57 protein-coding genes and 1 rRNA gene (1 of these 58 running past the window's edge) are annotated in these 56,366 nt (G+C 74.9%); 25 read left to right on the forward strand and 33 right to left on the reverse strand.

Annotated features, from left to right (window positions below):
• The first annotated feature begins 201 nt into the window (after positions 1-201).
• Positions 202-318 (forward strand): 5S ribosomal RNA (gene rrf / locus O2W20_RS10720).
• A 292-nt stretch (positions 319-610) separates the two neighbouring features.
• Here the strand turns inward: rrf and O2W20_RS10725 are convergent.
• The 3 genes from O2W20_RS10725 to O2W20_RS10735 are packed head-to-tail and all read right to left on the reverse strand — an operon-like array spanning position 611 to position 2,588.
• Positions 611-1,309: a hypothetical protein gene (locus O2W20_RS10725; protein WP_269172636.1), complete on the reverse strand. Its 699-nt coding sequence runs from the start codon at positions 1,307-1,309 to the stop codon at positions 611-613.
• Complete coding sequence (locus tag O2W20_RS10730; RefSeq protein ID WP_269172635.1) at positions 1,306-2,229, reverse strand: ABC transporter ATP-binding protein; 924 nt, start codon at positions 2,227-2,229, stop codon at positions 1,306-1,308. Before O2W20_RS10730 ends, O2W20_RS10725 begins: the two co-directional genes overlap by 4 nt.
• Positions 2,226-2,588: a GntR family transcriptional regulator gene (locus tag O2W20_RS10735; protein WP_269159296.1), complete on the reverse strand. Its 363-nt coding sequence runs from the start codon at positions 2,586-2,588 to the stop codon at positions 2,226-2,228. Before O2W20_RS10735 ends, O2W20_RS10730 begins: the two co-directional genes overlap by 4 nt.
• A 157-nt stretch (positions 2,589-2,745) precedes the next feature.
• Here O2W20_RS10735 and O2W20_RS10740 point away from each other — a divergent pair, with 157 nt between their 5' ends.
• Genes O2W20_RS10740 through allB form a run of 7 tightly spaced genes read left to right on the forward strand, consistent with a single transcriptional unit; the run spans position 2,746 to position 8,463 of the window.
• A complete protein-coding gene (locus O2W20_RS10740) occupies positions 2,746-3,048 on the forward strand; it encodes an urease subunit gamma (protein WP_269159297.1) in 303 nt (100 codons plus the stop codon).
• Positions 3,045-3,347 carry an urease subunit beta gene (locus O2W20_RS10745; RefSeq protein WP_269172634.1) on the forward strand — a complete coding sequence of 101 codons (303 nt, stop codon included), beginning with the start codon at positions 3,045-3,047 and terminating at the stop codon, positions 3,345-3,347. Before O2W20_RS10740 ends, O2W20_RS10745 begins: the two co-directional genes overlap by 4 nt.
• Positions 3,347-5,068, forward strand: a complete 1,722-nt coding sequence (locus tag O2W20_RS10750; RefSeq protein ID WP_269172633.1) for an urease subunit alpha — start codon at positions 3,347-3,349, stop codon at positions 5,066-5,068. Before O2W20_RS10745 ends, O2W20_RS10750 begins: the two co-directional genes overlap by 1 nt.
• Positions 5,069-5,081: 13 nt before the next feature.
• Positions 5,082-5,729 (forward strand): urease accessory protein UreF, encoded by a 648-nt coding sequence (locus O2W20_RS10755; RefSeq protein ID WP_269172632.1) that lies wholly within the window; start codon positions 5,082-5,084, stop codon positions 5,727-5,729.
• Positions 5,730-5,741: 12 nt separating this feature from the next.
• Positions 5,742-6,422: an urease accessory protein UreG gene (gene ureG / locus O2W20_RS10760; protein WP_269172631.1), complete on the forward strand. Its 681-nt coding sequence runs from the start codon at positions 5,742-5,744 to the stop codon at positions 6,420-6,422.
• Entirely contained in the window at positions 6,419-7,141 is a 723-nt protein-coding gene (locus tag O2W20_RS10765; protein WP_269172630.1) for an urease accessory protein UreD, read from the forward strand. The genes ureG and O2W20_RS10765 overlap by 4 nt, the downstream gene beginning before the upstream one ends.
• The gene (gene allB, locus O2W20_RS10770; RefSeq protein ID WP_269172629.1) at positions 7,138-8,463 is read left to right on the forward strand and encodes an allantoinase AllB; all 1,326 of its coding nucleotides are present in this window, start codon (positions 7,138-7,140) and stop codon (positions 8,461-8,463) included. The genes O2W20_RS10765 and allB overlap by 4 nt, the downstream gene beginning before the upstream one ends.
• 31 nt (positions 8,464-8,494) lie before the next feature.
• On the opposite strand, the gene O2W20_RS10775 is transcribed toward allB, so the two are convergent.
• Positions 8,495-8,656, reverse strand: coding sequence for a hypothetical protein (locus O2W20_RS10775; protein ID WP_269172628.1), 162 nt, complete (start codon positions 8,654-8,656; stop codon positions 8,495-8,497).
• 95 nt (positions 8,657-8,751) lie between these two features.
• Here O2W20_RS10775 and alc point away from each other — a divergent pair, with 95 nt between their 5' ends.
• Positions 8,752-9,894 carry an allantoicase gene (gene alc / locus O2W20_RS10780; protein ID WP_269172627.1) on the forward strand — a complete coding sequence of 381 codons (1,143 nt, stop codon included), beginning with the start codon at positions 8,752-8,754 and terminating at the stop codon, positions 9,892-9,894.
• A 160-nt stretch (positions 9,895-10,054) separates the two neighbouring features.
• On the opposite strand, the gene O2W20_RS10785 is transcribed toward alc, so the two are convergent.
• The 4 genes from O2W20_RS10785 to O2W20_RS10800 form a co-directional block, all read right to left on the reverse strand.
• Entirely contained in the window at positions 10,055-10,885 is an 831-nt protein-coding gene (locus O2W20_RS10785) for a DUF4397 domain-containing protein (protein WP_269172626.1), read from the reverse strand.
• Positions 10,886-11,000: 115 nt separating this feature from the next.
• On the reverse strand, positions 11,001-13,370 hold the full coding sequence (gene pucD, locus O2W20_RS10790; RefSeq protein WP_269172625.1) for a xanthine dehydrogenase subunit D: 2,370 nt from the start codon (positions 13,368-13,370) through the stop codon (positions 11,001-11,003).
• Positions 13,367-13,855: a (2Fe-2S)-binding protein gene (locus O2W20_RS10795; protein WP_269185499.1), complete on the reverse strand. Its 489-nt coding sequence runs from the start codon at positions 13,853-13,855 to the stop codon at positions 13,367-13,369. Before O2W20_RS10795 ends, pucD begins: the two co-directional genes overlap by 4 nt.
• Position 13,856: 1 nt before the next feature.
• Positions 13,857-14,738 (reverse strand): FAD binding domain-containing protein, encoded by an 882-nt coding sequence (locus tag O2W20_RS10800; protein WP_269172623.1) that lies wholly within the window; start codon positions 14,736-14,738, stop codon positions 13,857-13,859.
• Between the two features lie 113 nt (positions 14,739-14,851).
• Between O2W20_RS10800 and O2W20_RS10805 the strand changes: the two genes are divergently transcribed.
• Positions 14,852-16,225, forward strand: coding sequence for an 8-oxoguanine deaminase (locus O2W20_RS10805; protein ID WP_269172622.1), 1,374 nt, complete (start codon positions 14,852-14,854; stop codon positions 16,223-16,225).
• A gap of 13 nt (positions 16,226-16,238) precedes the next feature.
• Here O2W20_RS10805 and O2W20_RS10810 read toward each other — a convergent pair whose 3' ends face one another.
• From O2W20_RS10810 to egtA, 10 genes are all read right to left on the reverse strand, one after another.
• Positions 16,239-17,042 carry an anti-sigma factor gene (locus tag O2W20_RS10810; RefSeq protein ID WP_269172621.1) on the reverse strand — a complete coding sequence of 268 codons (804 nt, stop codon included), beginning with the start codon at positions 17,040-17,042 and terminating at the stop codon, positions 16,239-16,241.
• Positions 17,023-17,622, reverse strand: a complete 600-nt coding sequence (locus O2W20_RS10815; protein ID WP_269172620.1) for an RNA polymerase sigma factor — start codon at positions 17,620-17,622, stop codon at positions 17,023-17,025. Before O2W20_RS10815 ends, O2W20_RS10810 begins: the two co-directional genes overlap by 20 nt.
• A gap of 44 nt (positions 17,623-17,666) precedes the next feature.
• A complete protein-coding gene (locus tag O2W20_RS10820) occupies positions 17,667-18,374 on the reverse strand; it encodes a class F sortase (RefSeq protein WP_269172619.1) in 708 nt (235 codons plus the stop codon).
• 25 nt (positions 18,375-18,399) lie between these two features.
• On the reverse strand, positions 18,400-19,218 hold the full coding sequence (locus tag O2W20_RS10825) for a DUF4397 domain-containing protein (protein ID WP_269172618.1): 819 nt from the start codon (positions 19,216-19,218) through the stop codon (positions 18,400-18,402).
• A 210-nt stretch (positions 19,219-19,428) separates the two neighbouring features.
• Positions 19,429-20,250 (reverse strand): DUF4397 domain-containing protein, encoded by an 822-nt coding sequence (locus tag O2W20_RS10830; protein WP_269172617.1) that lies wholly within the window; start codon positions 20,248-20,250, stop codon positions 19,429-19,431.
• A gap of 77 nt (positions 20,251-20,327) precedes the next feature.
• Complete coding sequence (egtE, locus tag O2W20_RS10835) at positions 20,328-21,470, reverse strand: ergothioneine biosynthesis PLP-dependent enzyme EgtE (RefSeq protein WP_269172616.1); 1,143 nt, start codon at positions 21,468-21,470, stop codon at positions 20,328-20,330.
• A gap of 5 nt (positions 21,471-21,475) precedes the next feature.
• Positions 21,476-22,444, reverse strand: coding sequence for an L-histidine N(alpha)-methyltransferase (gene egtD, locus O2W20_RS10840; protein WP_269172615.1), 969 nt, complete (start codon positions 22,442-22,444; stop codon positions 21,476-21,478).
• Entirely contained in the window at positions 22,441-23,145 is a 705-nt protein-coding gene (egtC, locus tag O2W20_RS10845) for an ergothioneine biosynthesis protein EgtC (protein ID WP_269172614.1), read from the reverse strand. Before egtC ends, egtD begins: the two co-directional genes overlap by 4 nt.
• A gap of 13 nt (positions 23,146-23,158) precedes the next feature.
• Entirely contained in the window at positions 23,159-24,436 is a 1,278-nt protein-coding gene (gene egtB, locus O2W20_RS10850; protein ID WP_269172613.1) for an ergothioneine biosynthesis protein EgtB, read from the reverse strand.
• A complete protein-coding gene (gene egtA, locus O2W20_RS10855; protein WP_269172612.1) occupies positions 24,433-25,707 on the reverse strand; it encodes an ergothioneine biosynthesis glutamate--cysteine ligase EgtA in 1,275 nt (424 codons plus the stop codon). Before egtA ends, egtB begins: the two co-directional genes overlap by 4 nt.
• Positions 25,708-25,952: 245 nt before the next feature.
• On the opposite strand from egtA, the gene O2W20_RS10860 reads away from it, so the two are divergent.
• The 8 genes from O2W20_RS10860 to O2W20_RS10895 all read left to right on the forward strand — a co-directional run bounded on the left by O2W20_RS10860 (position 25,953) and on the right by O2W20_RS10895 (position 33,082).
• Complete coding sequence (locus tag O2W20_RS10860) at positions 25,953-26,927, forward strand: sensor histidine kinase (RefSeq protein WP_269172611.1); 975 nt, start codon at positions 25,953-25,955, stop codon at positions 26,925-26,927.
• Between the two features lie 4 nt (positions 26,928-26,931).
• Positions 26,932-27,438 carry a DUF309 domain-containing protein gene (locus tag O2W20_RS10865; RefSeq protein ID WP_269172610.1) on the forward strand — a complete coding sequence of 169 codons (507 nt, stop codon included), beginning with the start codon at positions 26,932-26,934 and terminating at the stop codon, positions 27,436-27,438.
• A complete protein-coding gene (locus tag O2W20_RS10870; protein ID WP_269172609.1) occupies positions 27,438-27,878 on the forward strand; it encodes an SRPBCC domain-containing protein in 441 nt (146 codons plus the stop codon). Before O2W20_RS10865 ends, O2W20_RS10870 begins: the two co-directional genes overlap by 1 nt.
• Positions 27,879-27,945: 67 nt before the next feature.
• Positions 27,946-29,415 (forward strand): NAD-dependent malic enzyme, encoded by a 1,470-nt coding sequence (locus O2W20_RS10875; RefSeq protein ID WP_269172608.1) that lies wholly within the window; start codon positions 27,946-27,948, stop codon positions 29,413-29,415.
• A 5-nt stretch (positions 29,416-29,420) separates the two neighbouring features.
• Positions 29,421-30,572 (forward strand): MalY/PatB family protein, encoded by a 1,152-nt coding sequence (locus tag O2W20_RS10880; protein WP_269172607.1) that lies wholly within the window; start codon positions 29,421-29,423, stop codon positions 30,570-30,572.
• Between the two features lie 78 nt (positions 30,573-30,650).
• A complete protein-coding gene (locus O2W20_RS10885) occupies positions 30,651-31,520 on the forward strand; it encodes an Fpg/Nei family DNA glycosylase (RefSeq protein ID WP_269172606.1) in 870 nt (289 codons plus the stop codon).
• A gap of 51 nt (positions 31,521-31,571) precedes the next feature.
• Positions 31,572-32,234, forward strand: a complete 663-nt coding sequence (locus O2W20_RS10890; protein ID WP_269172605.1) for an HAD family hydrolase — start codon at positions 31,572-31,574, stop codon at positions 32,232-32,234.
• Between the two features lie 80 nt (positions 32,235-32,314).
• The gene (locus tag O2W20_RS10895; RefSeq protein ID WP_269172604.1) at positions 32,315-33,082 is read left to right on the forward strand and encodes a hypothetical protein; all 768 of its coding nucleotides are present in this window, start codon (positions 32,315-32,317) and stop codon (positions 33,080-33,082) included.
• A gap of 33 nt (positions 33,083-33,115) precedes the next feature.
• Here O2W20_RS10895 and O2W20_RS10900 read toward each other — a convergent pair whose 3' ends face one another.
• The 5 genes from O2W20_RS10900 to O2W20_RS10920 all read right to left on the reverse strand — a co-directional run bounded on the left by O2W20_RS10900 (position 33,116) and on the right by O2W20_RS10920 (position 40,421).
• Positions 33,116-34,318, reverse strand: a complete 1,203-nt coding sequence (locus tag O2W20_RS10900) for an MBL fold metallo-hydrolase (RefSeq protein ID WP_269172603.1) — start codon at positions 34,316-34,318, stop codon at positions 33,116-33,118.
• Positions 34,319-34,462: 144 nt separating this feature from the next.
• Positions 34,463-36,925 carry an ABC transporter permease gene (locus O2W20_RS10905; protein WP_269172602.1) on the reverse strand — a complete coding sequence of 821 codons (2,463 nt, stop codon included), beginning with the start codon at positions 36,923-36,925 and terminating at the stop codon, positions 34,463-34,465.
• Positions 36,926-36,945: 20 nt separating this feature from the next.
• A complete protein-coding gene (locus tag O2W20_RS10910) occupies positions 36,946-37,716 on the reverse strand; it encodes an ABC transporter ATP-binding protein (protein WP_269172601.1) in 771 nt (256 codons plus the stop codon).
• A gap of 279 nt (positions 37,717-37,995) precedes the next feature.
• On the reverse strand, positions 37,996-38,709 hold the full coding sequence (locus O2W20_RS10915; protein WP_269172600.1) for a response regulator: 714 nt from the start codon (positions 38,707-38,709) through the stop codon (positions 37,996-37,998).
• Positions 38,706-40,421: a sensor histidine kinase gene (locus O2W20_RS10920; RefSeq protein WP_269172599.1), complete on the reverse strand. Its 1,716-nt coding sequence runs from the start codon at positions 40,419-40,421 to the stop codon at positions 38,706-38,708. Before O2W20_RS10920 ends, O2W20_RS10915 begins: the two co-directional genes overlap by 4 nt.
• Positions 40,422-40,632: 211 nt before the next feature.
• Between O2W20_RS10920 and O2W20_RS10925 the strand changes: the two genes are divergently transcribed.
• Positions 40,633-41,874, forward strand: coding sequence for an MFS transporter (locus O2W20_RS10925; protein WP_269172598.1), 1,242 nt, complete (start codon positions 40,633-40,635; stop codon positions 41,872-41,874).
• Between the two features lie 3 nt (positions 41,875-41,877).
• On the opposite strand, the gene O2W20_RS10930 is transcribed toward O2W20_RS10925, so the two are convergent.
• The 3 genes from O2W20_RS10930 to O2W20_RS10940 are packed head-to-tail and all read right to left on the reverse strand — an operon-like array spanning position 41,878 to position 44,203.
• Positions 41,878-42,333, reverse strand: coding sequence for a GyrI-like domain-containing protein (locus O2W20_RS10930; protein ID WP_269172597.1), 456 nt, complete (start codon positions 42,331-42,333; stop codon positions 41,878-41,880).
• A gap of 33 nt (positions 42,334-42,366) precedes the next feature.
• The gene (locus O2W20_RS10935) at positions 42,367-42,822 is read right to left on the reverse strand and encodes a universal stress protein (RefSeq protein WP_269172596.1); all 456 of its coding nucleotides are present in this window, start codon (positions 42,820-42,822) and stop codon (positions 42,367-42,369) included.
• A 31-nt stretch (positions 42,823-42,853) separates the two neighbouring features.
• Positions 42,854-44,203, reverse strand: a complete 1,350-nt coding sequence (locus tag O2W20_RS10940) for a Rieske (2Fe-2S) protein (protein ID WP_269172595.1) — start codon at positions 44,201-44,203, stop codon at positions 42,854-42,856.
• A 168-nt stretch (positions 44,204-44,371) separates the two neighbouring features.
• Between O2W20_RS10940 and O2W20_RS10945 the strand changes: the two genes are divergently transcribed.
• A complete protein-coding gene (locus O2W20_RS10945; RefSeq protein ID WP_269172594.1) occupies positions 44,372-44,746 on the forward strand; it encodes a DUF485 domain-containing protein in 375 nt (124 codons plus the stop codon).
• Positions 44,739-46,352: a solute symporter family protein gene (locus tag O2W20_RS10950; RefSeq protein WP_269172593.1), complete on the forward strand. Its 1,614-nt coding sequence runs from the start codon at positions 44,739-44,741 to the stop codon at positions 46,350-46,352. The genes O2W20_RS10945 and O2W20_RS10950 overlap by 8 nt, the downstream gene beginning before the upstream one ends.
• Before the next feature lie 77 nt (positions 46,353-46,429).
• On the opposite strand, the gene O2W20_RS10955 is transcribed toward O2W20_RS10950, so the two are convergent.
• From O2W20_RS10955 to O2W20_RS10965, 3 genes are all read right to left on the reverse strand, one after another.
• Positions 46,430-46,756: a hypothetical protein gene (locus O2W20_RS10955; protein WP_269172592.1), complete on the reverse strand. Its 327-nt coding sequence runs from the start codon at positions 46,754-46,756 to the stop codon at positions 46,430-46,432.
• A 133-nt stretch (positions 46,757-46,889) separates the two neighbouring features.
• Positions 46,890-47,753 (reverse strand): manganese catalase family protein, encoded by an 864-nt coding sequence (locus tag O2W20_RS10960; protein ID WP_269172591.1) that lies wholly within the window; start codon positions 47,751-47,753, stop codon positions 46,890-46,892.
• Positions 47,754-47,890: 137 nt separating this feature from the next.
• Complete coding sequence (locus O2W20_RS10965; RefSeq protein ID WP_269172590.1) at positions 47,891-48,604, reverse strand: sensor histidine kinase; 714 nt, start codon at positions 48,602-48,604, stop codon at positions 47,891-47,893.
• Between the two features lie 106 nt (positions 48,605-48,710).
• On the opposite strand from O2W20_RS10965, the gene O2W20_RS10970 reads away from it, so the two are divergent.
• From O2W20_RS10970 to O2W20_RS10980, 3 genes are all read left to right on the forward strand, one after another.
• The gene (locus O2W20_RS10970; protein WP_269172589.1) at positions 48,711-49,367 is read left to right on the forward strand and encodes a response regulator; all 657 of its coding nucleotides are present in this window, start codon (positions 48,711-48,713) and stop codon (positions 49,365-49,367) included.
• Positions 49,368-49,475: 108 nt separating this feature from the next.
• Positions 49,476-50,582: a hypothetical protein gene (locus O2W20_RS10975; protein WP_269172588.1), complete on the forward strand. Its 1,107-nt coding sequence runs from the start codon at positions 49,476-49,478 to the stop codon at positions 50,580-50,582.
• Positions 50,579-51,874 carry a glutamate mutase L gene (locus O2W20_RS10980; RefSeq protein WP_269172587.1) on the forward strand — a complete coding sequence of 432 codons (1,296 nt, stop codon included), beginning with the start codon at positions 50,579-50,581 and terminating at the stop codon, positions 51,872-51,874. Before O2W20_RS10975 ends, O2W20_RS10980 begins: the two co-directional genes overlap by 4 nt.
• A gap of 13 nt (positions 51,875-51,887) precedes the next feature.
• Here O2W20_RS10980 and O2W20_RS10985 read toward each other — a convergent pair whose 3' ends face one another.
• From O2W20_RS10985 to O2W20_RS10995, 3 genes are read right to left on the reverse strand one after another with little or no spacing between them, the layout of a single operon-like run.
• The gene (locus O2W20_RS10985) at positions 51,888-52,529 is read right to left on the reverse strand and encodes a pentapeptide repeat-containing protein (RefSeq protein WP_269172586.1); all 642 of its coding nucleotides are present in this window, start codon (positions 52,527-52,529) and stop codon (positions 51,888-51,890) included.
• Positions 52,530-52,567: 38 nt separating this feature from the next.
• Positions 52,568-54,034 (reverse strand): PH domain-containing protein, encoded by a 1,467-nt coding sequence (locus tag O2W20_RS10990; RefSeq protein ID WP_269172585.1) that lies wholly within the window; start codon positions 54,032-54,034, stop codon positions 52,568-52,570.
• Entirely contained in the window at positions 54,031-54,546 is a 516-nt protein-coding gene (locus O2W20_RS10995) for a PH domain-containing protein (RefSeq protein WP_269172584.1), read from the reverse strand. The genes O2W20_RS10990 and O2W20_RS10995 overlap by 4 nt, the downstream gene beginning before the upstream one ends.
• An 84-nt stretch (positions 54,547-54,630) precedes the next feature.
• Here O2W20_RS10995 and O2W20_RS11000 point away from each other — a divergent pair, with 84 nt between their 5' ends.
• Positions 54,631-54,963 carry a rhodanese-like domain-containing protein gene (locus O2W20_RS11000; protein WP_166756047.1) on the forward strand — a complete coding sequence of 111 codons (333 nt, stop codon included), beginning with the start codon at positions 54,631-54,633 and terminating at the stop codon, positions 54,961-54,963.
• A 19-nt stretch (positions 54,964-54,982) separates the two neighbouring features.
• Here O2W20_RS11000 and O2W20_RS11005 read toward each other — a convergent pair whose 3' ends face one another.
• A protein-coding gene (locus O2W20_RS11005) for a long-chain fatty acid--CoA ligase (protein ID WP_269172583.1) crosses the window boundary here: on the reverse strand, positions 54,983-56,366 show its 3' portion. Its footprint extends 233 nt past the window's final position; 1,384 of the gene's 1,617 nt are visible here — the last part of the coding sequence; its start codon lies beyond the right edge, outside the window — the gene reads right to left on this strand; the stop codon is at positions 54,983-54,985.

The raw sequence follows: 56,366 nt of genomic DNA on the forward strand, positions 1-56,366 counted from the left end.
GGAAGTGGAAGCGGCGCAAGTCGTGGAGCTGACCGGTACTAATAGGCCGAGGGCTTGACCACTCACTCATCCAGCCTCTTATGAAGCAAGATGTGTCGCGTCCACTGTGCAGCTCTGAAGGTACGGAACCGTTCTAATGGTTCCGCCTGATGCTGACCCCCAGCTGTGCTGGGATCGGTCTCGGGTACATCTTCACAGTGTTACGGCGGTCATGGCGAAAGGGAAACGCCCGGTCTCATTCCGAACCCGGAAGCTAAGCCTTTCAGCGCCGATGGTACTGCCCGGGGGACCGGGTGGGAGAGTAGGACGCCGCCGGACATAACTCCCAGGACGGGGTCACAGCTACGGCTGTGACCCCGTTCCTGCATTTCCACCCTTTCTGCACTGCTGATCTTCGGGCCTTCTGTCCGTGGGCTTCTTGCTGCGCCGCACGCCGTTGCCCAGCTCCCGCACGACATGCCCGATCGGGCCTCGGAGCCGGGGCGACCGTGCGTCCGAGGCCGCTTGTCAGGGCCGTGCCCCTTTCGTCAGCTGAGGTATGAGCAGCCAGGTACGCCGAACGGCCGGCGCGTACGGGACGCAGCCGGCCGTCGGGTGGTGCATGGCGACATCACGGAACCGCGCGGCGCAGCCCCAGGTAGGCCAGAGCAGCGAGCGCGACGGCGGCGACAGCGGGGAGAGCGATGGTCCAGGACTCGACCGATCGGTCGCCCAGCCATGCCCCCAGCTCGTCCCAGGCCTGGCGCCAGGTCAGCAGGAGGACCAGGCCGCCTGCCCCGATGATGCTGGCGGCCGTCAGCGCGTAGACGCCTGCGGTCCCCCAGCGCTTGAAGAGCACACCGAGGCCCATGCCGAGGAACGCGCAGGCCAGCATCGGGACCGCGAAGACGACCACCTGCAGCGCCGGGTTGCCGACGTCGACCGCTCCGGGAGCCCAGAAGTCCAGGCCGACGCCCCATCCGTTGGTGGCGTTCTCGATCGCGGTGAGCGCCGAGAGCACCAGGCCGTACCCGAGCGCCTCGATGACGGCCACCAGCGCCGTCCCCAGGTAGAAGACGCGGCGGCTGAGGCTGAGCCCCATCGCGAAGGGGAACATCATCGTCACCGCCTGGATGAAGGTCACGAGCACGGTGATGTACAGCGCGGCCAGACCGCCGGTGTTCGATTCGTCAGCGCGGGTTTCCACGTCGGCCACGGCCCAGATCGCCACGTTGACCGCGAACGCGAGGGCGACGATCGCCCAGGCGATCCCGATGGAGACCAGTGGGTTGATGAGCTGGAGCCGGGCGGCACCCAGGACACGGTTCATCGGGGTGCTCCCTGGAGGGTGTGGTGATCGGCGGCCGACGGGGCGGCGGGCTGGGTTGCAGCGAGGCTCATGGCCACCACCAGCCGCTGGATCGAGGTCGGCTCGGTGGTGAGGCCCAGGACGGCGGCGTCCTGCCTGGCCGTGGGCGACGACGTACGGACGATCGCCCGGGCCTGGCCGGCCATCGACTCCAGGTGCAGGACCTCCCGGGTGGCCCCGAAGGCGGAGACCTGGGCCGCCGGCCCGGTGACGGTGAGCGCCGTGGCGCGCAACGTCTCCGCGTCGGCATCGAGGAGCACCCGGCCGCGGTCGATGAGGAGCACGTGCTCGAGGAGGTCGCTGATCTCCTCGATCAGGTGCGTGGAGAGCACGATCGTGCGGGGGTGCTCGGCGTAGTCGGCCAGCAGGCGGTCGTAGAAGAGCTGGCGTGCGACGGCGTCCAGTCCCAGGTACGGCTCGTCGAAGAGCGTGACCGGTGCACGCGAGGCCAGGCCCAGGACGATGCCGACGGCCGAGTTCATCCCGCGGGACAGCTTCTTGATCGGCCGCTTCCGGGGCAGGTCGAAGTCGGCGAGCAACTGGTCGGCGAGCGGCTGGTCCCACTGGGGGTAGAGCCGTGCGGCTGCCGAGACGGCGTCGCAGACCCGGAAGTGGTCCGGGTACCGCTGGCCCTCCTTGATGAAGCAGAGCCGGCTCAGCACGGTGTCGTTCTCGTACGGTGCGGCACCGAGCACCTGGACCCGACCTGCCGTGGGCACCCGATGGCCGGTGAGCAGCTGCATCAGGGTGGTCTTGCCGGCGCCGTTCCGGCCGAGCAGGCCGGTGATCGTGTCGGCCTCCACCGAGGTGGAGACGTCGGTCAACGCCGTGTGGCCACGGAAGCGCATCGTGACGCCCTCGAGCGTGGCGGCGGCGGTCACGACCGGCCTCCTCGTTCGCGCAGCATCTGGGCGATCTCGGCGATGCTGATGCCGACCTTGTCGGCCTCGGCCAGCAAGGGCGTGAGGTACTGCTCGGCGAACTCGCTGCGGCGCCGCTTGAGCAGCTGCTCGCGAGCGCCGGTGGCGACGAACATCCCGACTCCTCGTCTCTTGTAGAGGACCCCGTCGGCCACCAGCTGGTTCAGGCCCTTGGCTGCGGTGGCGGGGTTGATGCGGTGGAAGGCGGCCAGCTCGTTGGACGAGGGGGCCTGGCTCTCCTCGGGGAGCGAGCCGTCGACGATCGCGTCCTCGAGCTGCGTCGCGATCTGCCGGAAGATCGGGCCGGCGTCCTCGTTCACCCGGGCCCACGTCCCCAGCGGCTCGTGGGTTCGTTACTCATGTAATGAACCATAGGACCAGTCGCACGAGCCGCACAAGTGCCGGCAACGTGACCGTCACACGGGCCGGTTACGTTCCTGACTCCGCCGGCCCGCCGACGTCAGGAGGACGACGCCCGTGTTGCTGTCCCCGCACGAGCAGGAGCGCTTGATGCTCAGCTACGCAGCCGAGCTCGCCCGCCGCCGTCAGGCCCGGGGCCTGAAGCTCAACCTCCCCGAGGCCACCGCGATCGTCACCGACCACGTGCTCGAGGGCGCCCGGGACGGTGAGCTCGTCACCGACCTCATGCAGTCCGGCCGCACCGTGCTCACCCGGGACGACGTGATGGACGGCGTCCCCGAGCTGCTGGAGGAGGTGCAGGTGGAGGCGACCTTCCCGGACGGGACGAAGCTGGTGACCGTCCACCACCCGATCTCGTGATCCCCGGCGAGGTCGTCACCGCCGAGGGCGTCATCGAGACGCTGCCCGGTGTGCCGCGGATCGAGCTGGCGGTGCACAACACCGGCGACCGGCCGGTCCAGGTCGGCTCGCACTTCCACTTCGCCCAGGCCAACCGGGCGCTGGCGTTCGACCGGGCCGCGGCGCACGGTCACCGGCTGGACATCGCCGCCGGCACGGCCGTCCGCTTCGAGCCCGGCATCCAGCGCACCGTCACCCTCGTCCCGCTGGCCGGCGCCCGCGTCGTCCCCGGGCTCACTGCGGAAGGTGGGCTGACCTGATGGTGCAGCTGTCCCGGGAGCGCTACGCCCAGCTCTACGGCCCGACGGTCGGCGACCGGATCCGGCTGGCCGACACCGACCTGCTCATCGAGGTCACCGAGGACCGCTGCGGTGGCCCCGGGCTGGCCGGTGAGGAGGCGGTGTTCGGCGGCGGCAAGGTGATCCGCGAGTCGATGGGGCAGGGTCGGGCCACCCGCGCCGAGGGCGCCCCCGACCTGGTGATCACCGGCGCGGTCGTGCTGGACCACTGGGGGATCGTCAAGGCCGACGTCGGCATCCGCGACGGCCGGATCGTCGCGCTGGGCAAGGCCGGCAACCCGGACACGATGGACGGTGTCCACCCCGACCTGGTCATCGGTCCCGGCACGGAGGTGCTGGCCGGCAACGGCAAGATCCTCACCGCCGGCGGCATCGACTGCCACGTGCACTTCATCTGCCCGCAGATCGTGCCGACGGCGATCGGCTCGGGCATCACCACGATGATCGGCGGCGGCACCGGGCCGGCCGAGGGCTCCAAGGCCACCACCATCACCCCGGGCGACTGGTACCTGGCCCGGATGCTCGAGGCGATGGACGGCATGCCGGTCAACGTCGCCTTGCTCGGCAAGGGCAACACCGTCTCGGTCGACTCGCTGGAGGAGCAGCTGCGGGCCGGGGCCAGCGGGTTCAAGCTGCACGAGGACTGGGGCTCCACGCCCGCCGCGATCGACGCCGCGCTCACCGTGGCCGGCCGCAACGGCGTCCCGGTGGCCCTGCACTCGGACACCCTGAACGAGGCCGGCTTCGTGGAGGACACCCTGGCCGCGATCGCCGGCCGGAGCATCCACGCGTACCACACCGAGGGCGCCGGGGGCGGGCACGCACCGGACATCATCACCGTCGCCGGGCACCCGAACGTGCTGCCCAGCAGCACGAACCCGACCCGGCCGCACACGGTGAACACCCTCGACGAGCACCTCGACATGCTGATGGTCTGCCACCACCTGGACAGTTCGGTGCCCGAGGACCTGGCCTTCGCCGAGAGCCGGATCCGGCCGACCACGATCGCCGCCGAGGACCTGCTGCACGACCTGGGCGCGATCTCGATGATCGGATCCGACGCCCAGGCGATGGGCCGGGTCGGCGAGGTCGTGATGCGCACCTGGCAGACCGCGCACGTGATGAAGCGCCGCCGCGGCTCCCTGGCCGGCGACGGGGCGGCGGACAACCTGCGGGCCCGCCGGTACGTCGCCAAGTACACGATCTGCCCCGCGGTCGCGCACGGCATCGACGGCGAGGTCGGGTCGGTGGAGCCGGGCAAGCTCGCCGATCTGGTGCTCTGGGACCCGGGGACCTTCGGGGTCCGGCCGCACGTCGTCCTCAAGGGCGGGATGATCGCCTGGGGGCAGATGGGCGACGCCAACGCCTCGATCCCGACGCCGCAGCCGGTGTTGCCGCGGCCGATGTTCGGCGCGTACGGCCGGGTGCCGGCGCAGACCTCGGTGCACTTCGTCGCCCCGGTCGCGATCGAGGGCGGGCTGGCCGATCGGCTGGCCGTCGACCGGCGGCTGGTCGCGGTCACCGACACCACCCGGCTGGGGAAGGCGGACATGCCGGAGAACACCGCGCTGCCGGAGATCCGCGTCGACCCGGACACCTTCACGGTCTCGGTCGACGGCGAGGTCTGGGAACCCGACCCGGTGCGCGAGCTCCCGATGGCCCAGCGGTACTTCCTCTTCTGATGGCCGGCTCCCGATGACGGCTGCGCTGCTCACCCTCGCCGACTCCCGGCTGCCCGCCGGGGGCCACACCCACTCCGGGGGCGTGGAGCAGGCCATCGCGGCCGGGGTGCTCACCGACCCCGGCTCGCTGGCGGTCTTCCTGCGCCGGCGGCTGGCCACCTCGGGTGCGGTGGCCGCCGGGCTCGCTGCGGCCGCCTGCCGGGCGGCGGACGCCATCGACCCGGTGGCGTCCCTGGCCGCGCTGGATGCCGAGGCCGATGCCCGCACCCCGTCCCCGGCGCTGCGGGCGGCCTCCCGGCAGCAGGGCCGGGGGCTGGTCCGGGTCGGCAGCCGCGCCTGGCCGCACCCGGCCTGGGCAGCGCTCCCGGCCCAGCCGCACCACCCGCTGGCGCTGGGGATCTGCGCGGCGACCGGCGGGCTGAACCCGCGGGACGCCGCGCACGCCGCCGCCTATCTGTCGATCAGCGGGCCGGCCACCGCCGCTCAGCGGCTGCTGGCGATGGACCCGATCACCGTGGCCGCGGTGACCGCCCGGCTGGCCCCCGAGGTCGACGTGGTCGCCGTGGCGTCCGCCGAGGACCTGCCGGCGGCCACCGATCCCCTCCTCGACCTGATCGCCGAGGTGCACGCCGCACGCACGGACCGCTTCTTCGCCTCATGACCGGGAGTGCACATGCCGCCTGACCACCGGATCGACGACTACGTCGACCCGTACACCCCCGAGCACCGGCACGGCGGGCCCCTGCGGGTCGGCCTCGGCGGCCCGGTCGGCTCGGGCAAGACCGCCCTGGCCGCCGCGCTGTGCCGCACGCTGGGCGCCGAGTACGACCTCGCCGTCGTCACCAACGACATCTACACGACCGAGGACGCCGACTTCCTCCGCCGCAACGCCGTGCTGCCCGACGACCGCATCGAGGCGGTGCAGACCGGGTGCTGCCCGCACACCGCGATCCGCGACGACATCACCGCCAACCTGGACGCCGTCGAGCTGCTGGAGTCCCGGCACCCGGGGCTGGAGCTGGTCTTCGTCGAGTCGGGCGGGGACAACCTGACCGCCTCGTTCAGCTACGGGCTGGTCGACGTCCAGGTGTTCGTGGTCGACGTCGCCGGCGGGGACAAGGTGCCCCGCAAGGGCGGGCCGGGGGTGACCGCCTCCGACCTGCTGGTGGTCAACAAGACCGACCTCGCGCCGCTGGTCGGCGCCGACCTCGGGGTGATGCGCCGTGACTCCGACGCGGTGCGGGGCGACAAGCCCACGCTGTTGATCTCGCTGCGCGAGGACCCGGCGGCGATCGAGGTGGCCGAGTGGGTGCGGGAGCAGGTGCGCGCGAAGGCGCTGCAGACGGCGTCGTGAGGACGCTGGTGGAGGTGGTCGCGCGGTGCGACGCGCGAGGGCGGACGGTCCTGCCGGTCGTGCGGGCCAGCGGCCAGCTGGCCGTGCGGCGCACCGGGCCGGCGAGGGTGCACCTGGTCGCGACGGCGTTCGGCCCGCTGGGCGGGGACGACGTGGAGATCCGGCTGGTGGTGGAGGCCGGCGCCCGGCTCGCCGTGCACTCGGTCGCCGCGGCCGTCGTGCTGCCCGCCCAGGGGGAGTCCCCGCCGTCGCGGCAGGTCGTGCGGGCCGAGGTCGCCGGCGTGCTGCACCTGGCGCCGGAGCCGACGGTGGTCACCGCGCGGGCCGACCACCGGGCCGAGCTGCACGCCCAGCTGTCCGGCGACGCCGAGCTGACCGCCACCGAGCAGGTCCTGCTCGGCCGGGTGGGCGAGGAGCCGGGGCGGTGGACCGGCACCACCCGGGTCGAGCAGGGCGGCCGCCCGCTGGTGCACACCACGATCGGGCTCGGCCCCGGCGCGCCGGCCTGGCTCCCGCCGGTCGCGCCGCGGGCCTACGTCTCGACGGTCTCGATCGGTGGCCCGCAGTCCGAGGTGGCCACCGGGGTCGACGCCGTCCGGCTCCCGCTGCCCGGCGGCTGGGTGGGCACCGCGTGGGCGGAGGAGCTGCACGAGGCGGTGACCCGGTTGGCGTCGGTGACGCCGCGGCCGGTCGACGAGCTGGTGGAGGTGGCGCGGTGAGCGAGTTGTTCGTCGTCCGGGCCCGGCGGGTGGTGCTGCCCGACGGGGAGCGGCCGGCCGCGGTGCACGTGCAGGACGGCGTCGTCACCGCCGTCACCGGGTTCGACGAGGTCGGCGACCAGGTGGTCACCCTCGCCGACGACGAGGTGCTGCTGCCCGGGCTGGTCGACAGCCACGTGCACGTCAACGAGCCCGGCCGCACCGAGTGGGAGGGGTTCGCCTCGGCCACCCGGGCGGCGGCGGCCGGTGGGATCACCACGATCGTCGACATGCCGCTGAACTCGATCCCGCCCACGGTGGACGTCGAGGCGTTGCACGTGAAACGCGCGGCGGCGCAGGGCCAGGTCAGCGTGGACGTCGCCTTCTGGGGTGGTGCCGTGCCCGGCAACGCCGGCCGGCTCCCGCAGCTGCTCGCCGACGGCGCCGTCGGCGTGAAGTGCTTCCTGCTGGACTCCGGCGTGCCGGAGTTCCCCCCGCTGGACGACGCCGGCCTCCGGGCCGCGCTCACCGAGCTGGCCGCGGTCGACGGGCTGCTGATCGCCCACTGCGAGGACGACGAGGTGATCACCGCCGCCCCGCAGCCGGGTGGGCGGAGCTACGCCGACTTCCTCGCCTCGCGGCCGGGTGTGGCGGAGGAGACCGCGATCGGCCGGCTCATCGCCGCCGCCCGGGACACCGGCGCCCGGGTGCACGTCGTCCACCTGGCCGACGCCGGCGCGCTGCCGATGCTGCGGGCCGCCCGGGCGGAGGGGGTGCGGATCACGGTCGAGACCTGCCCGCACTACTTGACGTTCAGCGCCGAGGAGGTGCCCGACGGCGACACGTCGTTCAAGTGCTGCCCGCCCATCCGGGAGGCCGGGCACCGGGAGGCGCTGTGGCAGGCGCTGGCCGACGGGGACGTCGACCTGGTGGTCAGCGACCACTCGCCCTGCACGCCGGAGCTCAAGCGGCTGGACGTCGGCGACTTCGGGCTCGCCTGGGGCGGGATCGCCGGGCTGCAGGTGACCCTGCCGGTGGTGTGGAGTGGCGCCCGGGCCCGCGGGTTCGGGCTCACCGACGTCGTCCGGTGGATGTCGGCCGCGCCGGCGCAGCTCACCGGGCTGACCGGCAAGGGTGCGATCGCCGTGGGCAAGGACGCCGACCTGGTCGCCTTCGCGCCGGACGAGCCGTGGCGGGTGGCGCAGCTGCACCACCGCAACCCGGTCACGCCCTACGCGGGGCGGGAGCTCACCGGGGTGGTCCGCCGCACATGGCTGCGCGGGCAGCCGCTGGTCGACGGGGCAGCTCCCCTCGGCCGGTTGCTGAGCAGAGGGGAGCGGTGAACCGGCCGACGCCGGCCCACCCGGTGATGGGTCAGCTGCGCTGCTCGCCCTCCTCGCGGGCCGCCTCGTCCAGCACCTGCGGGTCGTCCTGCACCCCGCCGGCCGGGTCGGCGTTGCCGAGGGCCGTCTCGGCGGGCATCTGCTGGACGTGCTGCTCGGCGCGGGCCTTCAGGTCGTCGTCAGGGCCGGTCACGGGTCCTCCTGGGTGTTCGGTCCGATCAGGTCGACAGCGCCCTACCCCCGCCGTGTCACAGTGACCCGCGTCCACCCCGATCCGTCTGGAGCCCGATGACCGGCCCTGCCCACCCCGGCCCCTCCTTCCTGGCCCTCCCCGACCTGGCCCGCCGCGACCTCGGTGGCGCCGTCGTCGCCGCGAACGACGAGTTCTTCGCCGCCCGGGAGAACCTGGTGCTGCCGCACCCAGCCGTGCCTCGTGCCGAGTTCGGGCACAAGGGCAAGGAGTACGACGGCTGGGAGACCCGGCGGCGCCGCAGCCCCGGGCACGACTGGGCGATCGTGCGGCTCGGGGCGCCGGGGGTCGTGGCCGGGGTCGTCGTCGACACCGCGTTCTTCACCGGCAACTACCCGCCGCAGGCCTCGTTGGAGGGCGCTGCGGTCGAGGGGCACCCGTCGGTCGAGGAGCTGACCCGGGCTGACTGGCAGCCGCTGCTGCCGCTGTCGGACCTGGTGGGGGACACCGCCAATGCCTTTGCCGTGGAGTCCGACCGGCGGTACACGCACGTGCGGCTGTCCATCCACCCCGACGGCGGGGTGGCCCGGCTGCGGGTGCACGGCACGGTCGTCGCGGACCCACGGGTGGTGGACGCCGGGCCGTTCGACCTGGCCGCCCTGGAGAACGGCGGGCGGGTCACCGGCGTGAGCAACGCCCACTACGGCAGCCCGCACCAGCTGATCGGCCGGGGGACGGCCCGGTCGATGGGGGAGGGCTGGGAGAACGCCCGCCGTCGCGGCCCGGGCAACGACTGGGTCGACCTCGACCTCGCCTGCGAGGGCGTGATCACCCTCGCCGAGCTGGACACCTCGTGGTTCCTGGGCAACGCCCCCGGCGCCGCCTCGCTCACCGGCCGCACCGCCGACGGTGCTGAGGTCGAGCTGCTGCCGCGCACCCGGCTCCAGCCGGACACCCGGCACCGGTTCGTGCTGGACGGCGCCACCGGCGTCAGCAGCGTCCGGCTCGACGTCTTCCCGGACGGCGGGATGGCCCGGCTGCGGCTGTGGGGGCGCCCCACTGCCGCCGGTCGGGCTGCGCTGGGGCACCGCTGGTTCGACGCGCTGCCCGACGTCCAGGCGCTGGAGGTGCTGGGGTCCCTCGGCGTCGACCCGACCGAGGCGGGCCGGCTGGTCGGCGGCCGTCCGCTGTCCGGCGAACTGCCGCCCGCCGTCCGCGGCCTGGTCACCGGGCCGGCCTGAGGCCGGCCCGACTGCTCATCCCGTGCTCGGGCGCGACCGGCAGGCCCGGGGAACGCACGGACGGCCCGTCAGAGCAGCTGCTCTGACGGGCCGCCCGCGTCCAGGGGTGGCGGGTCAGCCGGGTCGCCCGGCACAGGCCCGCACCCTCCGAGACCGTCGGTCAGGACCGGCTGGTCGCCATGCGACGACCCGCCACGGCGGCCGCCGCGAGCCCGGCCAGCGAGATCGCGGTCAGCGGCAGCGGCAGCTCGTCGTCGGCCAGCCCGGCCTCGCCGCCCGGCACCCCGGTGGGTGCCGAGGCGGTGTCCGTGCTGGTCTGGCTGGCGAACTGGTAGCCCGCGTCCTCGGAGCCGTAGGCGTAGACGGTCGTCACCGCGCCCTCGGCCAGGTCCAGGTCGACCGGGTCGATGGCGACCGTGTCGGTCCCGGCGAGCACCGCGTCCGCACTGACCACGCCCGGGTCGACGACGAGGACCTCCTCGTCGGGGTTCTCCAGCCCGGTCACGATCGGCACCCCGTCGGCCCGAACGTCGACCGCCGGTGCCGCCGCGACGTGCCGCACCACCAGACGGGACTGCCCCGCGGGGACGACGGAGACGTCGTTGACGAACGGCACCAGCGTCGGGGTGCCGTCCTCGGCGAGGAACGCGGTCACGGTGGCGTCCAGCCCCGGGGTGAGCGCCACGTCGGCCAGCTCGGCCGTCGGCTCGTCCTCGAGCGGGTCGGCGTCGACCGGGAAGATCTCCAGGTCGTAGTCGCCGGCCGGCAGGAGCAGGGGGTCGGTCAGCGTCCCCGGCTCGAAGTCGGCGATCAGCTCCTCGCCGTTGGCGTAGACGTCCACCGGCACGTCCGGGATCGCGTGCAGGACGGTCACGGTGGCCACGTCGGTCGCGGGATCGGCCTCCGCAGCGAGAGCGGGGGCAGCGCCGGTGCCGACGACCAGGGCGCCCGCCGTGCCGGTGACCAGGGTGAGCGTGCGGGTCCTGCGCATGGTGAAGGTCCTTCCGCCGGGGTCAGGTCTGCACCAGGTCCGGTTCCCAGCGATCCGGCACGGACCCATCACGATTGTGTTGCGGACCTGTGGGCGGCGGGCAGCGCCGGTCCGGTCAGGTGCCCGTGATGTGCTCCGGCCGCACCGGCACCCGGGTCAGCGGGAGGCCGGTCGCGGCGCGGATGGCGGCGAGCACGGCGGGGCCGGAGGAGATGTTGGGCGCCTCGCCGACCCCGCGCAGGCCGTAGGGGGCGTGCGGGTCGGCGTACTCCAGGACCTCGATGCGCATCGGCGGCATGTCGAGGATGGTCGGGATCAGGTAGTCGGTGAACGACGGGTTCCGCACCTTGCCGTCCTTGATCAGGATCTCCTCCATCACCGCCAGCCCGAGGCCCTGCGCGGTGCCGCCCTGGATCTGGCCGACCACCGCCTGCGGGTTGATCGCCTTGCCGACGTCCTGGGTGCAGGCCATCTCGACCACCTTGACCAGCCCCAGCTCGGTGTCGACGTCCACCACGGCCCGGTGGGCGGAGAAGGCGTACTGCACGTGCGCGAACCCCTGGCCGGTCTCCGGGTCGATCGCCTCGGTGGGGCGGTGCCGCCACTCCAGGGTCGCCTCGAGGACGTCGTCGCCCAGCAGGTCGGCCAGCGGGACGGTGATGTCCTCGCTGTCGGACACCACGGAACCGCCGGCCAGCCGCAGGTCGGGAACGGTCCGTCCCACCAGCCGCTCGGCCCGGGCGAGCACCTGCTCACGCACCTTCTCGCACGCGGCCTTGACCGCGCCGCCGGTGACGTAGGTCTGCCGGGAGGCCGAGGTCGAGCCGGCCGACCCCACGCTGGTGTCCTTGGGGTGCACGACGACGCGCTCGACCCCGAGCTCGGTGCGGGCGATCTGCTGCTCGACGGTGACCAGCCCCTGACCGACCTCGGCCGCGGCGGTGTGCACGGTGGCGGTCGGCTCGCCACCGACCACCTCCAGGCGCACCCGGGCCGTCGAGTGGTCGTCGTAGCCCTCGGAGAAGGCGACGTTCTTGTACGCCACGGCGTAACCGACCCCGCGCCGGACGCCCTCCCCGTGGGTGGTGTTGGAGACCCCGCCGGGCATGTCGCGCAGGTCGACCTCGCCGTCGCCGGAGGCGGCCGGCAGGGGCATGGCCTCCAGCCGGCGCAGCAGCTCCGCGACCGGGGCCGGGCTGTCGATCACCTGGCCGGTGGGGGTGGCCGACCCCTCCTCCATCGCGTTGCGGCAGCGCAGCTCCACCGGGTCCATGCCCAGCTCGGCGGCGAGGGCGTCCATCTGCGACTCGTAGGCGAAGGCGGTCTGCACCGACCCGAACCCGCGCATCGCCCCGCACGGCGGGTTGTTCGTGTACGCGCCGTAGCAGTCGACGTGCACGTTCGGGACGACGTAGGGGCCGATCCCCATCGTCCCGCCGTTGCCCACCACGGCCGGGGTGCTGGAGGCGTAGGCGCCGCCGTCGAAGTAGATCGCCGCCTTGACGTAGACCAGCTCGCCGTCCCGGGTGGCGCCGTGCTCGTAGCGCATGGTCGCCGGGTGCCGGTGCACGTGGCCGAAGAAGGACTCCTCCCGGTTGTAGGACATCTTCACCGGGCGGCCGGTGCGCAGCGCCAGCAGGCAGGCGTGCACGTGCATCGAGAGGTCCTCCCGGCCGCCGAAGGCGCCGCCCACGCCGGCCAGCGTGAGCCGGACCTGCTCGGGGGGCAGCGCGAGGGCCGAGCAGATCTGCTTCTGGTCGACGTGCAGCCACTGGGTGGCGACGTGCAGCTCCACGCCGCCGTCCTCGGCCGGCACGGCGAGGCCGGACTCCGGGCCGAGGAACGCCTGGTCCTGCATGCCCACCTCGTACTCGCCCACCACGACGACGTCCGCGGTCGGCGCCGGGTCGCCGGTGCGGACCTTCAGGTGCCGCACCAGGTTGCCCTCCGGGTGCAGGTGGGCGCTCTCCCGGCTCAGCTCGGTGACCTCGGCGGTGGAGTCGTGCACCTGGTTCCAGGTCGGGTGCCCGAGCGCGGTGCGTGCGTCGGTGACCGGCTCCAGCACGTCGTAGTCGACGTGGATGCGGGAGGCGGCCAGCCGGGCGGTCTCCGGGTGGTCGGCGGCGACCAGGGCCACCGGCTCACCCTGGTAGCGGACGACGTCGAGGGCCAGCACCGGCTGGTCGGCCAGCTCGAGCCCGTACACCTTCTCGCCCGGCACGTCGTCGGCGGTGAGCACGGCGGAGACGCCGGGGGTGGCCAGCGCGGCGCTGGTGTCGACCGAACGGATCCGAGCGTAGGGGTGCGGGCTGCGCAGGGTGACGCCCCACAGCATGTCCTCCATCCACAGGTCGCTGCCGTAGGCGAACTCGCCGCGGACCTTGAGGACGCCGTCGGGCCGCTGGGCGTCGTCGCCGACCCCGCCGCTGCCCGGTCCGGTCAGGTGCTCCGGTGCCCCGGTCGGCGTGCGCGTCGGCGTGCTCATCGGTCTCCCCCTGCCGTGGGCTCGGCCATCCGGTCCGCGGCGAGCCGGACGGCGTCCAGGATCTTCTCGTAGCCGGTGCACCGGCAGAGGTTGCCGGCCAGCGCCTCGCGGGTCTCGGCGTCACTGGGCCGGCCCTGGCGGGTGATCAGGTCGTGCGTGGCCACCAGCAGCCCGGGCGTGCAGAAGCCGCACTGGACGGCGCCGGCGTCGAGGAAGGCCTGCTGGACCGGGTGCAGCGACTCAGGGTCGGCCAGACCCTCGACGGTGCCGACCTGGCGGCCCTCGGCCTGGCCCGCGGCGACCAGGCAGGCGCAGACCGGCAGACCGTCGAGGTAGACGGTGCAGGAGCCGCACTCGCCCTGCTCACAGGCGTTCTTCGACCCGGGCAGGCCCATCCGCTCACGGAGGACGTAGAGCAGGCTCTCGCCCTCCCAGACGTCGTCCACGTGCTGCTCGGTGCCGTTCACGGTGCAGGTCAGACGCACGTCAGGCCCCCTGGTTCGCGGAGTTGCGGTAGTCGGCCCAGGCCCAGGTCAGGGCGCGGCGGGCCATCACGGACAGCGCGTGGACGCGGTAGCGGGCACTGCCGCGGACGTCGTCGATGGGGGCCGCCGCAGCGGCGACCAGCTCCCCGAAGCGGGCGATCGTCGCCTCCGGCAGCTCGGCACGGGACTCCCAGAGGCCGCTGCTGTCGAGCTCGCCGGCCAGGAACTCCTCGGCGGCCGGCGCGCGGCGCGGCGTCGGCGCGGCCGAGCCGATGCCGGTGCCGACCGCGCGGCGGTCGGGGTGCAGGGCCAGGCCGAACGCGGCGACGGCGATGACCATCGCGTTGCGGGTGCCGATCTTGCTGTACTGCTGCGGGCCGCTGGGCAGGGCGACGTGGACGGCGGCGATGAGCTCGTCGTCGTCCATGGCGTTGCGCTTGACCCCGGTGTAGAAGTCGTCGATCGGGATCCGGCGGGTCCCCCGGGCCGATGCCACCTCGACCCCGGCCCCGGCGGCCAGCAGCGCGGGGTGGGCGTCGCCGGCTGGTGAGGCGGTGGCGAGGTTGCCGGCGACCGTGCCGCGGTTGCGGATCTGCGGGGAGCCGATGGTGCGGGAGGCCATGGCCAGGCCGGGCAGCCGGTCGCCGAGCTCGCTGATCACCCGCGCGTAGCTCACCGCCGCCCCCAGCCGGACGGCGCCGTCGGCGACCTGCCAGTCGCGCAGGTCGGCCACCCGGGTGAGGTCCAGGAGCCGCGCCGGGCGGAGGTGGCCGAAGTTCAGGCCCACCATCACGTCCGTGCCCCCGGCGATCGGCACGGCGTCCGGGTGGGCGGCCTTCGCCTCCAGCGCCTCCGCCCAGGTGGCCGGTTGCAGGAAGTCCATGGGGCTCCTCGTCGGTGGGGGACGGCCACGGTAGCCCGGCCGTGTCACGGGGCGGTGACGGGTGATGCGGCCCGGACACACCTCGGACACGTCCGGGCGGCAGGATGCGCGGGGTGCAGACCGCTGACCTGCTCGTGCACGACGCCGAGCTGATCGCCACCGTCGACGACGCCCGCCGCGAGCTCGCCGGAGGGTGGGTCGCGATCACCGACGGCGTGGTCAGCGGCCTCGGCGGCCCGGCCGACCCGCAGCCGGCCGCCGCCCGCCGGGTGGACGCCCGCGGCTGCCTGGTCACGCCCGGGCTGGTGAACACCCACCACCACCTGTACCAGAACCTGACCCGGGCCTACGCTCCCGCGCTCAGCGGCGGGCTGTTCGACTGGCTGGTCACGCTCTACCCGCTGTGGGCCCGGCTCGACGAGGAGGCGGCGTACGTCAGCGCGTACGTCGGGCTGGCCGAGCTGGCGCTGTCCGGCTGCACCACGTCGACCGACCACCTCTACGTGCACCCGCGCGGCGCCGGCGACCTGATCTCCGCCGAGGTGGCCGCGGCCCGGGAGCTCGGCGTCCGGTTCTCGCCCACCCGCGGGTCGATGTCGCTGTCCGTCAAGGACGGCGGCTTGCCACCGGACTCGGTGGTGCAGGACGACGACGAGGTCCTGGCCGACTCGCAGCGGCTGGTGCAGGCCCACCACGACCCCTCGCCCACGGCGATGACCCGGATCGCGCTGGCGCCCTGCTCGCCGTTCAGCGTCTCCCCCGGCCTGATGCGCCGCACCGCAGAGCTGGCCGAGTCCCTCGACGTCCGGCTGCACACCCACCTCGCCGAGACCCAGGACGAGGACGCCTTCTGCCTGGCGACCTTCGGCCGGCGTCCGGTCGACCACCTGACCGACGTCGGCTGGATGACCGACCGGACGTGGCTCGCGCACGTGGTCTGGCCGGACGCCGCCGAGGTCGCCCGGCTCGGTGCCGCCGGGGTCGGGGCGGCGCACTGCCCCTCGTCGAACATGATCCTGGGCAGCGGTCTGGCCCCGGTGGCCGAGCTCCGGGCGGCCGGCGCACCGGTCGGGCTCGGGGTCGACGGCTCGGCGTCGGCGGACTCCGCGTCGCTGTGGCTGGAGGCCCGCACCGCGATGCTGCAGGGCAAGCTCCGGCACGGCGCCGCGGCGATGTCGGCCCGGGACGCGCTGGAGATGGCCACCCGCGGCGGCGCCGCGTGCCTGGGCCGGGCCGGGGAGATCGGCGAGCTGTCCGTCGGCGCCTGCGGTGACCTCGCGATCTGGTCACTGGAGGGCGTGCGGTTCGCCGGCGCACTGTCGGACCCGGTGGAGGCCTGGCTGCGCTGCGGCCCGGTGTCCGCGCTGCACACCGTCGTGGCGGGGCGGTTCGTGATCTCCGACGGCGCCGTCGTGCACCCCGGGCTCGAGGAGCAGCTCGCCGTCCACCGGCGGGTGTCGCGGCGGATGCAGGCCCCGCTCGACTGAGCAGGGCGCCGGGTCAGGTGGCGAGCTCTCCGCGGACCACCGAGACGCCGGAGTGCGTCGGGTCGCCGTCGAGCGGCTCGACCGAGACGTCGACCAGCGGGTAGGCGGCGAGGTCGATGCCGTCGGGCAGCCGCAGCACGGTCGCGCCCTGCCGGACGATGCCGACCGGCACCATGCGTTGGGCGTCGGCCTGCAGCAGCCACACCTCGTAGTAGGCGTCGTCCAGCGCCGGCACGTCGAGGTCGACCTGCAGCTCACGGACCCCGCCGCGATCCCGGACCTCCGCCGTGCCCGAGGCGATCTGCTCCGGCAGCGGGTCGAGCCCGGCCTGGGCCACCACGGCGCCGCCGGCGCCGTCCTGGGTGACCGCGACCGCCCCGGCGCCGATGACGCCACCCACGAGCACGGCGGCGGCCAGCGGAAGCCACCGGGCCGCCGGCCCGCGGGCCGACCGCGTCCGGAAGGGCAGGACGGTGGACCCGGTCGGTTCGGGGTCGACCGTTCCGGCCGTCGCTGTTTCGGCCTGAGCCGGCCGGGGCATGGGGATCTCGCGTGCCAGACCGGCCTCGACCTCGGCCGGACGAGGGGAGACAGCGACCCCGGTCGCGGCGGCGATGGCTGCCCAGACCTGCGGGGGTGGGGCCACCGCCTGGCGAGGCGTGGCCAGTGCAGGGACGGCGAGGACGTCGACGCTCCGCCGGAGCGAGGTGACCTCCCGCTCGCACTCGGCACAGTCGGTCAGGTGCGCGGCGCACTCGGGCGACGGCTGCTCGCCGAGGGCGGCCAGCGCCAGCTCGTCAGGATCGCAGTGCTGCACCGTCCACCTCCAACCGGTCTCGCAGGCGCTCCAGGGTGCGTCTGATGTGGCTCTTCACGGTGCCCAGCGGGATGCCGGTGCGTGCCGCGATCTGTGCATGGGTCAGGTCCTCGAAGAACGCGAGCTCGATGATGCTTCGTTGTGGCTGGCCGATCCGGTTCAACTCGCCCAGCAGGAGCACGCGGTCGGCCACCTCGGTGGCCAGCTCGCTGCCGGGGCCGGCGCTCGGTGCTGAGCGCGCCTCGCTCGTGGCCGCCTCGGTCGACCGACGCTGCCGCTCCCGCTTGGCCCAGGTGTCGGCGATCTTGTGCCGGCACACCCCCACCAGCCAGGCCGGCAGTGCCCCCTGGTCGGGGCGGTACCGAGCTCGCCCGGTCCAGGCCGAGATGAAGGTCTGCTGGGTGACGTCCTCGGCGTCGGGGCCGGGCCCGAAGGCCCGCACCGCCATGCCGTGCACCTGCGCCGCCCACCGCTCGTAGGCCCAGGCCAGGGCCTGCTCGTCGCCGTCGACGAAGCGCCGGGCGACCTCGGCGTCGTCGGGCTCGGCGCCCTGTTGCACCGAGCCCTGGGTGATGGGCACGTCAGCGACCGTACCCAGTGGCGGCCGACGGACGGCCAGGAGGCTCATGGGAGCGGTTCGGCAACGACGACCACGTTGTCGCGATAGCTGCGGAGCTCGGGGATGAAGGGGCCGCCGCAGGTGACCATGACCAGCCGGGGCGGGCCGTCCCGACCGAAGATCGTGTCCAGCGGCAGGACCTGCTTGGTGATGGTCTCGCGGGAGACCACCTGCCAGCGGGTCTCCACACCGTTCGCGCCGGTGACCACGACGACGTCACCGACCTCGGTGCTGCGCAGCGGGGCCAGGGCGCCCAGCCCCTGCTCCCGGTCGTCGACGTGCCCGGCGAGCACCGCCGAACCGTCGGCCCCCGGCACGGGACCGAAGCGGTACCAGCCGACCCGGTCCACGTCCTCCGGCAGCTCCATCTGACCGTCCGCGGAGACCCCCACCGGGTCCAGCGGGGCGTCCACTCCCCGGGCCGGCAGGCTCAGCCGGACCGGAGCCGCAACCGGTGCGGCCACGGTGGGCGCCGCGTCCCGGGTGGTCACCGGGGGGAGGTCGAGTGCAGGCGCCGACGGCGGCACCGCCCCGGAGGGGGACGGTGCCGCCGTCGGTGACGGCGACGGTGCCATCGCCGAGGGCGAGGGCGCGTCGATCGCCTGCGCCACCGTGGTGCCCGTCGCCTCGTCGGGCTGGGTCAGTGCCCAGGTGACCGGTGTCCCGATCGCCAGGGCGAGACCCAGCACCAACACGACGACGGAGCTGCGCACGGTGGTGCTCCTGTTCTCGGTCGGGTCAGACCCGGCTGGTGGCGTACTTGCGGCCGGCGAACGCGGCAGCGGCGAGGCCGGCCACGGTCAGGCCGACCAGCGGTGCCGGCATGCCCTCGTCAGCGGCGAGACCGGCCGAGCCGCCGGGGACGCCGGTCGGGGCGGAGGCCCCGGCCTGGACCGTCTGGGTGGCGAGCTCGTAGCCGGCGTCGGCGGAACCCCACGCGTAGACGATCGTGTTGGCGCCCTCGGCCACGGTCAGGTCGGCCGGGCCGATCGCCACGGTGTCGGTACCGGCGACGACCACGTCGGCGCTCACGTCGCCGGCCGGGACGGTCACCGACTCCTCGTTCGGGTTGACCAGGCCGTCGATGATGACCTCGCCACCGGCCCGGACGTCGACGGCGGGCGCCGCGGCCACGTGGCGCACGGTCAGCCGGCCCTCGCCCGCGGGAACGGCGGAGGTGTCGTTCACGAACGGGGTGAGCTCCGGGGCGCCGGCCTCGGTGAGGTGGGCGACCACGGTGGCGTCGGCGCCGGCCGGGATCTCCACGTCGTCGAGGCTGACCGCGACCTCGGCGGACTCCGGGTCGGCGCCGGCGGGGTAGACCGTCAGGTCGTACTCGCCGCCGGGGAGGGTGAGCGGCCCGGCGAGGGTGCCGGGCATGAAGTCGGAGATGAGCTCTTCACCGTTGGCGTAGACGTCCACCGGGGTCTCCGGGATCGCGTGCAGGACCGAGACCGTCGCGGTGTGCGAGTCGGCCAGCGCGGGGGTGGCCGCGAAGAGCAGGGCGAACGCGCCGGTGGCGCCGGCGGTCAGGGCGATCGGGCGGGTCTTGTTCACGATGACGTTCCTTCCGTTGGGGTGGACTGTCGTCTGGGGCTTCCTGCCCATCCCCGGTTGGGGATTCACCTGATCCGGATCTGGAGTTCGTCGGATCAGTGCGCCAGCGCAGTGACCGGACCGCGGTGCCCGCCGTCGTGCTGGGCCGGGTCAGTGCCCAGGACCAACACGACGGCGAAGCGGCGCACGGTGCGGCTGTTCTCGGTCGGGTCAGACCCGGCTGGTGGCGTACTTGCGGCCGGCGAACGCGGCAGCGGCGAGGCCGGCCACGGTCAGGCCGACCAGCGGTGCCGGCATGCCCTCGTCAGCGGCGAGACCGGCCGAGCCGCCGGGGACGCCGGTCGGGGCGGAGGCCCCGGCCTGGACCGTCTGGGTGGCGAGCTCGTAGCCGGCGTCGGCGGAACCCCACGCGTAGACGATCGTGTTGGCGCCCTCGGCCACGGTCAGGTCGGCCGGGCCGATCGCCACGGTGTCGGTACCGGCGACGACCACGTCGGCGCTCACGTCGCCGGCCGGGACGGTCAGCGACTCCTCGTTCGGGTTGACCAGGCCGTCGATGATGACCTCGCCACCGGCCCGGACGTCGACGGCGGGCGCCGCGGCCACGTGGCGCACGGTCAGCCGGCCCTCGCCCGCGGCGACCTCGGAGGTGTCGTTCACGAACGGGGTGAGGGCGGGCTCGCCGGCCTCGGTCAGGTGGGCGGCCACCGTGGCGTTGGCACCGGCCGGCAGCTCCACGCCCATCGCCGACAGCAGGGGCTCGCCGGAGCCGTCCGCGGCGTCGGCCGGGAACAGCGCCAGGTCGTATGCGCCGGCGGGGAGCGACAGCGGGCCGGCGAGGGTGCCGGGCTCGAAGTCGTCGATCAGCCGCTCGCCGTTGGCGTACACGTCGACCGGGGTCTCGGGAACTGCGTGCAGGACCGAGAGGGTCGCGTTGGTGTGCGAGTCGGCCAGCGCGGGGGTGGCCGCGAAGAGCAGGGCGAACGCGCCGGTGGCGCCGGCGGTCAGGGCGATCGGGCGGGTCTTGTTCACGGTGACGTTCCTTCCATCGGACTGGACTGTCATCCCGTTCTTCCGGCCCACCCCCGAACTTGGATGCAGCCGACCCATCAGTGCGCCAGTGCGGTGGCCAGCAGGTCGAGCTGATCGACGGTCGCGTCCAGATGCGGGGAGACCCGGAGCACCGGGCCGGTGAGCTCATGCGGTGCCCGTTCCCGGCCGGCCGCCGTCGTCAGCACCCCGTGCTCGGTGCGCAGCCGGGTGACCACCTGCCGGACGTCGACGTCCGGCGGGGGACGCAGCGTGGTGAGGGCGGTCGGCTCGTCCAGCGGCTCGGCCACCTGCCACCCACCCCGCCCGTCGAGCCGCTCCCGGGTGGCGCGGCCCAGCGCGGCGAGCCGCTCGCGGACCCGGTGCGGGCCGGCGGCCAGGTGCTCGCCCAGGGCCACCACCAGGCCGACCCGGCCGGCCACGTGTGCCTCGTGCGACTCGTACCAGCGGGCGTGGTCGACGCCGGTGCGGTCCTCGTCGTAGAGCTCCGGGCCCACGAGCGGGGAGAGCTGCGCGCCGACCGCCGGACGCAGGACGAGGAAGCCGACGCCGCGCGGCCCGGCGAGCCACTTGCGCGAGGTGCCGTACGCGGCGTCCGCGCCCAGGTCGCAGTCGACGTGACCGAGGGCCTGTGCGACGTCCAGCACCAGGGGGACGCCGGCCGCCTGGCACAGCGCGGCGACCTCCCGCCCGGGCTGGACGACGCCGCGGTGACTGGCCACCAGGGTGAGGTGCACGAACGCCGGCGGGTCGTCACGCAGCGCCCGCTCGACGCCGGCCAGGTCGGCCCGGCCCACGGCGTCGGCGGGCAGCACCACCGGCGTCAGCCCGGCGTCGGTGAACGCGGCGACGTTCTGCCAGTACTCCCCGGGCAGGACGCCGACCCGGGCGCCCGGCGCCAGCCGCCAGCGGGAGACCAGCGTGCGCACCGACGCCGATGCGCTCTCGGTGAAGGCCACGTCGGCGGCGGCCATCCCGACCAGCCCGGCCAGCACCGAGCGGCCCTGCTGCAGCAGCCCGTCGGCGGCCTGTTCGGCGACGTAGCCGCCGAGCTCGGCCTCGTGCCGGGCGTGCCGGGCGACGGCGTCGAGCACCGCGGTGCTCTGCCGGCTGCAGGCAGCGTGGTCCAGGTGCACGGCCAGCGGCTGCAGGCGGGCGGCACGCCAGGCGTCGCCGAGGTCGTCGTGGGGGAGGCTGCCCACCGGGCTCACCCGGGCACCGACAGGGAGACCGCGACGTCGCCGTCGGCGTCGGTCCACCAGTGGGTCATCCGCAGGCCCGCGGCGGCCAGCTCCTGCTCGACCCGGGCCCGGCGGAACTTGGTCGACACCTCGGTGCGCACCTCCTCCCCGGCGGCGAAGGGCACCGTCAGCCCGATCGTGGCCAGCTGCACCACCTGGTCCCGCGTCGACCGCAGCCGCATCTCCATCCGCTCCTGCTCGGGGTCCCACACCGCGACGTGCTCGAAGGCGGCCGGGTCGGCGTCTCCTCCCAGCTCCCGGTTCAGCACCGCGAGGACGTTCTTGTTGAACGCCGCGGTCACCCCGGCGGCGTCGTCGTAGGCGCGCACCAGCCGGTCGGGGTCCTTGACCAGGTCGGTGCCGAGCAGGAACGAGTCCCCGGGGCGCAGCGTCGCCGCGAGGGAGGACAGGAAGGCCGCCCGCGGGCCGGGCTCGAGGTTGCCGATCGTGGAGCCCAGGAAGGCGACCAGCCGGCGGCCCTCCTGCGGCAGGTCACCCAGGTGCACGGTGAAGTCGGCGACCACCACGTCGACCGCCGTCCCCGGGTAGGCCGCGGTGATCTGTGCGCCGGCGGCCCGCAGCACCGTGGGGTCGACGTCGACGGGCACGAACCGGCGCAGCGTGCCCGCCTCGTCCAGTGCGGTGAGCAGCAGCCGGGTCTTCTCCGACGTCCCGCTGCCCAGCTCCACCAGCGTGTCCGCGCCGGTGGCCGCGGCGACGTCCGCGGCCCGCTCGGCCAGCAGCGCCCGTTCCGCGCGGGTCGGGTAGTACTCCGGGAGCCGGGTGATCTCGTCGAACAGCTCGCTGCCGCGCTCGTCGTAGAACCAGCGGGGCGGCAGCGTCTTCGGGCTCGCGGTCAGGCCGGCGCGCGCGTCGGCGGCGAGCGCAGCGCCGGAGTCGACCGGGCCGAGGTGGTCGGTGAGCGTGAACGTCATGCGGGCTCCGATGCGTCGAGGGACGTCTGGGTCAGGCCGTCGGGGGTGACCTCGACGAGCGTCCGGTCGGGGACGTCGGCCCAGCGCGGGTCGTCGTCCCACGGTTCACTGGCCAGCGCCGTCCCCTCGTCGGTGACCAGCACCGACAGGGTGTCGCCCCAGGTGGTGGCCAGCAGCCGGGTGCCGTCGGCGGCCAGCAGGTTCAGCCGGGCGCCGGGGTCGGCGGCCCCCACCTCGCGGACGGTCTCGCCGAGCGCCGCCATGCCGCGGGAGAAGACCAGCGCGGCCAGCAGCGCACTGTCGACCACCGACTCGGCGTCCCGGGCCGGGGGGAGCACCGCCCGGTCGACCCGGCCGTTGTGCGACAGCAGCCAGCGGCCGTCGGTGAACGGGGCGGCCGCCGCCTCCTCGATGGGCATCCCCACGGTCGCCGAGCGCACGGCCGCCAGCACGCAGCGGGCCGAGACCGCGGGGGCGACCGAGGCGAAGGAGGCCGATCCCCACAGCGGCCGCTCCGACCGCCAGCGGGCCGGCTCCGGACGACCGGCGGCCCAGAAGCCCACTCCCCAGCCGTCGGCGTTCACGGTGCCGTACCGCTGCCGACGGGGGGCGTGGGACTGCACCAGCAGGGACGACGGCGGGTCGAGCACCAGGGCCGCCAGCGTCCGGGGCTGGCCGAGCCAGGCGAGGTGGCGGCACATCAGACGGCTCCGGTCATGCGTCGAAGGCGAGTCGGATGCCGCTGAAGACCTGGCGGCGCACCGGGTGGTCCCAGTTGCGGAAGCTCGGCCGGGACACCGAGGCGCCGACCGCCCAGGAGGCCCCGCGCAGCACCTTGTAGTCGCCGCCGAAGAAGGGTGCGGAGTAGTCGGCGTAGAGCATCGGGGTGAAGCCGGGCCACGGCCGGAAGTCCGAGGAGGTCCACTCCCAGACGTCCCCCATCAGCTGCTCCACCCCGAGCGCCGAGGCGCCGGCGGGGTAGGCGCCCACCGGAGCCGGGCGCAGCGCCGAGCCGCCGAGGTTGGCCAGCTCCGGGGTCGGGTCCGCCGCGCCCCAGGGGAACCGCCGCCGGCCACCGGTGGCCGGGTCCCAGACAGCCGCCTTCTCCCACTCCTCCTCGGTCGGCAGCCGGCCACCGGCCCAGGCGGCGTACGCCTCGGCCTCGAAGAAGGTCACGTGCTGGACCGGTTCGTCCGCCGGCAGCTCCTCGACCAGGCCGAACCGGGTCCGGGTGCCCTCGGGGCCCCAGAACTCCGGTGCGGTCAGGCCCGCGTCGCAGCGGTGCTGCCAGCCGCGCGCCGACCACCAGCGATGGTCGGTGTAGCCGCCGTCGGCGACGAAGGCGGCGTACTCGGCGTTGGTGACCGGCACCCGCCCGATCCGGAACGCCGGGACGTCGACGACGTGCGCCGGCCGCTCGTTGTCCAGGGAGAACGGCTCCTCGGTGCCGTCGACCCCGAGGCGGAAGGGCCCGCCGGGGACCAGCACGGTGGTGCCCGCCAGCCCCGGCCGGCCGGCCGGGAGCCGGGAGCCGGTGCCCAGCAGTGGTGGGCCGGCGCGCAGCTGCAGGGTCTGCAGCATCGTCTCGTCGTGCTGCTGCTCGTGGCTGACCACCATCGCGACGTCGAACGGGTCGTCGTCCGGGCCGGACCGGTCGAGCCGGTCCAGCACCCGGCCGCGCACCTCGGCGCAGAACGCCCGGGCCTCCACCGGGGGCAGCAGCGGGAGCCGGACCCGTGCGGCCCGGGGGTGGGTGAAGGCGTCGTAGAGCTGCTCGACGTCCGGCGGCAGCACCCCGGTGCACCGGGCGTCGCCGCCGCGCAGCAGCCACAGGTCCTCCTGCTGGCCGACGTGGGCCAGGTCCCAGACCAGCGGGCTCATCAGCGGCGAGTGCTGGCGCAGCAGCTCGGGCTCGTCGTGCTCGGTGAGCAGCAGGGTGCGTTCCCGGGCGCGGGTGAGCTCCCGGGCGAGGGTCTCCCTCAGGTCGGTCATGTCCCCTCCTCGGTGTCGTGGGTGGCGGCCAGCAGCGCGGCTGCCGGGCCGGCGGTCCGGGCGGTGTGCAGCAGGGCGTCGCCGGGGCTGGCCCGGCGCTCGACCAGCTCGGCGAGGGCCGTGACCTGTGGCCGCAGGCCCAACGGGGCCCGGCGCACGGCCACCTCCAGGCAGGCGGCGGCGGCCGCGTGCAGCTCCGGGTCGGCCAGTCCGATCCGGGTGGCCGGCTCCCAGCGGCCGGCGACCGGCTCGGTCGCGGCGGCGGCGGTGTCGGCGGCCACCGGGTCGTCGAGCAGGGTGCCGGCCACCGCCGAGAGCGCCGGCCACCACGGTTCGGGCGCGGCGTCGAGGTACCGCAGCTCCAGGTAGCCGCGCAGTCGGACCGGCGGGAACAGCGTGGTCAGGTGGTACTCCAGGTCGGCCACGGTCGGCCGCCGATCGGTCGGCCCCGCCCCGCGGACCCAGTCCGCGAACGACGTCCGGCCGCGCACCGGGACGGCGTCGCCCGCCGGTCCGCGCACCAGCATCACCGGCGCCGCCAGGGCGAACGCGGCCCACTCGTCGGTCGGGTCGGGCCCACCGGGCAGGGGTCCACAGCGACCGGGGTCCAACTGGGCCCAGATCCGCTGCCGCCCGGAACGCCAGCCGGTCTCGCTGCCGGCCAGCATCGGTGAGCAGGCGGAGACCGCCACCAGCACCGGGCCGAGCGCCTGGGCCAGCCGGACCCGCGCGGCCCACCCGGGTCGAGGCCCGGCCTCCACGTTGACCTGCAGCGCCGCGGTGCTGGTCATCATCGTGACCCCGGCCGCCCGGTGCCCCAGCGCCTGGAAGTGCTCCTCCATCGCCACGTAGCGGGAGCCCGGGCTCACCCGCTGCGCCGGGCGGCACGGGTCCGCGCCCAGCGGGGCCAGCCCCAGGCCCGCCGCGGCCAGCCGGTCCCGGACGGCCGCGAGGTCGGCCCGCAGGCCGGTGACCGCCGCCGTGACGTCGGCGGCCGGTGGGCCGGACAGCTCGACCTGGCCGCCGGGCTCCAAGGTGACCCGGCTGCCGCCGTCCAGCGGGGGCAGCGTCGCGACGGCGGCGGTGACCCGGTGCCAGGGCACCCGGGTGCCGGGAGAGGCCCGGTCGACCAGGTGGGCCTCGAGCTCCAGCCCGATCGGCCCGGTCGGCGCCGGGTGCAGCGCGCGGGCGGCGACGTGCTCCCGGGCGGCGTCGACGTCGGGCAGGACGTCGTCGGTGAGCTGGTCGGCGAGTGCTGTGGACGTGGTCATGTCGCCCCCTCCAGGTCCGGACCGGTCGAGTCGACCGCGGGTCGGTGCGGGGGCGGCGTGCCGTGCGGCGGCCGTCCTCGCTGCCCATCTTCCACGGATGTGACCGCACGGCAACCCGCTTCTCCGGCCTCCTCGTCAGCTCCCGGCCGGCTGCACGCCTAGCTGGGTCGTGAGCGGGTAGGGACGCCGTGGACACGGCTGCCAGGACGGCGGCTCCGCGACGGGCAGGACGGGGATCAGCAGGCATGGACGGGGCAGCCGGGTCCGGCAGACACCGGGCGCTGATCGGCGACTCGGACGCCGAGTTGGTCGACGGCACCGTGACCTTCGTCTGCGCCGGGCTGGACGCCGGGGAACCGGTGGTGATCGCTTGCAGTGACCGGACCACCCAGCTCCTGCAGCACGCGCTCAGCGACCGGCCGCAGGTGACCTGGGTCCCGTGGTCCGACGTGTACGGGAACGGGCCGGCCGCGGCGATCACCGCCGTCCGCCGTCTCGGGGAGCGCCACCGGGTGGCCGCCAGTGCGGTGGTCCGCGTCGTCCTGGAACCCTTGCCCGGGTCCGACCACGACACCTGGCGAGAGTGGCAGCGGTACGACGCCGTCCTGGACCACCAGCTCGCGGACGCGCACCGCACCGGTGACGACCCGCTGATGGTCCTCTGCCTGTGCGACACCCGGCGGTTGCCGGAGCCCCTGGTCGACGCAGCCCGCGCCACCCACCCGGCGCTCCAGGTCGACGGGCAGGAGCAGGCGAACCCCGATCACGTCGACCCCGGGGAGTACCTGGCCTCGGTGCCCGTCCCGCCCGAGCCGCTGGAGGCGACCGAGCCGCTCGTGCACGCGGACTCGGTGCGCGACCTGCGCGGGCTGCGTCGTGACCTCGCCACCCGGGCTGCCGACGCCCGGTTGCCGACCGGTTCGGAGCCCGCGCTGGAGGACTTCCTCCTCGCCGTCGACGAGATGACCACGAACGCGCTGCGCCACGGCCGGCCGCCGGTCGACCTGCGGCTGTGGGCCGGCGACGACCGGCTGGTCTGCACGGTGACCGACCACGGCACCGGACTGCAGGACCCGTTCATCGGCTACGGCCCAGCCCACGGCGACGACCTCTCGCTGGGCGGCATGGGGCTGTGGCTGGCCCGCCAGCTGTGCGACCACGTCGACATCACCGAGGCCGGCGACGGCGTGCAGGTCCGGCTCACCACCGTCCTGCGCTGACGTGATGGGGGAGCCCCGTGACCGGGACGACGCCGGTCGGGCCCGCAACGCCCGACCGCGCGACGCGCTGGGCCGGCCGCTGCCGCACGGGTCACCGGGCGAGCCGCGGGCCCCGGAGGGGCTGGTCCGCACGCCCGGTCAGACGCTGGCGGAGGCGCAGCAGCTGCTCGACGCCGGCCGGCCCTTCCACGCCCACGAGGTTCTCGAGGACGCGTGGAAGACCGGCCCGGACGACGAGCGGGACCTGTGGCGCGGGCTCGCCCAGCTTGCCGTCGGCCTGACCCACGTGCTGCGCGGCAACCTGCCGGGTGCCGCGACCCTGCTGACCCGGGGCGCGCGGTCGCTGCACACCGCCGGGCCGGCCGCCGCCCGGCACGGCGTGGACACCGAGGGGCTGGTCGCGTGGGGGGACCGGCTGGGCGAGGTCGCCGCGGCCGGTGCGCCGCCGGACCCGGCGCCGCCGCGGCTGACCCTTCCGTCGATGGGTGACGAAGAGCACACTCGGTCCTGATGAGGAGCTACGAGGCGGCCACCCGGATCGACGCCGGAGCCGAGCAGGTGTGGGCGGTCCTGGTCGACGTCGGCGGCTGGCGTGACTGGAACTCCGGGATCGACCGGGTGGAGGGCGCCGTGCGGCTCGGTGCCCCGCTGCTGCTGGTCGCCACCGGCACCCGGCGCCGGCCGCTGCGGGTCGCGGTGACAGAGATCCGGCCGGCGGAGTCGATGCGCTGGCACAGCGGCCTGCCGCTGGGCCTGTTCGTCGCCGAGCGCACCTTCCGGCTCGACCCGCAGGGCGACGGCAGCACCGCGTTCACCGTGCGCGAGGAGTACCGCGGCCCGCTGGCGCCGCTGATGATCCGCACCGTCCCCGACCTCAACCCGGCGTTCCGCCAGTTCGCGGTGGGGCTCAAGGCCCGGGCCGAGCAACGGGCCGCCGAACTCCCGTCCTGAGTTCCGCATGGTGGGATAGATCACCCGGCAGGTGGAAAAACGGGGTTGGTGGTGCCACGATGGTCCAGTGACGTCCCTCACTCCTGACTCGGCTGCCGCACCCGTCGTCCACCGCGGGCCGGTGACGTCGGCGTCCTACTCGATCACCGTGCGGCTCACCGCCGACGGCGACCCGGCCAGCGTCGGCCGGATCGCCACCGCAGTGGGCAACGCCGGTGGCGCGGTCACCGCGATCGACGTCGTCGAGTCCCGCCCCGACGGCCTCACCGTCGACGTCACCTGCTCGGCTGCCGACGCCGAGCACTCCGAGGAGGTCGTCGCCGCCCTCGATGCGGTCGACCACGTGCACGTGCGCAAGGTCAGCGACCGCACGTTCCTGCTGCACCTGGGCGGCAAGCTGGAGGTCGCCTCCAAGGTGCCGCTCAAGACCCGCGACGACCTGTCGATGGCCTACACCCCCGGCGTCGCCCGGGTCTGCATGGCGCTGGCCGAGCACCCGGAGGACGTCCGCCGGCTCACCATCAAGGGCAACACGGTCGCGGTGGTCACCGACGGCTCGGCGGTGCTGGGGCTGGGCGACATCGGGCCGGGCGCGTCCATGCCCGTCATGGAGGGCAAGGCGGCGCTGTTCAAGCGGTTCGGCGACATCGACGCCTGGCCGATCGCGCTGGACACCCAGGACGTCGACGAGATCGTGCGCACCGTCGAGCTGATCGCCCCCGGGTTCGGCGGGATCAACCTGGAGGACATCTCCGCCCCGCGCTGCTTCGAGATCGAGGCCCGGCTGCGGGAGAAGCTGGACATCCCGGTCTTCCACGACGACCAGCACGGCACGGCGATCTGCGTGCTCGCCGCACTGCGCAACGCGCTGCGGGTGGTGGACAAGCAGCTCGAGGACGTCGCGGTCGTCGTCGCCGGCGGTGGGGCGGCCGGGACGGCGATCGTCACCCTGCTGCTCGAGGCCGGGGCCACGAACGTGCTGGTCTGGGACCGGGAGGGCATCCTCGCCCCTGACGACGAGCGGCTCTCCCCGGCCAAGCTGGACCTGGCCCGGCGCACCAACCCCGCCTGCCGGCGCGGTGAGCTGCCCGAGGCGCTCCAGGGCGCGGACGTGTTCATCGGGGTCAGCGCGGCCAACGTGATCCAGGCCGAGGTGCTCGCCGGGATGGCCGAGCGGGCGGTGGTCTTCCCGATGGCGAATCCCACGCCGGACGTCGACCCGGTGCGGGCGCGCCAGTACGCCACCGTCGTCGCCTCCGGCCGGTCGGACCTGCCGAACCAGATCAACAACGTGCTGGCGTTCCCCGGGGTCTTCCGCGGGTTGCTCGACGCCCGGGCCAAGGAGATCCGCCCGGGCATGCTGCTGGCCGCCGCCGACGCGCTGGCCGCGGTGGTGGGCGACGACCAGCTCAACGCCAACTACATCATCCCGAGCGTCTTCGACCCCGCCGTCGCCCAGGCGGTCGCGGCGGCGGTGGAGGAGTCCGCCCGCGCCGAGCCCGGGGCCACCGCCGACGTGCCCGGAGACGCAGACTGACTCGGGTGGGCACCTCCTTCGACGCACTGACCGAGGACGCGCTGCGGTCGGCCGGCAGCCTCAAGTGGACGCGGTACGGCGACGCACTGGGCGGATGGGTCGCCGAGATGGACTTCGGGACGGCGCCGGTGGTGACCCGCGCGCTGCACGACGCGGTCGACGCCGGGGCACTGGGCTACCTGCCCACCCCGATCGCCACTGCGATGGCGCAGGCGTGCGCCGGCTGGCAGCGCCGCCGGTACGGCTGGGAGCTGCCGGCCGAGTGGATCACCCCGCTGGCCGACGTCGTCGCCGGGCTGCAGGCCGCGATCGAGCACTTCACCCCGCCCGGTGCCCCGGTGGTGCTGCCCACCCCGGCGTACATGCCCTTCCTGAAGGTGCCGCGGCTGATGGGCCGCGAGCTCGTCGAGGTGCCGATGGTCGTCCACGACGGCCGGGTCACCCACGACCTGGCGGCGCTGGACCGGGCGCTGACCCCCGGTGCCCTGCTGGTGCACGTCAACCCGCACAACCCGGTGGGCCGGGTGTTCACCGCGGACGAGCAGCTCGCCCTGGCCGAGGTGGTGGACCGGAACGGCGCCCGGGTGTTCGCCGACGAGATCCACGCACCGCTGGTGTACCCGGGCGCGGTGCACCGGCCCTACGCCGCGCTGTCGGAGACCACGGCCCGGCACACGGTGACCGCGACGTCGGCGTCCAAGGCGTTCAACGTGCCCGGGCTCAAGGCCGCGCAGCTGCTGCTGTCCAACCCCGCCGACGCCGCGCACTGGGCCGAGGTCGGCGAGCTGGCCGGTCACGGCGCATCGACCCCCGGGGTGCTGGCCAGCACGGCGGCGTACGAGCAGGGGGAGGAGTGGCTGGACGACGTCCTGACCTACCTGGACGGCAACCGCCGGCTGCTGGCCGAGCTGCTCGCCGAACACCTGCCGCGCGTGCGGTACACCCCGCCGGAGGGCACCTACCTGGCCTGGCTGGACGGCCGGGAACTGGGCATCGAGGAGCCGCTGGGGGAGTTCTTCCTGCGCGAGGCCGGGGTGGCACTGGTCGACGGCCCGGAGTGCGGCGCCCCCGGGGCCGGGCACGTGCGGCTGAACCTGGCCACCCCCCGCCCGGTGCTCCGCACCGTCGTCGACCGCATGGCCGCCGCCCTCGGCTGACCACCAAAATGGCCATTTTGGTGGTCAGGGGGGTGACGGAGGACGACGGGGACGGCGTCCGGCGTGGATCATGGGCGGGTGCCCGAGTTGCCCGAGGTGGAGGCGCTGGCGGCGTTCCTGCGGGAGAACGCGGTCGGCCGGATCGTCACGCGCGTCGACCTGGCCGCGGTGCAGGCGATCAAGACCTTCGACCCGCCGCTGTCCTCGCTGGCCGGGCTGGAGCTCACCGGCGCCACCCGGCACGGCAAGTTCCTCGACCTGGACGTCTCCGGGCTGCACCTCGTCGTCCACCTGGCCCGGGCGGGCTGGCTGCACTGGCGGCAGAACCTGCCCACCCCGCCGCCCAAGCCGGGGAAGGGGCCGCTGGCGCTGCGGGTGCACCTGGAGCCGCGCGAGGGGGAGCTCCCCGAGGGCTTCGACCTGACCGAGCAGGGCACCCGCAAGGGACTGGCTGTCTACGTGGTCCGCTCGCCGGCCGAGGTGCCGGGCATCGCCCGGCTGGGCCCGGACGCACTGGAGCTGGACGCCGAGACGCTCGGGGCGCTGCTGGCCGGCCGGCGCACCCAGCTCAAGGGCACCCTCACCGACCAGACCGTGCTCTCCGGGATCGGGAACGCCTACTCCGACGAGATCCTGCACGCCGCCCGGCTCTCCCCTTTCAAGATGGCCGACAAGGTCACCGACGACGAGCTGCTCCGGTTGCACGCGGCGATGCGGGAGACGCTGACCGGGGCCCTGGACCGTCAGCTGGGGCAGCGGGCGGCGACGCTCAAGGGCGAGAAGCGGGCCGGCCTGCAGGTGCACGCCCGCACCGGGCTGCCCTGCCCGGTCTGCGGGGACACCGTGCGCGAGGTATCCTTCGCCGACACCTCGCTGCAGTACTGCGCGACCTGCCAGACCGGTGGCAAGCCGCTGGCCGACCGGCGGATGTCCAAGCTGCTCCGCTGACGTCCCGGTACCCGGGCTGCTGTGCCGAGCCGGCAGGGCCACGATGGGCGCATGGCCCTGGTGACCTTCGACCTGTTCAGCGCGTTGATCGACTCCCGGACGGGCGGGTCGGCGGTGTTCGACCGGCTGGCGACCGGCCACGGCTGGGACGTCGCCGGCAGCGACCTGTACGACGACTGGGACGCCCGCAACAAGGCCTCGCAGAAGGACGTCACCGACTGGGTGCCCTTCGCCGAGCACTGCCGGCGCGCCCTCGCCGACACCTACGCCGCCCGGGGCCTGGACGCCGACCCCACCGCAGACACCCTCGCGCTGCTGGCGTCGCTGCCGGACTGGCCGCTGTGGCCCGACGTCGGCCGGGCGCTGCCGCTGGTGGCCGAGCAGCACCAGGTCGGGGTGCTGTCCAACGTGGACGACGACCTGTTCGCCCGCACCCGCGCCGCCGACCTGGTGCACCCGGACGCCGTCCTCACCAGCGAGCGGCTGCGCGCCTACAAACCGCACCCGGAGATCTACCAGCGGGCGGCCGAGGCCGGGGCCGCGGTGCACGTCCCCGCATCCGCGCGGGACACCCGGGGGGCCCTGGAGGCCGGGCTCACCGTCGTCAGGGTGCGCCGGCCGGGGCACCGGGTCGACCCGGACGGGCCGCAGCCGCAGCACGAGGTCCCCGATCTCCTGGAGCTCCCCGGCGTGCTCGCCGCCCTGACCGGGTAGCCCGCAGCCGGACGCGGCCGATCCCGGTGGCTCGACGGACCGGGAGGAGCCGACGAGCAGGAGCGGACGAGGAGGAACCGATGAGGGACACCCCCCGCGTCGTCGCGGTGGTCGCTGCGGCGGTCGCCCAGATCGTCGGGAGCCCGCTGGGCTCCGCCATCGCCGGCCGCAGCGTCGGCGACGTCAGCGACGCCGACCGCTCGCTGGTCACCCCGGCCGGCTGGGCCTTCAGCATCTGGGGCCTGATCTTCGCCGGGTCGCTGGCCTGGGCGGTCTACCAGGCGCTGCCCGCCCAGCGCGAGCGCGAGGTGCACCGGCGCACCGGGTGGCCGCTGGCGATCACGTTCGCCGGGAACGCCGTCTGGGAGGTCGTCTTCCCACTGGGCGGGGCCTGGCAGTACGTCGCCACCCTGCTGATCTTCGGCATCACCGCGGCGGCCGCCGTGGCCTACGTCCGGCTGCAGACGGTGCCGGCCGACGGGCTGGCCCGGCTGCTGCCGCGGGCCACCGCCGGGCTGCTGCTGGGCTGGCTCACCGTGGCATCGGTGGCCGCCGTGGGCAGCGCCGGGGTGGCGCTCGGGCTGTCCCCGGACACCCTGGCGGCCCAGGCCTGGGCCGTCGCCGCGCTGGTCACGGTCGCCGGGATCGCCGCCGCGGTGCTCCTCGGCTCCCACGTCGCCGCCGGCCCGTTCGCGGCCGCGGTCATCTGGGGTCTGCTCGGCATCGCTGCCGCCGAGGGGTCGCAGCAGGTCGCCGTGGCCGCGATCAGCGCCGCCGCCGTCGTCCTGGTGGCGCTGGCCGGCCGGGCGCTGACCCGCACCGACCGCAGCGCCCTGCTGGTCGGCTGACCGCGCTGCCGCCCGCGCCGCGCGGCGCGGCCGTCAGCCCCGGCTGCCGGCCTGCCGGGAGCCCAGCCGCCGGACGCGGGCGGGGGTGGCCGCAGGCCGGCCCGGGGGGACGTCGTCGGCCGAGCCGACCGCCGTCCACCAGTCGCGCAGCGGGGGTGGCGCCAGCACGTCGACCCGCTCACCGGGCTGCGGGACGACGACCTGCACCCCGCGGGCCTCGGCGGCGGCGAGCATCCGCTGCACGGGCTCGGCCCAGCGGTGGAAGGCCAGGTTGAACGTCGCCCAGTGGATCGGCACGAGCACCCGGCCGCCCAGGTCGCCGTGCGCGCGCACGGCCTCCTCCGGGTCCATGTGGATGGCGTGCCAGGCGTCGTTGTAGGCGCCGATCGGCTGCAGCGTCAGGTCGAAGGGCCCCAGGCGCGCGCCGATCCCGGCGAAGGCCGGGGTGTAGCCGGTGTCGCCGCCGAAGAACACCCGGTGCCGGGGGCCGGCCACCACCCAGGACGACCAGAGCGTGGTGTCCCGGGCGAAGAACCGGCCGGAGAAGTGCCGGGCCTCGGTGCAGGTGAGGGTGAGCCCGGCGACGGTCGTGGCGCCGTCCCAGTCCAGCTCGACGATCCGGTCGTCCGGCACACCCCACCGGCGCAGGTGCGCCCCGATGCCGAGCGGGACGACGAACGGCGCCGACTGCTCGCGCACCAGGGCCCGCACGGTGGGCAGGTCGAGGTGGTCGTAGTGGTCGTGGCTGATCAGCACGGCGTCGACCGGCGGCAGGCTCTCGACCGGTGCCGGGGGCTCGTGCAGCCGGGTGGGGCCGAGCAGCGGGGAGGGGGACACCCGCGCGCCCCACACCGGGTCGACCAGCACCCGCCGGCCGTCGATCTCGAGCAGTGCGCTCGAGTGCCCGAACCAGGTGACCGCCAGCTCGGCGGCCTGCTCGGGCACCTCCGGGACGGTCAGCGGGATCGGCCCGCCGGGCAGCCCCTTGTGCCGGTCCTCGTGCCACTGGCGGAGCAGGCCGTCCCGGGCGTTGGCCGGGGGGAGCGCCGGGGTCGGCAGGTTGTTGTGGAACTTGCCCTCGGCGAACTGGGACGAGCCGGTGACGATCGGGCGGAGCCGGCGCTGGCTGGCGCCGAGGGCGACGGGCAGGCCCCAGGCGGCGCGGGCGACCCAGCTCGCGCCGCCCAGCAGGGCGGTGGCAGCGGTGGCGGTGGCGACACGACGGAGGAACGGCACGTCCCCAGCATCCCCGACGCAGCTGGGCGTTGCCCAGGAAGTGATGGGGAAGACGCTTGTGCTCTGCTCACCGGGGGTGAGCAGAGCACAAGCGTCCGGAGGACTCCCCGCCCCCGGGTCACGGGTGCGGTGCGGAGGCCCTCGTCAGCCGGCGATCGCCGCCACCGGCGGGGTCTTCGCGGCCCGCCGGGCCGGCAGCACCGAGGCCAGCAGCCCGGCCACCGTGGCGACCAGCACGATCGCGCCGATCTGCAGCCACGGGATGCTGATCACCACCTCGCCGATCTCGCCGAGCGCCGAGGCCGCTCCTACCAGGCCGTAGGCGCCGCCGACCAGCACCCCGAGCACCGCAGCGACCCCGGCGACGAGCACCGCCTCCCAGGCCAGCAGCGCGCGCAGCTGGCGCCGGGTCAGCCCCAGTGCCCGCAGCAGGCCGCTCTCCTGGCGCCGCTCGACCACCGACAGGGCCAGGGTGTTGCCGACCCCGATCAGGGCGATGAGCACGGCCACCCCGAGCAGACCGGTGACCACCAGCAGCAGGACGTCGACCACCTCGTCGATCGCGGCCCGCTCGCTGGCCAGCCCGGTGACGAACGCGGTGGGCAGCGCCGTGCCGGCCAGGTCGGTGACCTCGTCGATCACCGCCGTCTGGTCGACCCCGTCGGCCATCCGCAGCCACATGGTATCCACGGCTGCCTCGGGCACCAGCGCCTGCAGGTCGGTGCTGGCCAGCAGCGTCCGGTCGGTCTCGCCGGCCACCACGGTCAGCGTGCGCGAGCGGTCACCAGCGGTCAGCGTCAGCGAGTCGCCGGGCTGCGCGTCCCAGGACTCGGCCTCCCAGTTGGCGAGCACGACCTGGCCGAGCTCGGGCAGCGTGACGTCGCTCGTCGAGCGCAGCACCGGGAGCGCCGAGGCCGCGTCGACGCCGCTGACCCAGCTCTCCGTGCCGTCCGGCCCGGTGACCGTCGCGGCGGTGAGCCCGCTGGCTTCCACCACGCCCTCCACCGACTCCAGCTGGCCCTGCAACGTGGCCGGGATGGGCTCGTCGAAGCTCTGGACGATCACGTCGGTCGGGTAGTTGGCCGCCAGTCCCGCCTGGGCGGTGGCCCGGGTGGAGCTGGCCCCGACGACCATCGCCGTGGTCAGCGTGACGCCGATCAGCAGCGCGGTGGCGGTGGCCGCCGTCCGGCGGGGGTTGCGGGTCGCGTTGCCGCTGGCCAGGCGCGCCGGGAGCCCGCCGAACCGGCCGAGCAGCCGGCCAGCCGCCGCGACGACCGGCGGAACCGCCCGCTGGGCGAGCAGCAGGAGCCCCAGCGAGCTGAGCACCCCGCCGCCCAGCGAGATCAGGATGTCCGCGCTCACCACGCCCAGGCTCATCAGCGCCACGCCGGAGACGGTGAGCAGCAGGCCGGTGACCAGGCGGGCGACGCCGCTGCGGGAACGCAGCGGGGCCGGGTCCGTCGGGCGCAGCGCGGCCAGCGGGGCGACCCGGGTGGCGGCGCGGGCCGGGGAGAGCGCGGCGATCAGCGTGGTGATCGTGCCGACGACGATGCCGACGCCGATGGCGTACGGCGGCACCGCCACCCCGGACAGCGGGATGGGGGAGTCGATGCGGGACACCAGGGCCGAGACGCCGGCGGCCAGCCCGATCCCGGCGAGCACGCCGATCACGGAGGCGACCAGCCCGGTGAGCACGGCCTCGCCGAGCACGCTGCGGCGGATCTGCCGGGAGGTCGCGCCGATGCAGCGCAGCAGGGCCAGGTCGCGGGTCCGCTGTGCCAGCAGCACGGCGAAGGTGTTGGCGATGACCAGCCCGGCGACGAGCACCGCGATGGTGGCGAACACGAGCAGGGAGGTGGTGAGCCAGTCGGCGTCACCGGTGAGCATCGCGACGGACTCCTCGGCCTGCTCGGTGCCGGTGCGCACGGTGACGTCCTCGCCGGACAGCGTGGCGCGCACCTCCTCGGCCAGGAGGCCGGGGTCGGTGCGGGTCGGCCCGGCGATGCGCAGCTCGGTCGGCTCCGTCGCCCCCCAGGCCTGGGCCTGGTCGGCGGTGACGTAGGCCTTGCCGAAGATCCCGGCGGTGGGGTCGCCGCCCAGGTCGACCACGCCGGTCACGGTCGCGTCGACGGTGGTGGCGGTCCCCTCGTCGTCGTGGACGGTGACCGGCAGGACGTCGCCGACGGTGGCGCCGACGCGTTCGCTGACCGCGACCTCGCCCGGGCGGACCGGGAGCGAGCCGTCGGCCAGCTGCTGCCAGCGCAGCCCCGGGTCGCCGGCCACCGACTCGACCAGCAGGTACTGGGCGCCGGTGCGGCCGGGGGCCACGGCCTGCACGGAGGTCTGCCAGGTCGGGTCGACGGCCCGCACGGCGGTCAGCGCGGCGAGGGTGTCGACGTGCTCGGCCAGCCCGGTGCCGCTGTCGGAGGTGACCACCACGTCGGCGTCGACGTACTGGGCGCCGGCCGCCTCCAGGACGGTGGCCTTCGTGGTCTCGTTGAGCACCAGGGTGGCGACCACGAAGCCCACGGCGATGACGATCGCCAGGGTCGAGGCGACCAGCCGGCCGGCGTGTGCCCGGATGCTCGCTCGCGTTACTCGGGACATGGCACCTGCGCGCATGACGGTCAGCCCCCGAGCCCGCGGAGCGCGTTGATGATCGAGTCGGTGGTCGGCTGGTGGACCTCGCCGGCCAGCCGGCCGTCGGCCAGCAGCACGACCCGGTCGGCGTAGGCGGCGGCCACCGGGTCGTGGGTGACCATGACCACGGTCTGGCCGGTCTCCCGCACGCTGGAGCGCAGCAGGTCCAGCACCTCGGCACCGGCGTGGCTGTCCAGGTTGCCGGTCGGCTCGTCGGCGAAGACGACGTCGGGGCGGGGGAGCAGCGCCCGGGCCACGGCGACGCGCTGCTGCTGGCCGCCGGAGAGCTCGTGCGGGCGGTGCTGGAGCCGGTCGCGCAGGCCGAGCCGGCTGATGACGGAGTCCATCCACGCCCGGTCCGGGCGCTGCCCGGCCAGCTGCATCGGCAGCAGGATGTTGTCCTGGGCGTTGAGCACCGGCAGCAGGTTGAACGACTGGAAGACGAAGCCGATCCGCTCGCGGCGCAGCGTGGTGAGCTGGTCGTCGCGCAGGCTGGTCAGCTCGGTGTCGCCGAGCCAGACCTTGCCGCTGGTCGCAGCGTCCAGGCCGGCCAGGCAGTGCATCAGCGTCGACTTGCCCGAGCCCGAGGGGCCCATGATCGCGGTGAACGCGCCCCGGTCGAACGCGACGTCGACGCCGGCCAGTGCGTGCACCGCGGTCTCACCCGAGCCGTAGGTCTTGCGCAGGTCGGTGGCGTGGACGGCGGCGGACTGCGTGGCCGCAGGCTCACCCGGGACGGTCATGACGGGGACGGACACTTCGGCCTCCAGAGACGTGGTCTTCGACTGAGATCACGTTCTCGCCCGGAGGCCTCCGCCCGCGTCGCCGCAGGGGCTGGTCTCCACGGAGGCTGTGGTGCACCTGTGGGCTGACCCAGGTCATCCCCCAGGTGCATGCCCCCGCCCCTGGTCGGCGCCCGAGTGCTGTCTCGTCGACGCCTGGCCGGGCCGGCAGACGTCGGCAACTCCGCACTCGGCGGACCGGCCCCCTCCAGGGGTCCGCCGCGAGCCTGCGAGTGGTGGGGAGGAGGGGGTCCTTCAGCAGGCGGAGGCGTCGCGGAGGAGGTCGGCGGGGGCGACCAGGCCGGTGCGGTAGGCCAGGACGACGGCCTGCACCCGGTCCCGGGAGCCCGTCTTGAACAGCACCCGGCCGACGTGGGTCTTCACCGTCGCCTCGCTGACGAACAGCTGCGCGGCGATCTCGGTGTTGGACGCGCCGTAGGCCATCAGCACCAGCACCTCCCGCTCCCGAGGGGTGAGCTCGGCCAGCGCGCTGGGGTCGACCTGGCCGGTCCCGCCCCCGTTGCCGGCCCCGCGCAGGATCGGCGCGACGTGCTGCAGCAGCCGGCGGGTGGAGCTGGCCGCGATCACCGAGTCGCCAGCGTGCACGGTGCGCACCGCGGCCAGCATCTCCTCCGGCGGGGCGTCCTTGAGCAGGAAGCCGCTGGCCCCGGCGCCGATCGCCGCGACCACGTACTCGTCGAGGTCGAAGGTGGTGAGCACGACGACCCGGGGCGGCTCGGGGAGCGCCGTCACCAGCTCGGTCGCGGCGATGCCGTCGGTGCCGGGCATCCGGACGTCCATCAGCACGACGTCGGCCGGCGTCCGGCGCAGCAGCTCGACCGCCGCGGCGCCGTCCCCGGCCTCCCCGACCACGGTGAGGTCGGGCTGGGAGTCGATCACCATCCGGAACCCAGCCCGGACCAGCTGCTGGTCATCGACGAGGACGACGCGGATCTGGCTGCTGTTCATCGTGGTGGACCGTAGGGCAGGGACGCGTGCACGCCGAACCCGCCGCCGGTCCGCGGCCCGGCGGTAAGCCGTCCGCCGTGCAGCGCCGCCCGTTCGCGCATGCCCAGCAGGCCCTGTCCCTGGCCGTCGGACTCCACGATCGCGGCCGATGCGCCCCGGCCGTCGTCCAGCACGGCCAGCTCCAGCGCATCGGGCCGCCAGTGCAGCCGCACCCACGCCCGGCCGGCCGGGCCGGCGTGCTTGAGCACGTTGGTCAGCGACTCCTGCACGATCCGGTAGGCGGCCAGCTGCGCGCCGGCCGGCAACGGGCGCGGGTCGCCCTCGACGATCAGGTCGACGGCCAGGCCGCTGGCCCGGACGTCGGCCACGAGCTGGTCGATCGCGGCGACGTCGGGCTGCGGGGCGTACTCCTCCCCGTCGCCCTCGCGCAGCACCCCGAGCAGCTTGCGCATGTCGGTCAGCGCCTGCCGGCCGGTGGCCGAGATCGCGTCGAGGGCGCCGGTCGCGGCCGCCGGGTCGGTCTGCCCGGCGTACCGGCCGCCGTCGGCCTGGGCGATGACGACCGACAGCGAGTGGGCGACGACGTCGTGCATCTCCCGGGCGATCCGGGCCCGTTCGGTGGACGCCGCCAGCCGCATCTCCTGCTCCCGTTCCAGCTCCAGCAGTCGGGCGCGCTCCTCCAGGCCCGCGACCTGCTGCAGCCGGGCCCGGCGCAGGTCGCCCAGCGCCCAGCACGCCACCACCAGCACGCCGATGATGCCGGCGGCGAAGACGAAGCCGAACCAGGTGCCCCCGCCGAAGTAGACGGCCGAGGCGAGCACGGCGCCGACCAGCCCGGTGGCCAGCCCGGCCCGGCTGGCCCAGCGGGGGGCGTAGGCGGCCAGCGCGTAGACCATCACCGGGGCGGCGATGTTCGCGGGCAGGAAGTACTCCGGCACGAGCACCAGCTCGAGCAGGCTGGCGACGACGACGACTGCGGCGGCACGGACCGGGCGGCGGCGTCGCCAGGCCAGGGGGACCAGCAGCACCAGCGACAGCAGGAAGGCGGCGGCGGTGGACCCTGAGTACGTGCTGTCCGTGGACAGGGTGCCCAGGACGAGCACCGCGACCCCGGCGAGGACGGCGTCGACGCCGAACGGGTGCTGCCGCAGCCACGTGGCCGCGCGCTCCAGCAGCGGCTGGTCCGCAGCGGCGGGGACCTGGGCCGGCTCCGCGTCCAGGGCGCGGGTGCGGCGCAACGACCCCAGCGCCCAGGCCGCGACGACCAGCACCCCGAGCACGGCCGTCGTGGTGGCGACGACGTTGGGGGACGAACCCGCGAGGAACGTGGCGGCGGCGAGCACGGCGCCGAGCAGCCCGATGACCAGTCCGGCCCGGCCTGCCCAGCGGGGACCGTAGGCCCTCAGCGCGTAGACCGTCATCGGGACGGCGACGTCGGCGAGCAGCAGCTCACCGGGCAGCAGGAGCAGTTGGAGCAGGCAGACCAGCGCCACCACGGCAGCGGCGGTGACCGGGCGGCGGCGGCGCCAGGCCAGCGGCGCGCACAGCGCCAGACCCAGCAGGCCGGTCGCCGCCGGGCTCGATCCGCCGAACCCGGAGAGCCCGGGCACCGGGACCGTGACCAGCGCGACCAGGCAGGCGAGGAGGACGTCCGCGTCGAAGGGGTGGCGCCTGGCCCACGCGGCCACCCGTTCGAGCAGCGGCTGGTCCATGCTGCCGACCCTAGGCAGCGCGGCACTGTCCGTCGTCGTCCCGCGGGGTGAACCGCGTGTCCGCCCCCGGGATGAGCCGCCGTCCGGACCGAGTGCGCAGTTGCGGTCGCCGACACGGGTGGACACGCCGGGCTCGCCGACCGCAACTGCGCAGTCGACCTCGCCTCGGGTCGGTGCTCGGGTGTCGGACGGCACTGGAAGGGTGCCGGTCGTGTCCTCGTCCCTCGGTCCGGCGTTCTGGCGGCTCTGGTCGTCCAGCGCGGCCTCCAACCTCGCCGACGGGGTGAACCGCGTCGCGTTGCCGTTGCTGGCCGCCACCCTGACCCGCGACCCGGTCGCGGTCGCCGGTCTGACGGCGCTGGCCTTCCTGCCCTGGCTGCTGTTCGCGCTGCCGGCCGGCGCGTTCGTCGACCGGACCGACCGCAAGCGCGCGATGGCCGTCGCCAACGTCGTCCGGGCCGTCGCCCTGACCGCGCTGGCCGCCACCGTGCTCACCGGGACGGTGTCGCTCGTCGTCCTCTACGCCGTGGCCTTCGCGGTGGGGGTCGCCGAGACCGTGTACGACAGCGCGGCCCGGGCGATGCTGCCGCAGGTGGTCCGCCGCGACCAGCTGGACCGCGGCAACGGGCTGCTCACCACCGCCGAGGAGGCCAGCCAGGGCTTCATCGGCGCGCCACTGGGCTCGGTGCTCTTCGTCCTCGCCGCCGCCGCGCCGCTGCTCACGACCGCCGGCGGGTTCCTGCTCGCCGCCGTCCTGGTGGTCGGCATCGCCGGCAGCCACCGGCCGGCCCGCGCGGCGGGCCCGCGCACGACCATCCGCCGGGACGTCGCCGAGGGCGTGGGCTGGTTGTGGCGGCACCGCTTCCTCCGCGGCCTCACGCTGGTCTCGGCCAGCACGGCCCTCACCTCGGCGATGACCACCGGCGTCTTCGTGCTCTACGCCCTGGACACGCTGGAGATCGGCGAGGCCGGGTTCGGCCTGCTGCTGACCGCCTCCGCGGCGGGCGCGGTGGTCGGCGGGCTGACCGCCGCGCCACTGGCCCGCCGGATCGGTCGCACCGCGACGCTGGTCGCCGGGTGCGTGCTGGCGGCGCTCACCCTGGGGGGCATGGCCTTCACCGAGAACGGTGTCGTGGCCGGGGTGCTGTTCGCGGCCGGGACGGCGGGCGTGCTGTTCTGGAACGTGCTCACCATGTCGCTGCGGCAGGCGCTCATCCCGGAGGCGCTGTTCGGCCGGGTGCAGGGCGGCTACCGGACGCTGGTCTGGGGCGGCATCCCGCTGGGTGCCCTGGCCGGTGGGCTGCTGGCCGACGCCACCAGCGTGCCCACCGTCTTCGCCGTGTCCGGCGCCGTCCAACTGGTGCTCGCCGGGGCGCTGTGGTGGCTGCTCGCCGCCCATCGGGAGCTGGTGGCGAACGCCTTCGCCGCGGACGAGGAGCCGGCGCCGGCCTGAGCGTCAGACCGGGCCCGGGACGTCGACGTGCAGGACGTGCGGGCCGCCGCCGTCGGCGTCGTACCCGGTGTCCAGCTTGAGGTCGCCGGAGGGCAGGCCCTGGTCGGCGCACCAGTCGTGCAGCCGGCCGAAGCCCTCCGCGACCTGGACCAGCGGCCCGTCGTGGACCACCCGGGCCCAGCGGCCCGCGGGCAGGACCACGGCGCGCATCCCGGCCGGCACCGCCGTGTCCGCGCCGGTGAGCACCCCGACCGTCTCCCGGTAGCGACCGCCCCCGAGGTGCTCGCTGGCCTCCACGTACCCCGTCGCCGCGGGGTCCGGCAGCTCGGTGGCCCGGCTCAGCAGCGCCTTCCAGGCCATCGGGACCCGGTGTCGCAGCTCATCGAACGGGGCCTCCAGCTGCACCCCGACCACGCGGAGCTCGGGCAGGTCGGTCAGCTCCGCAGAGATCGTCGTCACGCCGGCGAACCGTAGCGGCTCAGCGGACGACGGTCACGGGACGACGGTCACCGGCCAACGGCCGACCCGCACCAGCCGGACCGCCACCGACCCGATCACCCGGTGGCCCGCCTGCTCGGACGCCCCCACCAGCACCGCGTCGGCCGGCAGCTCGTCGGCGATCCGGGAGAGCTCGGTCACCGGGTCGCCGTGCGCGGTGCGCAGCTCCACCTCGATGCCCAGCTGCTCGGCCGCCGGCTGCAGCTCACGGCGCAGCTCCTCGCCCACCTGCGCGGCGGCGTCCCGGGCGATCGCCCGGGCCTCGGGCACCCAGCCGGCCATCGACGGCGGCGGCTCCTCGACGAAGACCGCGACCAGCCGGGAGCACTGGCGGCGGGCCAGCCCTGCGGCGTAGGCCGCGGCGCGCAGGGACGTCGGGGAGCCGTCCACCCCGACGAGGATCACCCGAGAGCCGTCGGTGCCCCGCTCGAACTGCCCCGCTGCGCCCATCGCCCCATCCTGCGCGACCGGCGCGCGGAGGTCAGGCGGAGGCGCGGCGCTGCAGCAGGTCGGCCTGGTCGGCGGCGGAGCAGTCGGCGGTGAAGTCGGCCAGCACCCGGCGGAGCGCCACCCCCAGGAGGTCGGCCCGCACGTGCAGCTCGTCCCGGGGCAGCAGCGGCAGCCCGGTGCTGCCCACACGGGCCAGCAGCACCAGGTCCTCGTCGAGCACCGCGGCTGCGGCCGCCTGGGCCTCGGCGAGGGCCGCGGCGAAGGCGTCGGGGGACGCCGTGCCGCGGGTCTGCTGCACGAGCACGCAGGTGTGCACCCGGGTCGAGTCGGCGTCCTCGGGCTGCAGCAGCCGGACGACCGTGGTGAGCCGCCCCGTCCGCAGGTCCTCCTCCCGCCGCACCAGCTGGAACGGGGCCCGGTGGACGGCGATCACCCGCCGACGGCCGGAACGTTCCTCCTGCACGCCGGAGAAGCCGCCACGCTCGTACGTCAGCACCGGGACGGCCGGCTCCGACACCTCCGACGCCGGGCGCACCGGGCGACGGGACGTGTCGAGGAAGGCGTCGGCGAGCGCACCGGCCGATGCGGGGCTGCGCACCGGGGCCAGCCAGCCGGACGCCACCTGCGGGTCGGCGGTCTCCGGGACGGCGAGCAGCTGGTCGCGCGGCTCGGCCGGGGCGATCCAGACGACGCCGAGGCGCTCGACGACGGCCCACGCGGGGGGATCGGCGTCCAGTGCGCCACCGGCCCGGCGGTGCACCGTCCACGTGCGGCCGAGCAGCCGGGTCTGCAGGTAGCCGCCCTCGCGGAGCTCGGTGGCCAGGGCGACCGGGTGCCAGGCGTGCTCGAGCGCGGGGTGCAGGTTGTCCAGGACCGGTCCGTCCGGCGGTGGCAGGTCGGGCACCGGCTCCGGCGAGGGCGGCGCCCCGGTCGTCCGCGGTGGCCGTGCCATCGGCGTGGGGTCGGGGGCCAGCCACACCCAGCCGTCCCGTTCCTCGACCGCCCAGGGGGCGGAGAGGTCGGCCCGCGGCGGTGGGGTGCCCACCGGCCCCAGCGACGGGATCTCCACGCAGCGGCCCTCCGCGTTGAACTGCCAGCCGTGGTAGCTGCACCGCACCCGCCCGTCGACGACGGTGGCGGTGGTCAGCGGCACCAGCCGGTGCGGGCAGCGCGCCGACAGCGCGGTCACCTCGGCCCCGGGCCGGGTGCGGAGGACGACGTAGGCCTGCCCGCCCGCGCCCACCTGGAGCGGCGTCGTCCCCACCTCGCTGGAGCGGGCGACGGGGAACCAGCCGGTGGCGGCCGTCGCCCGCCCACCGGGCCAGGGCGAACCGGTCCGGGAGTCCGGGGTCCTGGAGTTCGTGGTCCTGGAGGAGGCCATGCACCCATGGCACCAGCCGGCCGTTTCCCCGGCGTTGCCCCTGCGTGGACTTCAGGCGTCCGCCGAGACCGTTTCGATAACTATCGGGACACCCTGGCTCCCATTGTGAGCGCCCACACCCTAGGGTGACCGCGATCACCCGACAGGCAACACACAGTGAGGTGCCATGTGACGCCACCGAACGAACGCAAGCTGCTGACCCCGGAGGAGTACCGCCTGGCGCAGAACTCCCCGGAGTTCACCGAGCTGCGTCGCCGGTTCCGCAGCTTCGCCGTCCCGATGACGGTCGCCTTCCTGGTCTGGTACGCGCTGTTCGTCCTGCTCTCCACGTACGCCGGTGACTTCATGTCCACGGAGGTGTTCGGCAACGTCAACCTCGGGATCCTGCTCGGTCTGGGGCAGTTCGTGAGCACGTTCCTGATCACCCAGCTCTACGTGCGGCACGCGAGCAAGAACACCGACCCCATCTCCGACGAGATGCGCACCCGCCTCGAGGCCCACGAGTTCGCCGCCCCCCGGAACGAGGAGACCCCCCGTGGCTGACGTGTTCGCCGCCGAGAGCGCGACCATCGGCGAGCCGGTGATCAACATCTCGATCTTCGGCGCCTTCGTGGTGGTGACGCTGATCATCACCTTCCGGGCCAGCCGGAACAACAAGAGCGCAGCCGACTACTACGCCGCCGGGCGCAACATCACCGGCACCCAGAACGGCCTGGCCATCGCCGGTGACTACCTGTCGGCGGCCTCGTTCCTGGGCATCGCCGGGGCGATCGCCATCTACGGCTACGACGGCTTCCTGTACTCGATCGGCTTCCTCGTCGCCTGGCTGGTGGCGCTGCTGCTGGTCGCGGAGCTGATGCGCAACACGGCCCGGTTCACCATGGCCGACGTGCTGGCCTTCCGGATGCGGCAGGGGCCGGTGCGCACCGCCGCGGCCATCTCCACGCTGTTCGTCTCGCTCTTCTACCTGCTCGCCCAGATGGCCGGGGCCGGCGGTCTGGTCGCCCTGCTGCTGGGCGTCAGCGGCGCCGCGGCCGAGGCGATCGTCGTGGTCGTCGTCGGTGCGCTGATGATCTTCTACGTGCTGGTCGGCGGCATGCGCGGCACCACCTACGTGCAGATGATCAAGGCGACGCTGCTCATCGCCGGCGCCCTGGTCATGACGATCTGGGTGCTCGCCGAGTACGGCTTCAACCTGTCCTCGCTGCTCGGCGGCGCGGTCGCGTCGGAGGGCCAGCAGGTCCTGGAGCCCGGCGCCCAGTACGGGGTCTCGAACGCCACCCGGCTGGACTTCATCAGCCTCGCGCTGGCCCTGGTGCTCGGCACCGCCGGCCTGCCGCACGTGCTGATGCGCTTCTACACCGTGCCGACCGCCAAGGACGCGCGGAAGTCCGTCGTCTGGGCCATCTGGCTGATCGGCGGCTTCTACCTGTTCAGCCTGGTCATCGGCTACGGCGCCGGTGCCCTGGTGGGCTCCGAGACGATCCTCGCCGCACCCGGCGGGGTCAACGCGGCGGCTCCGCTGCTGGCGTTCGAACTCGGTGGCACGGTGCTGCTGGGCATCATCGCCGGCGTCGCCTTCGCCACGATCCTCGCGGTCGTCGCCGGCCTGACGATCACCGCGTCGGCGTCCTTCGCCCACGACGTCTACGCCTCGGTGCTCAAGAAGGGCGACGTCGACCCGAACGCGGAGGTCCGGGTCGCCCGGATCACCGCCGTCGTCATCGGTGCGGTCTCCATCGGCCTGGGCATCCTGGCGCTGCAGGCCGGGATCAACATCGCCTTCCTGGTGGCCCTGGCCTTCGCGGTGGCGGCCTCGGCCAACCTGCCGACGATCCTCTACACGCTCTTCTGGAAGAACTTCACCACCCAGGGCGCGCTGTGGTCGATCTACGGCGGGCTGATCGTCTGCATCGGCCTGATCATCTTCTCGCCGGTCGTGTCGGGGTCGGAGACGGCGATGTTCTCCAACTTCGACATCGCGTGGTTCCCGCTGCGGAACCCGGGCCTGGTCTCCATCCCGCTGTCGTTCTTCCTCGGCTGGCTGGGCACGAAGGTCTCCAAGGAGAAGCCGGACGTCGACAAGTACGCCGAGCTCGAGGTCCGGTCGCTCACCGGCATCGGCGCCGAGAAGGCCGTTGCTCACTGAGGGCCTGAGCTGAGCAGGTCCGCAAGGCGCGAGGCGCGTCCCCGGTGGGGGCGCGCCTCGCGTCGTCCCCGGGTGCCTCAGGCGGCGGCCGGGGCGGTGGCCGGCTCCTCCCGCGCTGCGGCGGGCAGGGCAGCGGGCTCCGGCAGGACGGCGTCGACGGCGACCGTCGCGGCGCTGACCGCACCGGCGGCGGAACGGCGCCGGCGGACGACGGAGCGGCTGACCAGCCCGGCCAGCACCACGAGACCGGCGAGCACGTGCTGCCCGGGGGCGGTGAGGGCGACGGCGATCGCCGCGGCGTAGACCACCGACAGCAGCACCGTGGCGACGGGGAGCCGGCCGGGCAGGTGCAGGACCGGCAGGTGGGGGAGAGCGAGGTGGGGGGTGGGGACGGGCAGGTGCACGACGTACCTCCAGCGAGTGCTCGGGCGCCCGCCGGGCCGGCGTCCCGGGTCCGCGGGGGAGCGGAGCCGGGGCGCCGGCACGGCGACGGCGCAGCGGGCGTGCCCCCTGTGGCAGATCACAGGAGGCGACGCGTCACTTGAGGGCGTCCTTGGCCTTCTGGAGAATGCCCTGCATCGGCACCGGCGGGGTGCCGTAGAGGCGCGGGTCGCCCGGGGGCAGGATCGGGGCGTCGGCGTTCGCCGCGATCGGCCGGGCGGTCAGCTGGTTGTCGGTGCCGTCCAGCGCCGGCCCGTTGGCCCAGCGGCCGTTGGCGGCGTCGGGGCCGTCGGAGGCGTCGAGGAACGCGTAGGCGAACTCCGGCGGCTCCTCGTCCAGCGGGAAGGCCGCCGGCACCGGGATGTTGTCCAGCCCGTCCGCCTTGAGCTCCTCGGCCGCGGCCAGCCACTGCATCTGGTGGTAGTGGTCCCGCGCGATGAGGAAGCGGAGGGTGTCCTTGACGCCCTTGTCGTCGGTCATGTTGTAGAGCCGGCTCACCTGCAGCCGGCCCATCATCTCGGCGGTGGCGTTGTAGTGGAAGTCGGCCATCAGGTTGCCGCTGGCGGTCACGTACCCGCCGCTCCACGGGAGGCCCATGCTGTCGCGGTAGTAGGCACCGCCGCCGTTGACGATGGCGTGCTGCGGGTTGGACTGGCCGTAGGCGGCAGCGCTCTCCTTCGAGTGGTCGGCCGAGTCGGGCTTGAGCGGCTGGTGGTCCAGCAGCCGGTCGATCAGCGTCACCAGGATCTCGACGTGCGCCAGCTCCTCGGTGCCGATGGCCAGCAGCATGTCCTTGTACTTGCCGGGCAGGCGGCAGTTCCAGCCCTGCAGCAGGTACTGGGTGGCGACGGTCATCTCGCCCCACTGGCCACCGAGCACCTCCTGGAGCCGGCGGGCGTAGTTCGCGTCGGGGCCGTCGGGCTTGGCCTCGTACTGCAGGGCGTGGGTGTGCGTGAACACGGGCGTTCTCCCTCTGCGTCGGTCGCTGTCGCCGCCCTCGCGGTGACAACAGACAGATGCCCCCTCCCGGTGTCACCCCCGTGCCGTCCGCTGGCCCGCAGGGGCCGACCTGTCGGCACCCCCGCCGGAGGGGTCCTTCATCGGTCCGGCAGGCGCACCACCAGGGTGAACGCGCCGTCGGCACCGCGGGACCACGCGAGCCGCCCGCCGAGCTCCCGGGTCTGCCGCTGCACCGACCACAGGCCCAGGCCGCTGAGGTCGACAGGCGGGGTCGTCCGGTTCAGGTGCCCCAGCACCTGGTCGGCCGGCACGCCCTGCTGGGTCACGGCGAGGTCCACCCACCCGTCCCGCTGGTCGACCCGCAGGCGGACGGGCTGGCCGCGGCCGTGCCGGTGGGCGTTCTCCAGCAGGTTGGTCAGGATCCGCTGGACCCGGGCGTCGGCCACGGTGACCTCGGCGGCGTCCGCGTCCAGCTCCACGTCCAGCTGGTGGTCGGGCAGCCCCGAGGCGCCCACCGAGGCGCGCACCACGTCGACCAGCTGCCGGACCCCGCGCCGTTCGGGCGCGCCGCCGGTGGCGTTCGCCGTGCGGAGCATGGAGGAGAGGTGCTGCGCCTGGCTGCGGGCCAGGTCGAGCAGCTCCGGCCGGCGTTCGTCGTCCTCCAGCCGTTCCAGCGCCGCCTCCAGGGCGGCCAGCGGGCTGCGCATGTCGTGGCACAGCGCCCGCACCAGCGCGTCCCCGGTGCTCACCGGCTCAGCGGCCGGGTGGGGCAGGTGGCTGCGCACCACGCGCAGCAGATCGGTGAACAGTCCGGGCAGCGTCGCAGGGTGTGTGTCGGCAGCGAGGGTCACGGGCACCTCCGGGAGAGCGGTCGGTCAGCCACGCCGGGCGCAGCCGATCTGTGGGAGTGACGTGGAGGGACTGGACGTCGGTGCCGCTGCTGAGCACCGTCCCCCCGTGGACGTGGTGGTGGTCGACGACCACCCGTTGTTCAGCCGAGGCCTGGAACTGCTGCTGCCGCCGGAGAGCGGAGGCCGGGTGCGGGTCGTGGGGACGACGGACGACGCCTCGGCCGGCGCGGCGCTGGTGCTCCGGCACAACGCCGACGTGGCCGTCGTGGACCTGCACATGCCGCCCCCCGGGGGCACCCGGGCGATCGCGGCGATCCGCCGGGCGCGGCCGATGACCCGGATCGTGGCGCTCTCCGGGCTGGCCGAGGCCGATGCGGCCCTGGAGGCGCTGCGGGCCGGGGCCAGTGGGTTCCTGCCGAAGACCGCCAGCCCCGAGGCGCTGGTCCGTCCACTGCTCGCCGTCCTCGACGGCTGGTCGGTGATCCCCGAGTCGCTCCTGCGTCAGCTGCTGGACGACGCCGCGCCCACCGCGGACCAGGGCATCGCCGCCCAGCTGACCGCCGACGACCGCCGGCTCTGGCGGCTGGTGGCCGCGGGCACCAGCACCGTCGACATCGCCACGACGCTGCACGTCTCCGAGCGCACCGTGAAGCGGCTGGTGGCCAACCTGCTGCGCCAGCTGCGGGTCTCCACCCGGGTGGAGGCGGCCGCCCTCGCCGGTCGGGTCGGACTCGACTCGACCGGGACGGGGCCGGTGCGCTGAGCGCCGGGGCGGGGCGGGCATCTCGCCCCGCCTACCCGATCGAGCGCCGGACACCCGCGGACCCTGCAGTTCCGGTTTGCCGCGGCGGGTCGTGGCTAGGGTCCGCCCATGCCTGCACGGATCGTCCTGCTCGGGGCCACCGGTCACACCGGTGGCCGTACGGCGGCCGCCCTGGCCGCCCGGGGCGCGCGGCCGGTGCTCGCCGGGCGTGACCCGGCCCGGCTCGCCGCCCTCGCCGACCGGCTCGGCGGCGTGGCCGGTCCGCTGGAGACCGCAGCCGCCGACGTCACCGACCCGGGGTCGGTGCGCGCACTGCTGGGTGCCGGGGACGTGCTGGTCACGACGGTCGGGCCGTTCCAGCGGCTGGGGGAGGCCGCCGTCGCCGCGGCCACCGACGCCGGGGCGGTCTACCTGGACTCGACCGGTGAACCGCCCTTCCTGCGCCGGGTGTTCGAGGAGTTCGGCCTGCGGGCGCAGGCCTCGGGTGCGGTGCTGCTGACCGCCTTCGGCCACGACTACGTGCCCGGGGTGCTGGCCGGCGCGCTGGCCCTGGCCGAGGCCGGCGACCGGGCGCACCGGCTGGACGTGGGCTACGGCCTGGACGGCGGCGGGGGACAGGGCTTCTCCCGGGGCACGCTGGTCTCGCTGATCGGGGTGCTGCTGGAGCCGGGGCACGCCTGGCGCGACGGCCGGCTGGTCGAGGAGCCGGCCGGGGTGCGGGACTGGCGGTTCGACGTGGCCGGCCGCACCCGCCGGGGGCTGTCGGTGGGCGGCTCGGAGCACCTGACGCTGCCCGGCCTGTCGCCGTCCCTGCGCGAGATCGGTGTGTACCTGGCCTGGTTCGGGTCGGCGACGCCGGTCGCCCACCGGCTCGCGCCGCTGGCCCCGTGGCTGGGCCGGGTGCCGGGCGCCACGGCCCGGGCGGAACAGCTCGCCGACCTGGTCGGGCGCCGGTTCGCCGACGCGCCGACGACCGAGGGGGAGGCCCGCAGCCACGTCGTCGCCGAGGTGCGCGACCGGTCCGGCGAGCGCATCGCCCGGGTACGGCTCCGTGGCGGCGACCCCTACGAGATGACGGCGGAGCTGCTGGCCTGGGGCGCGGTCCGGGCCGCGGACGGCGGGGTCCAGGGCGCCGGCGCCCTCGGCCCGGTGCAGGCCTTCGGGCTCGACGAGCTCACCGCCGGGGCGGCGACCGCCGGGCTGCGGCCGGCGTGACCCTGCTCGCCTGCGTCGACATCGGCTCCACCTGGACCAAGGCGGCGCTGGTCGAGGAGGCCACCGGGCGGCTGGTCGAGACGCGCCAGGCGCCGACCACCCCGGAAGACGTGGTGGCCGGCGTCCTGGCCGCGACGGAGGGGTGGGATGCGGCGGTGCGCGCCTGCTCCAGCGCCGGCGGGGGACTGCGGCTGGCGGTCGTCGGCTACGAGGAGCTGATCAGCGCGGAGGCCGGGCACCGGGCCGCCCTCTCCGCCGGGGCCCGCGTGGTGCACGTGGCCGCGGGCCGGCTGGACGCCGCGGCGCTCGGGCAGCTGGCGGCCGCCGCTCCGGACGTCGTCCTGCTGGTCGGCGGCACGGACGGCGGCGACGCCACCGTGCTGCGGCACAACGCCGCCACCCTCGCGGCCCCGCTGCAGGGTCCCGGCGCGAGCCCGCGAGGGCTGGGGGGCAGTGGGGTCCTTCCGTGGTCCGTCCCGGTCGTGGTGGCCGGGAACGTCGCGGTCCGGGCGGAGGTCTGCGCCGTCCTGGCGGCAGCCGGGACCCCGGTCACCCCGGCCGACAACGTGCTCCCCGACATCGGGCGGCTGGCCCCGGAGTCGGCCCGCGCGGCGATCCGCGACGTCTTCCTGACCCACGTGATCGGCGGGGCCCGGCTGTCGGCGGACCCGCGGCTGCGCCGGTGGGTGCGGGCGGTCACGCCGGACGCGGTGCTCGACGGCGTGGCGGTGCTGGCCGAGCTGCGGGCCGGCGCCGAGGCCCCGGGTGTGCTGGTGCTCGACGTCGGCGGGGCGACGACCGACGTGTACTGCGTGCCGGCCGCCGACGCCGAGCAGGCATCGCTGCACCGGGCGGCGGTCGGGGTGCCGGCCCGGCGGCGCACCGTGGAGGGCGATCTCGGCGTGCACGCCAGCGCCGACGCACTGCGGCAGGCGGCCGGGGACGAGAGGCTGCCCGTGCCCGGGGACGACCCGCTGGCCCTCGGCGAGGCCGCGGCGGTGGTGGCCCTGCGCCGGCACCTGCGGGCGGAGGCGGCCTACGGCCCCGGCGGCGCGAGTGCGCGCGGGGTGGGGCTGGTGGTGCTCTCCGGCGGGGTCTTCCGGCACGCGCCGCCGGCGGCGACCGCCGCGGTGGTGCAGCGGGTGGCGGCCGACCGCGGCGGGGCCGGAGGGGTGCTGGCCGGCGCGCGGGTGGTCGTGGACGGGCGGTACGTGCTGGCCGCGGCCGGACTGCTCGCCGGGGACGCTCCAGCGGCGGCGTCCGGGCTGCTCAACGGGCTGCTCGCCGGTTGAGCCGGGGCCGCGGTCAGCCGACCCGGATGCCCAGCTCGGCCGCCATCCCGGCGGACCAGCCGGCCAGCTGGGCAGTGCTGATCGTGCAGCCGCGCAGGTCGGCCACGCCGTCGAGCCGGGTCACCTCGGCGCCGCGCAGGTCGACCGCTCGGCTGCGGGCGCTGCTGAGCACGAGCGACTCCACGGTGCAGTCGAAGAGCCGCAGGTCGCGCAGGTCGGCGCCGGTGAGGTCCAGTTCCCCCACGGTGCACCCGGTGAGGGTGACGTCGACCAGGGTGGCGCCCCGCAGGTCGAGGAAGTCCACCTTGACCTCCTGCAGGGCCACCCGGGTGAGCTGGGCGCCGTGTGCGGTGACCGCGCCGAACCGTCCGCCGGCGACCACGACGTCCAGCAGCGTCGCGTCGACGAGCGACCAGCCGGCTGCCCGCAGGTCGGTCAGCAGGCACGTGGCGAACCGGGCCCGGTCGAAGGGCACGCCGGCGAGGTCGCACCCGGCCAGCGCGCACTCCAGGAAGGAGGCGCCGGCTGCGTCCCCGGTGAGCTCCAGGCCGGTGAACCGCAGGCCGTCGGCGCTGCCGGCACCGGTGAGCTCGGGCCCCGGCGCCTCGTCCAAGGGCGGCAGGAGGGCCTCGAGGTCGCTTCCGTCGATCGGCACGGCGCCATCCTGGCCCCCCGGCCGTCCGCCGGGGAGGGTCAGCCGTACGGCGTGAGGGTGCCCGCCCAGCTCCCGGACGCAGCCTGCGCGAACTCGGCGGCCTCGTCGGCGGCCATGTCCCGCGCGGTGTAGCCGCCGCTGCCGGCGCCGACGCACGCCAGCACGGTCACCAGCCCGGCCCGGCGTTGGGCCAGGGACTGCCGCACCTCCCACCCCACCACGGCGCGGTCCTGGAGCACGGTGTGGCTGCGCACCAGCCACCCCGAGCGGATCGCGAACGAACGGGGGCCCGCCACGTGCCCCAGCGCGCCGTAGCGGGCCAGGCCGAGCGGGATGCCGAGCAGCACGAGGGCACCCCCGGCGGCCAGCAGCGGCCACCAGCCCGTCATCGCCATCAGCACCCCGCCCGCGGCCGCCACCAAGAACCCGGGCACGGTGCCCCGGGCGATGCTCCGCCGACGGGCGGCCGGGGGGTGCCGGTGCAACGGACCGGGGTGGTCGACCAACTCGACGGAGAGCGCCCGGGCGAGCTCCACCGGTCCCAGCGGGAGCACCTGCCCCCGCCGCGCGGCGTCCCCGAGCCCGGTGACCAGGGCGCTGACCCGGGCCGCGCCGACCAGCCGCATGCCCAGTCCCTCGCTGATGGTGCAGCCACGGATCCGGTCGATGTCCAGCTCGGTGTGCCGGCGGGTGACCAGGCCACGGACGGCGACGAGCGCCCCACCGCGCCGGAGCAGCCGGAACCGCCAGTTCACCAGGGCGCTGCCGATGATCGAGCCGAGGATCAGCAGCAGCAGCCCGCTGACGACCAGCCGGACCACGATCCGGGTGTCGGAGACGTCCGGGGACCAGAACTCCGGGACGAACTGGTCGGGCAGCTCCTCGGCCGCCCGGAGCAGCGCACCACCGGCGGCCAGCGGCACCGCCAGGTAGCTGCCCACCAGCGGGGCGTAGACCAGCCAGCGGTAGTCGAAGCGGAGCAGCTCCTCCTCCGGCTCGGCGGCGGCGTGCCGGCCGCCCTCGAACGAGTCCTGCGCAGAGGCGTGGGTGAGCAGCCGGTGGCGCAGCCGGTCGCCCTCGGCGCGGGTGACGCCGTCGATGACCAGCTCCTCCTCGCCGGTCACCGAGCCGGCCGCCGCGTCGATCCGCACCCGGACGAGCCCGAGCAGCCGGTGCAGCACCGGCGCCTCGACCTCCACCCCGCGGATCCGGTCGTTGGGCACGGTGCGCGCCGACCGGGAGAGCAGCCCGCGGGTGACGACGACGGCGGAGTCCCCGTCGGTGTAGCTGAACCGCCACCAGCTGATCGACGCGCCCAGCAGCGAGAGCACGGTGATCCCGACGACCAGCGCGACCACCGTGCCCAGGCCGTCGCCGAGGCCGCGGGTGACCCCGAGGGCCAGCACCGCCGGCACCAGGGCCCGCGCCTGGCGGAAGGTCACGGTGTGCAGCAGCAGCACCCACGGCGACGTCCGCCGCCCCAGCGCCTCGGGTGCCCCGGTCACGTGGCCTCGTCGCGCACGAGCTCCGCCCGCCGCGCGAGGTCCTCGGCCACCCGCCGGGCCACGTCCACCTCCAGGTGCGGCACCCGGACGGTGCCCTGGGAGGACGCCGTCAGCACCGCGACGGTCGCCAGGCCGAACAGCTGCTGGAACACCCCGCGGTTGACGTCGACGGTCTGGATCCGCGAGATCGGCACCAGGGTCCAGGTGCGGGTCAGCCAGCCGGTGAGCGTGTATACCGCCTCGGCGGTGACCTCCCAGCGGTGCACCCGGTAGCGCAGCCGCGGGCGGATAGCGATCGCGACCACGGCGTAGACCAGCACGAAGGCCGGGCCCAGCCAGCGCAGCAGGGGGACGGCCCAGCCGGCGTCGGCGGGCACGAAGACGATCGCGGCCGTCACGATCGCCGCGTACACGACCGTGCCGAGGACCGCCTGCGTCACCCAGAGCCCGATCGCGGCGCGGGACAGCGACCAGGCGGGTTCCCGGACGGGGGCCGGCGGGGGAGCGGACATCGGGTCCATCTTCGCAGTGCCCGGCCGGCCGAGGGACCGCACCGCCGGTGGTGCGCTCCACCGCGTGCCACGATGGATCGCGTGATGATGCCGCAGCAGGTCCCGACCGTGCCCGCCGCCGAGGTGCCCGACGACGCCGTCGTGCTGGACGTGCGCGAGGACGACGAGTGGTCCGCCGGACACGTCCAGGGCGCGACGCACATCCCGATGGGCGACGTCCCCGCCCGGCTCGGCGAGGTGCCCGAGGGTGACCCGCTGTACGTCACCTGCCGCAGCGGGGGGCGCTCGGCGCGGGTGACCGCCTGGCTCAACCAGAACGGCTACGACGCGGTGAACGTCGGCGGCGGGATGGGCGAGTGGGACGCGGCCGGCCGGCCGATGGTGAGCGAGACCGGCCGCCCGCCCTACGTGGTCTGAGCGGACCCCGAGTCCTGGCTCAGTCGCGCACGGGGTAGTCCGCGAAGCGGGCGCGCAGGTCCTTCTTGGAGAACTTGCCGACGCTGGTCTTGGGCACCTCGTCGATGAACTCCACCGCCTCGGGCATCCACCACTTGGCGACCAGGGGCTTCAGGTGCTCCAGGATCTCCCCCTCCGTCGCCGTCTGACCCTCGTTGAGGACGACGCACGCCAGCGGCCGCTCGTCCCACTTCGGGTGCGGGATGCCGACGACGGCGGCCTCCTTCACCGCCGGGTGGCTCATGATGGCGTTCTCCAGGTCGACCGAGGAGATCCACTCGCCACCGGACTTGATCAGGTCCTTGGTGCGGTCGGCGATCCGGATGTTGCCGAACTCGTCCAGCGCGGCGACGTCCCCGGTCTTCATCCAGCCGTCGGGCGTGGTCAGCTCCACGCCGGCGTCGGGCTCGTAGTACTCCTTCGCGCACCACGGGCCGCGGACCTGGAGCTCACCGGTGGCCTTGTCGTCCCAGGGCTGCTCCTCGAGGGTGTCCGCGTCGACGATCCGGGCCTGCACGCCGAACAGCGGCAGGCCGGCGCGGGCTCGCCGGTCGGCCTTGGTGGCCTCGTCGGCGTCCGCCCAGCGGGTCGACAGCGTGCCGCCGGAGGCGACCGGGTGGGTCTCGGTCATGCCCCACGCCTGGTAGATCGGCAGGCCCACCTGCTCGCGGTAGGCCTCCGACAGCCCCTTCGGGACGGCGGAACCGCCGCAGCCGATCTTGCGCAGCCGGTGCGGGCGCCCGGCGAGGTGCGGCAGCATGCCCTGCCAGATCGTGGGCACGCCGGCGGTGAAGGTGACCCCCTCGTCGACGATCAGGTCGGCCAGCGCCTGCGGCTGCATCATCGCCCCGGGGAAGACCATCGCCGCGCCGGAGGCCGGGGCGGCCTGTGCGATGCCCCAGGCGTTGGCGTGGAACATCGGGACGACGGGCATCGCGACGTCCTCGACCCCGATGCCGAAGCCGTTGGGGGAGACCACGGCCATGGTGTGCAGCACCGTGGAGCGGTGGGAGTAGACGACGCCCTTCGGGTTGCCCGTCGTGCCGCTGGTGTAGCACATGGAGGCGGCCGCGTTCTCGTCCGTGGTGGAGAACTCGACCGGGTCGGCGTCGGCCAGCAGCGCCTCGTAGTCGAGCACCCGCGGGTCGTCGGGGATCTCGTTGTCACCGCCGTCGTCCATCACCACCACGTGGCGGACGGTCGTCATCGTGTCGATCAGCGGCCACAGCAGGGGCAGCACGGTGCGGTCGACGAAGACGACCTCGTCCTCGGCGTGGTTGGCGATGTAGGTCAGCTGCTCGGGGAAGAGGCGCACGTTGAGGGTGTGCAGCACCCGCCCGGTGCAGGGGGCGGCGAAGTAGAGC

The organism is Modestobacter sp. VKM Ac-2982, from assembly GCF_026967935.1.
Classification (GTDB): domain Bacteria; phylum Actinomycetota; class Actinomycetes; order Mycobacteriales; family Geodermatophilaceae; genus Modestobacter.

Bases quoted from the DNA above. Each gene is read 5' to 3' on its own strand.
- O2W20_RS10725 (WP_269172636.1), bottom strand. From the start codon at position 1,309: ATGAACCGTGTCCTGGGTGCCGCCCGGCTCCAGCTCATCAACCCACTG.
- O2W20_RS10750 (WP_269172633.1), top strand. From the start codon at position 3,347: ATGGTGCAGCTGTCCCGGGAGCGCTACGCCCAGCTCTACGGCCCGACG.
- O2W20_RS10755 (WP_269172632.1), top strand. From the start codon at position 5,082: ATGACGGCTGCGCTGCTCACCCTCGCCGACTCCCGGCTGCCCGCCGGG.
- ureG (WP_269172631.1), top strand. From the start codon at position 5,742: ATGCCGCCTGACCACCGGATCGACGACTACGTCGACCCGTACACCCCC.
- alc (WP_269172627.1), top strand. From the start codon at position 8,752: ATGACCGGCCCTGCCCACCCCGGCCCCTCCTTCCTGGCCCTCCCCGAC.
- O2W20_RS10785 (WP_269172626.1), bottom strand. From the start codon at position 10,885: ATGCGCAGGACCCGCACGCTCACCCTGGTCACCGGCACGGCGGGCGCC.
- pucD (WP_269172625.1), bottom strand. From the start codon at position 13,370: ATGAGCACGCCGACGCGCACGCCGACCGGGGCACCGGAGCACCTGACC.
- O2W20_RS10800 (WP_269172623.1), bottom strand. From the start codon at position 14,738: ATGGACTTCCTGCAACCGGCCACCTGGGCGGAGGCGCTGGAGGCGAAG.
- egtD (WP_269172615.1), bottom strand. From the start codon at position 22,444: ATGACGTTCACGCTCACCGACCACCTCGGCCCGGTCGACTCCGGCGCT.
- egtC (WP_269172614.1), bottom strand. From the start codon at position 23,145: ATGTGCCGCCACCTCGCCTGGCTCGGCCAGCCCCGGACGCTGGCGGCC.
- egtB (WP_269172613.1), bottom strand. From the start codon at position 24,436: ATGACCGACCTGAGGGAGACCCTCGCCCGGGAGCTCACCCGCGCCCGG.
- egtA (WP_269172612.1), bottom strand. From the start codon at position 25,707: ATGACCACGTCCACAGCACTCGCCGACCAGCTCACCGACGACGTCCTG.
- O2W20_RS10860 (WP_269172611.1), top strand. From the start codon at position 25,953: ATGGACGGGGCAGCCGGGTCCGGCAGACACCGGGCGCTGATCGGCGAC.
- O2W20_RS10865 (WP_269172610.1), top strand. From the start codon at position 26,932: ATGGGGGAGCCCCGTGACCGGGACGACGCCGGTCGGGCCCGCAACGCC.
- O2W20_RS10870 (WP_269172609.1), top strand. From the start codon at position 27,438: ATGAGGAGCTACGAGGCGGCCACCCGGATCGACGCCGGAGCCGAGCAG.
- O2W20_RS10890 (WP_269172605.1), top strand. From the start codon at position 31,572: ATGGCCCTGGTGACCTTCGACCTGTTCAGCGCGTTGATCGACTCCCGG.
- O2W20_RS10895 (WP_269172604.1), top strand. From the start codon at position 32,315: ATGAGGGACACCCCCCGCGTCGTCGCGGTGGTCGCTGCGGCGGTCGCC.
- O2W20_RS10905 (WP_269172602.1), bottom strand. From the start codon at position 36,925: ATGTCCCGAGTAACGCGAGCGAGCATCCGGGCACACGCCGGCCGGCTG.
- O2W20_RS10915 (WP_269172600.1), bottom strand. From the start codon at position 38,709: ATGAACAGCAGCCAGATCCGCGTCGTCCTCGTCGATGACCAGCAGCTG.
- O2W20_RS10920 (WP_269172599.1), bottom strand. From the start codon at position 40,421: ATGGACCAGCCGCTGCTCGAACGGGTGGCCGCGTGGGCCAGGCGCCAC.
- O2W20_RS10935 (WP_269172596.1), bottom strand. From the start codon at position 42,822: ATGGGCGCAGCGGGGCAGTTCGAGCGGGGCACCGACGGCTCTCGGGTG.
- O2W20_RS10940 (WP_269172595.1), bottom strand. From the start codon at position 44,203: ATGGCCTCCTCCAGGACCACGAACTCCAGGACCCCGGACTCCCGGACC.
- O2W20_RS10975 (WP_269172588.1), top strand. From the start codon at position 49,476: ATGCCTGCACGGATCGTCCTGCTCGGGGCCACCGGTCACACCGGTGGC.
- O2W20_RS10995 (WP_269172584.1), bottom strand. From the start codon at position 54,546: ATGTCCGCTCCCCCGCCGGCCCCCGTCCGGGAACCCGCCTGGTCGCTG.
- O2W20_RS11000 (WP_166756047.1), top strand. From the start codon at position 54,631: ATGATGCCGCAGCAGGTCCCGACCGTGCCCGCCGCCGAGGTGCCCGAC.